48 protein-coding genes, 1 tRNA gene and 1 rRNA gene (1 of these 50 only partly in view) are annotated in these 57456 nt (G+C 72.6%); 20 read left to right on the top strand and 30 right to left on the bottom strand.

The genetic code is table 11. The annotated features are described in order from the left end of the window. The 4 genes from IF02_RS0106335 to miaA all read right to left on the bottom strand — a co-directional run. Nucleotides 1-391, bottom strand: partial view of a RelA/SpoT family protein gene (locus IF02_RS0106335; RefSeq protein ID WP_030154271.1) — the start only. It extends 1703 nt beyond the left edge of the window; 391 of the gene's 2094 nt are visible here — the first part of the coding sequence; its start codon is at nt 389-391; its stop codon lies beyond the left edge, outside the window. 140 nt (nt 392-531) lie between these two features. Beyond that, entirely contained in the window at nt 532-1407 is an 876-nt protein-coding gene (gene dapF / locus IF02_RS0106330) for a diaminopimelate epimerase (protein ID WP_030154270.1), read from the bottom strand. A gap of 71 nt (nt 1408-1478) precedes the next feature. Next, nucleotides 1479-2015 (bottom strand): hypothetical protein, encoded by a 537-nt coding sequence (locus IF02_RS0106325; RefSeq protein WP_030154269.1) that lies wholly within the window; start codon nt 2013-2015, stop codon nt 1479-1481. Between the two features lie 131 nt (nt 2016-2146). Next, on the bottom strand, nt 2147-3085 hold the full coding sequence (miaA, locus tag IF02_RS0106320; protein ID WP_030154268.1) for a tRNA (adenosine(37)-N6)-dimethylallyltransferase MiaA: 939 nt from the start codon (nt 3083-3085) through the stop codon (nt 2147-2149). Between the two features lie 173 nt (nt 3086-3258). On the opposite strand from miaA, the gene IF02_RS0106315 reads away from it, so the two are divergent. Continuing rightward, nucleotides 3259-3495: a hypothetical protein gene (locus tag IF02_RS0106315; RefSeq protein WP_030154267.1), complete on the top strand. Its 237-nt coding sequence runs from the start codon at nt 3259-3261 to the stop codon at nt 3493-3495. A 23-nt stretch (nt 3496-3518) separates the two neighbouring features. Next, on the top strand, nt 3519-3764 hold the full coding sequence (locus IF02_RS0106310) for an antitoxin (protein ID WP_030154266.1): 246 nt from the start codon (nt 3519-3521) through the stop codon (nt 3762-3764). A gap of 61 nt (nt 3765-3825) precedes the next feature. Here the strand turns inward: IF02_RS0106310 and IF02_RS0106305 are convergent, their stop codons facing one another. Beyond that, complete coding sequence (locus IF02_RS0106305; protein WP_030154265.1) at nt 3826-4533, bottom strand: class III extradiol dioxygenase subunit B-like domain-containing protein; 708 nt, start codon at nt 4531-4533, stop codon at nt 3826-3828. Between the two features lie 146 nt (nt 4534-4679). Next, nucleotides 4680-6206, bottom strand: a complete 1527-nt coding sequence (gene miaB, locus IF02_RS0106300; RefSeq protein WP_030154264.1) for a tRNA (N6-isopentenyl adenosine(37)-C2)-methylthiotransferase MiaB — start codon at nt 6204-6206, stop codon at nt 4680-4682. Between the two features lie 115 nt (nt 6207-6321). Here miaB and IF02_RS0106295 point away from each other — a divergent pair, with 115 nt between their 5' ends. After that, a complete protein-coding gene (locus IF02_RS0106295) occupies nt 6322-7317 on the top strand; it encodes a TAXI family TRAP transporter solute-binding subunit (RefSeq protein ID WP_030154263.1) in 996 nt (331 codons plus the stop codon). A 24-nt stretch (nt 7318-7341) separates the two neighbouring features. On the opposite strand, the gene IF02_RS0106290 is transcribed toward IF02_RS0106295, so the two are convergent. Further along, nucleotides 7342-8283 carry an ROK family protein gene (locus tag IF02_RS0106290; RefSeq protein WP_030154262.1) on the bottom strand — a complete coding sequence of 314 codons (942 nt, stop codon included), beginning with the start codon at nt 8281-8283 and terminating at the stop codon, nt 7342-7344. 126 nt (nt 8284-8409) lie between these two features. After that, nucleotides 8410-9510 (bottom strand): LacI family DNA-binding transcriptional regulator, encoded by a 1101-nt coding sequence (locus tag IF02_RS0106285; RefSeq protein ID WP_030154261.1) that lies wholly within the window; start codon nt 9508-9510, stop codon nt 8410-8412. 266 nt (nt 9511-9776) lie between these two features. Between IF02_RS0106285 and IF02_RS0106280 the strand changes: the two genes are divergently transcribed. Both IF02_RS0106280 and IF02_RS0106275 read left to right on the top strand, forming a co-directional pair. After that, on the top strand, nt 9777-11042 hold the full coding sequence (locus IF02_RS0106280) for a glycoside hydrolase 5 family protein (protein WP_030154260.1): 1266 nt from the start codon (nt 9777-9779) through the stop codon (nt 11040-11042). A 72-nt stretch (nt 11043-11114) separates the two neighbouring features. Continuing rightward, the gene (locus tag IF02_RS0106275; RefSeq protein ID WP_051695900.1) at nt 11115-13268 is read left to right on the top strand and encodes an endo-beta-N-acetylglucosaminidase; all 2154 of its coding nucleotides are present in this window, start codon (nt 11115-11117) and stop codon (nt 13266-13268) included. Between the two features lie 36 nt (nt 13269-13304). Here the strand turns inward: IF02_RS0106275 and IF02_RS0106270 are convergent, their stop codons facing one another. Beyond that, on the bottom strand, nt 13305-14717 hold the full coding sequence (locus tag IF02_RS0106270; RefSeq protein ID WP_030154258.1) for a sensor histidine kinase: 1413 nt from the start codon (nt 14715-14717) through the stop codon (nt 13305-13307). A gap of 12 nt (nt 14718-14729) precedes the next feature. Continuing rightward, entirely contained in the window at nt 14730-15434 is a 705-nt protein-coding gene (locus IF02_RS0106265; RefSeq protein ID WP_030154257.1) for a response regulator transcription factor, read from the bottom strand. A gap of 273 nt (nt 15435-15707) precedes the next feature. On the opposite strand from IF02_RS0106265, the gene IF02_RS0106260 reads away from it, so the two are divergent. The 8 genes from IF02_RS0106260 to IF02_RS0106230 all read left to right on the top strand — a co-directional run bounded on the left by IF02_RS0106260 (nt 15708) and on the right by IF02_RS0106230 (nt 22011). Then, entirely contained in the window at nt 15708-16493 is a 786-nt protein-coding gene (locus IF02_RS0106260) for an amino acid ABC transporter ATP-binding protein (protein WP_030154256.1), read from the top strand. Between the two features lie 87 nt (nt 16494-16580). Further along, nucleotides 16581-17432: a glutamate ABC transporter substrate-binding protein gene (locus IF02_RS0106255; RefSeq protein WP_030154255.1), complete on the top strand. Its 852-nt coding sequence runs from the start codon at nt 16581-16583 to the stop codon at nt 17430-17432. A gap of 83 nt (nt 17433-17515) precedes the next feature. Continuing rightward, nucleotides 17516-18190: an amino acid ABC transporter permease gene (locus IF02_RS0106250; protein ID WP_030154254.1), complete on the top strand. Its 675-nt coding sequence runs from the start codon at nt 17516-17518 to the stop codon at nt 18188-18190. Beyond that, nucleotides 18187-19080 (top strand): amino acid ABC transporter permease, encoded by an 894-nt coding sequence (locus tag IF02_RS0106245; RefSeq protein ID WP_030154253.1) that lies wholly within the window; start codon nt 18187-18189, stop codon nt 19078-19080. Before IF02_RS0106250 ends, IF02_RS0106245 begins: the two co-directional genes overlap by 4 nt. A 181-nt stretch (nt 19081-19261) precedes the next feature. Then, entirely contained in the window at nt 19262-20866 is a 1605-nt protein-coding gene (locus IF02_RS0106240; RefSeq protein WP_051695898.1) for an FAD-dependent oxidoreductase, read from the top strand. A 33-nt stretch (nt 20867-20899) separates the two neighbouring features. Beyond that, complete coding sequence (locus IF02_RS36190; protein WP_311318651.1) at nt 20900-20986, top strand: putative leader peptide; 87 nt, start codon at nt 20900-20902, stop codon at nt 20984-20986. Between the two features lie 60 nt (nt 20987-21046). Further along, nucleotides 21047-21616, top strand: a complete 570-nt coding sequence (locus tag IF02_RS0106235; protein ID WP_030154251.1) for a cysteine dioxygenase — start codon at nt 21047-21049, stop codon at nt 21614-21616. Then, the gene (locus IF02_RS0106230) at nt 21607-22011 is read left to right on the top strand and encodes a rhodanese-like domain-containing protein (protein WP_030154250.1); all 405 of its coding nucleotides are present in this window, start codon (nt 21607-21609) and stop codon (nt 22009-22011) included. The genes IF02_RS0106235 and IF02_RS0106230 overlap by 10 nt, the downstream gene beginning before the upstream one ends. Before the next feature lie 132 nt (nt 22012-22143). Here IF02_RS0106230 and IF02_RS0106225 read toward each other — a convergent pair whose 3' ends face one another. The 3 genes from IF02_RS0106225 to recA form a co-directional block, all read right to left on the bottom strand. After that, entirely contained in the window at nt 22144-24705 is a 2562-nt protein-coding gene (locus IF02_RS0106225; protein ID WP_030154249.1) for an FtsX-like permease family protein, read from the bottom strand. A gap of 139 nt (nt 24706-24844) precedes the next feature. Then, complete coding sequence (recX, locus tag IF02_RS0106220; protein ID WP_078621920.1) at nt 24845-25498, bottom strand: recombination regulator RecX; 654 nt, start codon at nt 25496-25498, stop codon at nt 24845-24847. Nucleotides 25499-25501: 3 nt separating this feature from the next. After that, nucleotides 25502-26611, bottom strand: a complete 1110-nt coding sequence (gene recA, locus IF02_RS0106215) for a recombinase RecA (protein WP_030154247.1) — start codon at nt 26609-26611, stop codon at nt 25502-25504. Between the two features lie 203 nt (nt 26612-26814). Between recA and IF02_RS0106210 the strand changes: the two genes are divergently transcribed. After that, nucleotides 26815-27585: a Clp protease N-terminal domain-containing protein gene (locus tag IF02_RS0106210; RefSeq protein ID WP_030154246.1), complete on the top strand. Its 771-nt coding sequence runs from the start codon at nt 26815-26817 to the stop codon at nt 27583-27585. Here IF02_RS0106210 and IF02_RS0106205 read toward each other — a convergent pair. Both IF02_RS0106205 and IF02_RS0106200 read right to left on the bottom strand, forming a co-directional pair. Continuing rightward, nucleotides 27524-28633 (bottom strand): AI-2E family transporter, encoded by a 1110-nt coding sequence (locus IF02_RS0106205; protein WP_106977234.1) that lies wholly within the window; start codon nt 28631-28633, stop codon nt 27524-27526. The two genes, IF02_RS0106210 and IF02_RS0106205, sit on opposite strands and share 62 nt — an antisense overlap. Nucleotides 28634-28828: 195 nt before the next feature. After that, nucleotides 28829-29023 (bottom strand): DUF3046 domain-containing protein, encoded by a 195-nt coding sequence (locus tag IF02_RS0106200; RefSeq protein WP_030154244.1) that lies wholly within the window; start codon nt 29021-29023, stop codon nt 28829-28831. An 82-nt stretch (nt 29024-29105) separates the two neighbouring features. Between IF02_RS0106200 and IF02_RS0106195 the strand changes: the two genes are divergently transcribed. Next, on the top strand, nt 29106-30059 hold the full coding sequence (locus tag IF02_RS0106195) for a hypothetical protein (RefSeq protein WP_030154243.1): 954 nt from the start codon (nt 29106-29108) through the stop codon (nt 30057-30059). A gap of 6 nt (nt 30060-30065) precedes the next feature. On the opposite strand, the gene IF02_RS0106190 is transcribed toward IF02_RS0106195, so the two are convergent. From IF02_RS0106190 to IF02_RS0106180, 3 genes are all read right to left on the bottom strand, one after another. Next, nucleotides 30066-30374, bottom strand: a complete 309-nt coding sequence (locus IF02_RS0106190; RefSeq protein WP_030154242.1) for an AzlD domain-containing protein — start codon at nt 30372-30374, stop codon at nt 30066-30068. Beyond that, nucleotides 30371-31069 carry an AzlC family ABC transporter permease gene (locus IF02_RS0106185; protein WP_030154241.1) on the bottom strand — a complete coding sequence of 233 codons (699 nt, stop codon included), beginning with the start codon at nt 31067-31069 and terminating at the stop codon, nt 30371-30373. Before IF02_RS0106185 ends, IF02_RS0106190 begins: the two co-directional genes overlap by 4 nt. 74 nt (nt 31070-31143) lie before the next feature. Further along, nucleotides 31144-32043 (bottom strand): helix-turn-helix transcriptional regulator, encoded by a 900-nt coding sequence (locus IF02_RS0106180; RefSeq protein WP_078621918.1) that lies wholly within the window; start codon nt 32041-32043, stop codon nt 31144-31146. Nucleotides 32044-32140: 97 nt separating this feature from the next. Here IF02_RS0106180 and IF02_RS0106175 point away from each other — a divergent pair, with 97 nt between their 5' ends. From IF02_RS0106175 to IF02_RS0106160, 4 genes are all read left to right on the top strand, one after another. Further along, complete coding sequence (locus IF02_RS0106175; RefSeq protein WP_030154239.1) at nt 32141-36730, top strand: ATP-dependent helicase; 4590 nt, start codon at nt 32141-32143, stop codon at nt 36728-36730. Between the two features lie 183 nt (nt 36731-36913). Next, nucleotides 36914-37597, top strand: coding sequence for a hypothetical protein (locus IF02_RS0106170; RefSeq protein ID WP_051695892.1), 684 nt, complete (start codon nt 36914-36916; stop codon nt 37595-37597). 91 nt (nt 37598-37688) lie between these two features. Further along, nucleotides 37689-38501: an Fpg/Nei family DNA glycosylase gene (locus tag IF02_RS0106165; RefSeq protein WP_030154237.1), complete on the top strand. Its 813-nt coding sequence runs from the start codon at nt 37689-37691 to the stop codon at nt 38499-38501. Nucleotides 38502-38537: 36 nt separating this feature from the next. Next, nucleotides 38538-39308, top strand: a complete 771-nt coding sequence (locus IF02_RS0106160) for an SDR family NAD(P)-dependent oxidoreductase (protein WP_199809185.1) — start codon at nt 38538-38540, stop codon at nt 39306-39308. Here the strand turns inward: IF02_RS0106160 and IF02_RS33520 are convergent. From IF02_RS33520 to IF02_RS0106120, 9 genes are all read right to left on the bottom strand, one after another. Further along, nucleotides 39256-39585, bottom strand: coding sequence for a hypothetical protein (locus tag IF02_RS33520; RefSeq protein ID WP_420708099.1), 330 nt, complete (start codon nt 39583-39585; stop codon nt 39256-39258). The two genes, IF02_RS0106160 and IF02_RS33520, sit on opposite strands and share 53 nt — an antisense overlap. Nucleotides 39586-39795: 210 nt before the next feature. Continuing rightward, nucleotides 39796-40176, bottom strand: coding sequence for a helix-turn-helix domain-containing protein (locus IF02_RS0106155; RefSeq protein WP_030154235.1), 381 nt, complete (start codon nt 40174-40176; stop codon nt 39796-39798). Nucleotides 40177-40285: 109 nt separating this feature from the next. Next, the gene (locus IF02_RS0106150; protein ID WP_030154234.1) at nt 40286-40774 is read right to left on the bottom strand and encodes a CinA family protein; all 489 of its coding nucleotides are present in this window, start codon (nt 40772-40774) and stop codon (nt 40286-40288) included. A gap of 98 nt (nt 40775-40872) precedes the next feature. Continuing rightward, nucleotides 40873-41529, bottom strand: coding sequence for a CDP-diacylglycerol--glycerol-3-phosphate 3-phosphatidyltransferase (gene pgsA / locus IF02_RS0106145; RefSeq protein WP_030154233.1), 657 nt, complete (start codon nt 41527-41529; stop codon nt 40873-40875). After that, on the bottom strand, nt 41526-43010 hold the full coding sequence (gene rimO / locus IF02_RS0106140; RefSeq protein WP_030154232.1) for a 30S ribosomal protein S12 methylthiotransferase RimO: 1485 nt from the start codon (nt 43008-43010) through the stop codon (nt 41526-41528). Before rimO ends, pgsA begins: the two co-directional genes overlap by 4 nt. Before the next feature lie 115 nt (nt 43011-43125). Further along, nucleotides 43126-44016, bottom strand: a complete 891-nt coding sequence (locus IF02_RS0106135) for a helix-turn-helix domain-containing protein (protein WP_030154231.1) — start codon at nt 44014-44016, stop codon at nt 43126-43128. Between the two features lie 217 nt (nt 44017-44233). Continuing rightward, the gene (locus tag IF02_RS0106130) at nt 44234-47047 is read right to left on the bottom strand and encodes an FtsK/SpoIIIE family DNA translocase (protein WP_051695939.1); all 2814 of its coding nucleotides are present in this window, start codon (nt 47045-47047) and stop codon (nt 44234-44236) included. 144 nt (nt 47048-47191) lie between these two features. Further along, nucleotides 47192-47872: a response regulator gene (locus IF02_RS0106125; RefSeq protein WP_030154229.1), complete on the bottom strand. Its 681-nt coding sequence runs from the start codon at nt 47870-47872 to the stop codon at nt 47192-47194. A 277-nt stretch (nt 47873-48149) separates the two neighbouring features. Beyond that, a complete protein-coding gene (locus IF02_RS0106120; RefSeq protein ID WP_199809183.1) occupies nt 48150-53681 on the bottom strand; it encodes a HAMP domain-containing protein in 5532 nt (1843 codons plus the stop codon). Nucleotides 53682-53849: 168 nt separating this feature from the next. Between IF02_RS0106120 and IF02_RS0106115 the strand changes: the two genes are divergently transcribed. After that, nucleotides 53850-56435: a SpoIIE family protein phosphatase gene (locus IF02_RS0106115; RefSeq protein ID WP_078621916.1), complete on the top strand. Its 2586-nt coding sequence runs from the start codon at nt 53850-53852 to the stop codon at nt 56433-56435. A gap of 22 nt (nt 56436-56457) precedes the next feature. Here IF02_RS0106115 and IF02_RS0106110 read toward each other — a convergent pair whose 3' ends face one another. The 3 genes from IF02_RS0106110 to rrf form a co-directional block, all read right to left on the bottom strand. Beyond that, nucleotides 56458-57075, bottom strand: a complete 618-nt coding sequence (locus tag IF02_RS0106110; RefSeq protein WP_030154226.1) for an HdeD family acid-resistance protein — start codon at nt 57073-57075, stop codon at nt 56458-56460. A 203-nt stretch (nt 57076-57278) separates the two neighbouring features. Further along, nucleotides 57279-57354 (bottom strand) — tRNA-Thr (locus tag IF02_RS0106105). A gap of 5 nt (nt 57355-57359) precedes the next feature. Further along, a 5S ribosomal RNA gene (gene rrf / locus IF02_RS33010) occupies nt 57360-57456 on the bottom strand; the annotation flags it as partial.

Raw genomic sequence — 57456 nt, 5'->3', positions numbered from 1 at the left:
GGACCTGATCGAGGGTCACCTCGGTGTCCTCGACGGTGTCGTGGAGCAGAGAGGCCGTCAAGGTGGTGGTTTCGGCGCCGAGTTCGGCGAGGATCAGGGTGACGGCGAGCGGGTGTGTGATGTACGGCTCACCGCTTTTCCGCATCTGGCCGCGGTGCGAGGACTCCGCGAGCACGTACGCGCGGTGCAGGAGGGAAAGGTCCGCGTCCGGGTGGTGGGCGCGGTGCGCCTCGGCGACGTGGCCGATGGCGTCGGGGAGCCGGTCTCGGGATGTGGGTCCGAGAAGGGCAGCGCGCCCGAGTCGTCGCAGGTCAAGGCGGGTTCGGCCCCGTCTGCGGAGTTCGGGGCGCGCTTCGGGACGTGCTTCGGGGTTCGTGGCCTCTGCACTCATGGGCACCTCCGGCGGCTTCGACCGGCGGTGGCGGGCATGGGGTGAGCCCTCAGGGCCGGTGCCTGATGCTACCGACCCCACCACGTGGCGCAGTCCGCCTCTCGCTCAGCGTGAAACGGATCACCCATTAGAGGGAAGCCTCAGCCGAAAGCCGTTTCGGTGAGCCAGGCCGCGTCAAACTCGCCCGCGGCCACGATGACGGCGGGTCCCGTCATGTCGATCTGCCCGTCGGGGTGTTCGGTGATGACGAGGGTGCCGCCGGGGAGGTCGACGGTGTACGTGACGGGCTGGCCGGTGACGGCCGGGTCGACGCCGTCGCGGCGGATGGCGGCCACGGCGACGGCGCAGGCGCCCGTGCCGCAGGAGCGGGTCTCGCCGGAGCCGCGCTCGTGGACGCGCATGGCGACGTGCCGGGGGCCGCGGTCGACGACGAACTCCACGTTGACACCCGTCGGGTAGACCTCGGCCGGGCTGAACGGGGGCGGGTCGAGCAGCTTTCCGGCGTGGTCCAGGCTTTCAACGAACGCGACGGCGTGCGGGTTCCCCATGTTGACGTTGCGGGCGGGCCAGGCGCGCTCGCCGACGCTGACGGTGACCTGTTCCCCGGGGAGGACGGCGCGGCCCATGGAGACCGTCACGTCGCCGCTCTTGTCGAGGTGCACCCGCTTGACGCCGCCGCGGGTGGCGACGGCGAGGTCGCCGGGCTCGACGTGGCCGGCGTACTGGAGGTAGCGGGCGAAGACGCGGACGCCGTTGCCGCACATCTCGGCGATGGAGCCGTCGCTGTTGCGGTAGTCCATGAACCACTCGGCCTCGTCGGCCATGTGCGCGGCCTCGGGGTGCGCGGCGGACCGGACCACGTGCAGCACCCCGTCCGCGCCGATGCCGGCGCGCCGGTCGCAGAGCTTCGCGACGGCGGTCGCGGGCAGCTCGACGGCGTTGTCCGGGTCCGGGACGATCACGAAGTCGTTCTCGGTGCCGTGGCCCTTGAGGAAGGAGAGGCTCGTCTGCGTCACGCGCCCATGGTACCGAGCGGGGCGTTCGGGCAGGTCGGCGGCGCCCGCGGGGACTCCAAGCCGGGTGGCGGCTAGCGCAGCCGCGCGACCCGGTACACGGCCAGGGCCACGACGGCCAGCGCGACCAGGGCGTACAGGCCAGCCATGCGCCAGTCGGGGCGGCGGCCGCTGCCCCGGGGCGGGAGCCCGGGCCAGGTGTGGCCGACGCGGCGGGCGGCCATCATCCCCCAGCCGCCGGCGCAGGAGCAGATGAGGAAGCCGAGCATGGCGACCACGGCTCCGCCGTCGCCGAACTCGAAGGCGAGGGGGAAGGCGAACATCAGGGAGCCGGCGGCGGCCAGCAGCACGATCGGGGCGATCTGCCAGATGCGCAGCCGGCGCTGCGGGCGCAGCTCGACCTCGAACTCGGGACCGGCGGCGGCCTCCGCCTCGGCGGTGTCCGGTGCGTCCGGGCCGTCGGGGGTCAGCCGTGCGGGATCGGCGGGCAGGCCGAGGGCCTCGGGCTCGGGAGCCTCACCGCCGGCGACCGCCGGGTGACTGCCCCAGAGCGCCGGGTCCGCTTCCTGCCTCGTGCCGTCCTGCCCGGTGTCGCGAGGGCCGGCCTCCATCGCCACGCGCCCTCCCCACTCGGACTTCGTACGCCGTTGTTCACCGCCGGTGACCGCACCCGCGGAATTTGATGATGGCACGGCTCAGGGCCCCGAACGGGCGCGAGGGGCGTCCCGATGCCATCACGTGATCAGGCTGTGACCGCTCGTTCGACCAACGACTGCGCGAGTCCGACGAGTTCCCCCCGGTCCGCGACGGCGCCGCTGAGCCAGTGCACACGGGGGTCCCTGCGGAACCAGGAGTCCTGGCGGCGGGCGAACCGCTTGGTGGCCCGCACGGTCTCGGCCCGGGCCTCGTCCTCGGTGCACTCGCCGGCCAGGGCGGCCAGCACCTGCTGGTAGCCGAGCGCCCTGGAAGCGGTGATTCCGTCACGCAGGCCCTGAGCCTCCAGCGTGCGGACCTCGTCGACGAGCCCGGCCTCCCACATCCGGTCCACCCGCAGCGCGATCCGCTCGTCGAGCTCCGGCCGGGCCACGTCCACGCCGATCTGCACGGTCTCGTAGACCGACTCGTGGCCGGGGAGGTTCGCGGTGAACGGCTTCCCGGTGATCTCGATGACCTCAAGGGCGCGGACGATACGGCGGCCGTTGCTCGGCAGGATCGCCTGGGCCGCGGCCGGGTCGGCGGCGGCGAGGCGGGCGTGCAGGGCGCCGGGGCCGCGCAGCGTGACCTCCGCCTCCAGCCGGGCCCGGACCTCCGGGTCGGTGCCGGGGAACTCCATGGCGTCGAGGGCGCCGCGGACGTACAGGCCCGATCCGCCGACGAGGACCGGTGTACGGCCCTGGGCGAGCAGCTTGTCGATCTCGGCGCGGGCCAGGCGCTGGTACTCGGCGACGCTCGCGGTCTCGGTCACGTCCCAGATGTCGAGGAGGTGGTGCGGGACTCCGCCGCGCTCCTCGGTCGTCAGCTTGGCGGTGCCGATGTCCATCCCCCGGTACAGCTGCATGGAATCGGCGTTGACGACTTCGCCGTCGAAATGGCGGGCCAGGGCTACGCCCAGATCGGACTTTCCGGCCGCAGTGGGACCGACGACGGCGATGACCCGCGGAGCGGGGGCTGCATTGCTCACCGACCCAGTTTCGCAGCCCCCGGTCAAGACACCGGCATGTACCCGATCGAGTTACGTGACGGGGTGGTGGCGGGGTCGTTGCCCTGGCGGGGTTCCGCCGGGCGCCCGCCCGGCGGAGGCCGGGCCGCACAAGGCGGAACTTCACCCGCACGAGTAACGTTATGGGAGTAGACATGGGCGTTTTTAGTCGGTTTCGCCGCAAGGCCGCGGAAGCGAGCACGGAGGAGGCCGCGGCCGCGACCCTGACGACGGAGTCCGAGGCCGCGGCCGCCGAGACGGCGGCTGAGGCCGGGAGCGAGGCCGAGCCGGCTGAGTCGGAGGCCGCCGCGTCGGAGGGCGTGGAGATCCCGAAGCAGCAGTCGGCCGAGAAGGCTGCGGACAGCGAGACCGGCGAAGGCGCCCGTACGTAGCTACCGCCACTGGAAGGTGACCCATGGGCCTGCTGGACACGCTGAAGGCCAAGCTCGCACCGGCGAAGGAAAAGGTCGGCGACCTCGCGCACCAGCACGAGGGGAAGATCGGCCAGAATCTCGACAAGATGGCCAAGGCCGTGGACTCCAAGACCAAGGGCAAGTACCACGGCAAGATCGAGACCGGCACGAGCAAGGCGAAGGACGCCCTGGGCAAGATCGCGCACAAGGACGCCCCCGGCGGGCCGACGCCGCCGACGTCTTCCTGACACGGTCAGCGGAAGGGGCGCGGGTTCGGACGAACCCGCGCCCCTTCGTCGTCCGCGCCGGTCAGGACCAGGCGGCGACGAAGTAGCCGACCCCGTACGGGGCGTCCTCGTACAGCAGCCGCCCGTCGAGGCCCGCGCCCTCGGCCGCACCGGCCAGCACCTGCCAGGGCGCCCGGCCGGCCGCCTTGAGCTCGTACGCGAGCTCGGCGTCGAGGCCGGAGAGCGCGGCCACGTCGGCGGCGGCCAGCGCGCGGGCCGCGGCGGCGTCGAAGGCGGCGGCGCGGTCGTCGAGGTAACCGGGGGCCTTCAGGGAGCGGCAGGCGCTGCCGTCGCCCATGACGAGGAGCGCGACGCGCTCCTCGCGCGCGGCGAGTCCCCGGCCGGCCTCCAGGCACCGCGCGGCTTCGAGGGGCTCCCCGACGCCCAGCCCTTCGACGGGGGCGGCGCCCCAGCGGGCGTGCCGCAGGAGCCACGCGCCGACGGCCAGGGACGGCGGCAGCAGGCGCGGCCCCTCCTCGCCGTCCCCGAGCTGTACGCCAGCCTCGACCCCGAAGCCGTGGAAGGTGCCGCGGGAGCCCTGGGGGTAGGGCCCGCGGTGGTCCTGGTCGGCGGCGCCGACGACGACCAGGAGGTCGGGGCGGGATGCGGCGAGCACCGCGAGCGCGTCGGAACAGGCGGTACGGGCGTCCGCGAGCTCGGGGGCGGCCCCGGCGGCGACCTCGGGTACGAGCAGGGGCGGGGCGGGGCACACGGCGGCGGCAACAAGCATGATCCGCACCCTAGCCCCGCGCGGCCGCCCACGGGGCCCCGCCGGGCCACTCCTGCCCGGGGGCGCCGCCCCCGGCCACGCGCGATCCGACCCGCGCACCTCGAACCCACACAAGTCGAACGCCGGCGGGGCCGGTAACGCGGGCGTCAGGAAGACGTCGGCAGGGCGCAGCCCGAAGTCGCCACGGGGAGCGGCGCGGGGACGCCCAGGGTGGGGATGCCCAGCATGACGCCCTGCGGCTGCGCGGGAGCCGCGTTGCGCTTCTCCCAGGCATCGCCCGCACGCGTGCGGCGTACCGACTGCGTCGGGCCCTCCGCCAGGAGGTGGTGCGGGGCCGCGTACGTGATGTCCACCGTCACCACGTCACCCGGACGGACCTCCCCGTCCGGCTTCGTGAAGTGCACCAGCCGGTTGTCGGGCGCCCGGCCGGACAGCCGGTGCGTCGCGCCGTCCTTGCGGCCCTCGCCCTCCGCGACCATGACCTCCAGCGTCCGCCCGACCTGCTTCTTGTTCTCCTCCCAGGAGATCTCCTCCTGGAGGGCGACCAGCCGCATGTACCGCTCCTGGACGACCTCCTTCGGGATCTGCCCGTCCATGTCCGCCGCCGGGGTCCCGGGGCGCTTGGAGTACTGGAAGGTGAACGCGTTCGCGAAGCGCGCCTGGCGCACCGCGTGCATCGTCTGCTCGAAGTCCTCCTCCGTCTCACCGGGGAAGCCCACGATGATGTCGGTGGAGATCGCGGCGTGCGGAATGGCGGCGCGGACCTTCTCGATGATCCCGAGGAAGCGCTCCTGCCGGTACGAGCGGCGCATCGCGCGCAGGATGGTGTCCGAACCGGACTGCATCGGCATGTGCAGCTGCGGCATCACGTTCGGGGTCTCGGCCATCGCCGCGATCACGTCGTCCGTGAAGTCGCGAGGGTGCGGAGAGGTGAACCGGACCCGCTCCAGCCCCTCGATCTGCCCGCACGCCCGCAGCAGCTTCGAGAACGCCTCCCGGTCCCCGAGGTCGGACCCGTACGCGTTCACGTTCTGCCCGAGCAGGGTGATCTCGGAGACGCCCTCGGCGACCAGGGCCTCCACCTCGGCGAGGATGTCGCCGGGCCGCCGGTCCTCCTCCTTGCCCCGCAGCGCCGGGACGATGCAGAAGGTGCAGGTGTTGTTGCAGCCGACGGAGATCGAAACCCACGCGGCGTACGCGGACTCGCGCCGCGTCGGCAGCGTGGAGGGGAACGCCTCCAACGACTCGGCGATCTCGACCTGCGCCTCTTCCTGGACGCGGGCGCGCTCCAGGAGCACGGGCAGCTTGCCGATGTTGTGCGTGCCGAAGACCACATCGACCCAGGGGGCCCGCTGGACGATCGTGTCGCGGTCCTTCTGCGCGAGGCAGCCGCCGACGGCGATCTGCATGCCGGGGCGCTTGGTCTTCATCGGGGCGAGACGGCCGAGGTTGCCGTACAGCTTGTTGTCGGCGTTCTCCCGCACGGCGCAGGTGTTGAACACCACGACGTCGGCATCGCCATCGGAACCCTCGGGCGCCCGCGTGTAGCCCGCGCCCTCCAGCAGACCGGACAGCCGCTCGGAGTCGTGCACGTTCATCTGGCACCCGTAGGTGCGCACCTCGTATGTTCCCTTGACGTCCACTGCCGTGCTCCGGTCGCTGCTGCTGGTCATGCAACAAGGGTAGGCGGTGCCCGGAACCGCTCCGGCCCCTCCCGCCCTCCTCCCCCGGCCCCTCCGCCGCGGGCGGGCCGTGACAGCGGCCCCCGCACGGTGGCAGGATCGCCGCATGGCTCACGTACCGCCCCGCATCCGCAGGCGCACCGCCCTGTGGGGGCTGGTGGCCGTACTGGCGGTGCTCGGGCTGCTCACCTGGTGGCTGAGACCCTTCGGGGAGCCGGAGCTCAAGGGCGGTCTGACCTTCAGCACGGGGGTCCGCACCGGCGTCTACCACCGCTACGGCCAGCTGCTGGAGCAGGCCCTGGCCCGGGACATGCCCGGCGTGAAGGTGGCGCTGCAGCCCAGCGAAGGCTCGCAGGAGAACCTCCGCCGGGTGGCCACCGGGAAGGCCGACTTCACCATCGCGACCGCGGACGCGGTCTCCAAGTACCGGGTCGACGGAAAGCCGGGCGCCGAGCAGCTGCGCGGCGTGGCACGCCTCTACGACGACTACGTACAGCTCGTGGTGCCGGCCGGTTCGAGCGTGCAGTCGGCGCGGGACCTGAAGGGCAAGCGGGTCGCGATCGGCCAGCCGGGATCCGGTGTGCGGCTGGTCTCCGAGCGGCTGCTGACGGCGGCCAAGCTGGACCCGGCGCGGGACATCACCCCGGTGTCGATCGGCATCGACACCATGCCGGCGGAGCTGGAGGCCGGCCGGATCGACGCCTTCTTCTGGTCCGGCGGTCTGCCGACGCAGGCGGTGCGCGAGCTGTCGGAGCGGTACGACATCCGGCTCGTGCAGCTCGGCGACCTGGTGGAGTCGCTCCAGGCGAGCGGGACCCCGGCCCGGTACTACCGGGCTGCGGTGATGCCGCAGGACGCGTACACGCGGGCCCGGAACACCTCCTCGGTGGCGACCCTGGCCGTGCCGAACCTGCTGGTCACGACCGAGGAGACGGACCCGGAGCTGACCGAGCAGTTCACGCGCACGGTGATCGCCAGCCGCGACACCATCGGGCACGAGGTGCACGCCGCGCAGCTGGTGGACCTGCGGACGGCGATCTACACGGACCCCTTGGACCTGCACGAAGGCGCGCAGCGGTACTACCGGTCGGTCAAGCCGTAGACCCCAGGACTGGGGTGGGGCCGCTCACCCGCCCGGGAGCAGCATCACCGCCGCCGCGGCCGCCCCGATCAGCCCCGCGTGCGTCCCCAGGGCCGCCGGGACGACCCTCAGCCCGCTCACGAAGGACAGCGTGGCGTAGTCGGCCAGGTGCGCGCGGATCGGCGCGAAGAGCGTGTCCCCCGACGTGGCGACGCCCCCGCCGATGACCGCGATGTCCGTCTCGACCAGCGTCGCGGTGGCGGCGATGGCCGCGGCCAGAGCCCGCCCCGCACGGTCGAAGGCGGCCACGGCGACGGGGTCCCCGGCCTCGGCGGCCACGGCCACGCCCGCAGCCGAGGCGTCCCCGCCGGGGCCTGCCGGGGTCCAGCCCTGGGCGCGGGCCCAGCGGGCGATGGCGGTACCGGACGCGATGGACTCCACGCACCCGCGGCTCCCGCAGACACACGGCTCACCGTCGAAAGCCACGCTGATGTGGCCGATGTGACCCGCGTTGCCCGTGGGGCCCGGGTGGAGTCGGTTGTTCAGGATCAGCCCGCCGCCCACCCCCGTGGAAACCACCATGCACAGGGCGTTCGCGTGCCCCCGCGCCGCGCCCAGCCAGTGTTCGGCGGCGGTCATCGCCACGCCGTCGCCGGCGAGCACGGTCGGCAGGGCCGCTCCGTGCCGGGCCAGTTCGGCCTCGACCCGGGCCTGGATCGGGAACTGGCGCCACGCCCCGATGTTCACCGGGCTCACCGTGCCGCGCGAGGTGTCCACGGGGCCCGCGCTGCCGATGCCGCAGCGGACCGCCGAGAGCCACAGCGGGGAGAGCGCCAGCTCCGCGACGACCTCGGCGACGGCAGCGAAGACCCCGTCGCCGTCCGCGCCGCGCGGCGTCGGGCGGCGGGTGGTGGCCGTCATCGTGCCGTCGGGGTGCACCAGCGCGCCGGCGATCTTCGTACCGCCGATGTCGATGGCCACCGTCAGACCGGCGGCCTGCTCCACGGCCGCCGCAGGGGCAGGGGCATCGACAGCGGTATCGACAGCGGCCTGCGGTGCGGGCACGTCGGAGGTGGGACTCGTCACGGAAGCGGCTCCAGGAAGGGGTCGGAATCAGTATGCGGCCGTCGGCGGGGCCGTACTCTCCCGGGGCTCCAGCCGCGGCTGCTCGCTCTCCCGGGCCCGGGGCGGGCTCCCGGCGAGCACGGCGAGCAGCTCCTCGGCGGCGAGCCGGCCGAACCCCGCGGTGTCGCGTACGAGCGCGGTGAGCCGGGGGTGGGTGACCCGGCACAGCGCCGAATCGTCCCAGGCGACCATGGAGATCCGGCCGGGGACCGCGATGCCCAGCTCGGCGGCGACGGCGATGCCGGCCACCGCCATCACGTCGTTGTCGTAGACGAGCGCGGTCGGCGGTTCGGGCTCGGCGAGGACCCGGCGGGTGGCGGCCGCCCCCTCGGCGTCGGAGTAGTCGGTGACCACCGACCGCACGTGCTCCGGGTCGAGCCCGCGCGCCTCGGCCTCGGCGCGCAGCGAGGCCATGCGGCGGGCGGTGTGGGCGAGGCCGGGCAGCCCGGCGATGTGGGCGATCCGCCGGTGGCCCAGCCCGTACAGGTGCTCCACGACCTGGGCCATGGCCCGGGCGTCGTCGGCCCAGACGGAAGACAAGGACAACGCCCCGCTCCCGTCCGTCTCGCCCGTCTCGCCCGTCCCGCTCACTCCGCCCGTCCCGCTCGCCCCGCTCGCCCCGCTCGCCCCGCCGATCATCACGGCCGGGAGGCCGAGCCGCGCGAGGAGCTCCGGCCGCGGGTCGTCCGTACGCGGGTCCACGACGAGGACCCCGTCCACGCGCCGCTCGGCCCACCAGCGGCGGTACACGGCGCATTCGGCGTCGATGCCGTCCACGACCTGGAAGAGCAGCGCGACCCGGCCCGCGGAGAGCACCTCCTGGATGCCGGAGACCAGTTGGAGGAAGAAGGACTCGACGCCGAGGGTCTGCGCGGGCCGGGCGAGCACCAGCCCGACCGCGCCGGAGCGCTCACCGGACAGGGCCCGCGCCGCGCTGTTGGGCTGCCAGCCGAGTTCCTCGGCGACCCGGCGGATCCGGGCGCGGGTGTCCTGGGAGACGCCGGGCCGGTCGTTGAGGGCGAAGGACACGGCGCTCTCGGACACCCCGGCCCGCCGGGCGATGTCCTTGATGGTGGGTCGACGCGCCATGGCCAGCCTGCCTGTTCTGCGCCCCCGAGGGGCCGTTCTCATCGCTGTCCGCTGTCCATTTCCGGACACTTTCCCGCACCCTAGCTAAACCGCATTAGTTGCACCAGCCCGAGAGGCCGGAACCCTTCTGCCAACGGGACTGAAGCGCATAAGTTCCGGCGCCGGAGGCCCTGTTGACTAACACCACGACACCCGGCATTTTGTGTGCCGCCGGCGCATTTCCGAGACCTTCCGAGAACTCACGCGAACTCCAGGACGGACGCCCCATGCACGACGAACTCACCCCTCGTCCGCTCCGTTTCGGCGCCAACTACACCCCGTCCCGCGGCTGGTTCCACCACTGGCTCGACTTCGACCTCGACGACGTCAGGGCCGACCTCGACTCCGTCGCCGCGCTCGGGCTGGACCACGTGAGGGTCTTCCCGCTGTGGCCGGTGTTCCAGCCGAACCGGACGCTCATCCGGCCGCGCGCCGTCGAGCAGCTCGTCGCGCTCGCCGACGCGGCCGCCGAGCGCGGGCTCGACGTCAACGTGGACGGCCTGCAAGGGCACTTGTCGAGCTTCGACTTCCTGCCGGCCTGGACCGGGACCTGGCACCGGCGGAACATCTTCACCGACCCGGACGTCGTCGCCGCGCAGGAGGAGTACCTGCGCACGCTGGCCGCCGCCCTCGCCGACCGGCCCAACTTCCTCGGCATGACCGTCGGCAACGAGATCAACCAGTTCTCCGGCGCCCCCCATCCGGACCCGGACCGGATCACCCGGGAGCAGGCCGGGCGCTGGCTGGAGCGGATGCTCGCCGCGTGCGAGAAGGGCGCCCCGGGCCGGTTCCACGTGCACGCCGAGTACGACGCCGCCTGGTACCAGGACGGGCATCCCTTCACCCCGGCCCAGGCGGCCCGGCTGGGCGCGGCCACGGCCGTGCACTCCTGGGTGTTCAACGGCACCGCGCAGCGCCACGGCCGCACCGGCACGGCGACCGAGCACCACGCCGCGTACCTGGTCGAGCTGGCGAAGGCCTGGGCGGGCGATCCGCACCGGCCGGTGTGGCTCCAGGAGGTCGGGGCGCCCGCGCCGCTGGTCCCGGCGGAGCACGCGGCCGCGTTCACCGAGGCGACCGTGGCGAACGTGCTGGACTGCCCGGACCTGTGGGGCGTGACCTGGTGGTGCTCGCACGACGTGTCCCGGGAGCTCGCGGACTTCCCGGAGCTGGAGTACGGGCTCGGCCTGCTCACCAACGACCGCAGGGCCAAGCCGGCCGGGACGGCCGTCGCCCGGATCGCCGCGCAGTGGCGGGGCCGGGAACACCACCCGGCCGTACGGTCCACCGCGCTGGCCGTGGACGTCGGCGGGGCGCAGGCCGCGCCGAAGCGCTCGGTGTGCGCCCCGGGCGGCGCCTTCTTCGAGGCCTGGGCCGCGCTCACGGCCCAGGGGGTCCGCCCCGCGGTGGTCCTGGCGGAGCGCGCCGGGGACCCCGCCCATCTGTCGGCGCGCGGCATCACGGAGGTGCTGCGCGTACCGGACGTCACCTGACCACCCGCACCTTGACCATGCGTCACCCGTCACCTCTCACCCCTCACCCGCCCCCCTCACCGAGGAGCCCGCATGTCCCGGACCGACAACGGCGCCGATCCTCGCACCACCCGTTCGTTGCGCACGGCGCCGCCGACCCGCCGCGGCGTCCTCGCCGCAGGCGCCGGGGCGGGAGCCGCCGCGCTGCTCGGCGCCACCGGCGCGGCCACCGAAGCCCAGGCCGCCCCGGCCCCCGCCCCCACGCCCGCCGCCGCTCCGGCATCCCCCGCCGACCTGTCCCCGTACGCCTCCTACTGGTTCCCCGACTCCCTCCCCCACGGCGCCCCCGGCCCCGGCATCACCTGGCGCTCCCTCAAGCAGTGGGCCCCCGAGGCCGATCCGGACCTCGCGTACAACACCGCGACCGTGCCCCTCGCGCCCCGCTTCACCCCCGTGCCCCCGAACGCGGGCGCCCGCAGGGGCCAGGCCCGGATCTCCTCGCTCGTCTCGTTCGGGCCGACCGCCCAGAACCCCTCCCAGGGCTCCGCGACCGCCGACCACTACGCGCTGACGCACTGGGCGTACCTCGACGAGCTGGTGTTCTGGGGCGGCTCCTCCGGCGAGGGCATCGTGCTCGCCCCGAACGCGCCCGTCGTCGACGCCGCCCACCGCCACGGCGTCCCGGTGCTCGGCAACATCTTCCTGCCGCCCGTCGCGTACGGCGGCGACCTCCAGTGGACCCGGGACCTCGTCCAGCGGGACGCCCTCGGCCGGTTCCCGATCGCCGAGAAGCTCGTACAGGTGGCGCGGACGTACGGGTTCGACGGCTGGTTCGTGAACGCCGAGACCGACGGCGGGGACAGCTCGCTCGCCGCCCGGATGCGGGAGTTCCTGCGCGCCCTGCGGGCGGCCGGGGCCCCGTACGGCCTGCGGATCACCTGGTACGACGCCATGAACAGCACCGGCCGGGTCGGCTGGCAGGGGGCGCTCAACCAGCTCAACCAGGAGTTCTTCGAGGACCGGGCGGGCCGCGTCGCGGACACGGTGTTCGTCGACTTCCGCTGGACCCCGCAGACCCTGGCCGACTCCGCGGCGCTCGCCGGCCGGCTGGGCCGCTCCCGCCACGAGCTGTGGGCGGCCCTCGACATGGAGTCCAACGGCTGGAATTCCAACGTCCGTTGGGATGCGATCATCCCCCGCGACCGCGACCACGTCGTCAGCTTCGGCTTCTACCGCCCCGAATGGACCCGCAACCACCTCACCGACCGCTCCCCCGGCGCCTTCCACCGCGCCGACGACCGGTTCTGGACCGGCGAGTCCCTCGACCCGGCCCACCCCGCGCCCGAGGGCACCTGGCGGGCGCCCGCCACCGCCGTCGCGGACCGGTCCACCATCACCGCGCTGCCCTTCGCCTGCGCCTTCAACACCGGGCACGGGGAGCGCTGGTACGAGGACGGCAAGGTCACCTCCGACACCCCGTGGAACCACCTCGGGCTCCAGGACCGGCTCCCGGGCCGCCGCTGGGTCGTCGAGACCTCCGGAGCGCGCCCGTCCGTCACCCTGGACTTCGCGAAGGCCTGGCGCGGCGGCTCCAGCCTCCTCGTGTCCGGGCCCCTGAGCGCTCCTGCCGTCATCGGGCTGCACTGCACCCGGTTGCCCCTGACCGGCTCCACCGCCTTGGAGCTGGTGCACGCCACCGAGGCGGGCTCGGTCACCGTCGAGGTCGGCGTGGCCACGCGCGAGCCGGCCGCCCCGGGCGAGCCCGTCCCGTACACCTGGCTGAAGGCGCCGGTCCAGGGCTCCGGCCAGGGCGGCTGGCGCACCTCCCGGGTCGGGCTCCCGGCCCTGGCGGGCAGAACCGCGTACGGCCTTGCCGTACGGATCACGGCCAGGGGGAACAGAGCGGTGTCCTGGCGGCTCGGCGCCTTGTCGGTACGCGACGACACCGCGCGGCGGCGCCCGGCGGCTCCGAGCGCGCTGACGGTGGACGCCTCGGCCCAGCAGGACGGCAAGGCCTCCGTCCGCCTCTCCTGGCGCCGGGCGGCGGGGCCGGTCCGGCACTACGAGCTGTACCGGCTGCTCCCGGACGGCGCCCGCCGCTTCCTCGGCGGCACCTGCGGCACGGCCCTGCACCTCCCGGCCGTCAACCGCGCCGGCCGGGAGCCCGCGGCCGCCTTCGAGGTCCGGGCCGTGGACGAGCTGTACGCGGCCTCAGCCCCGGCCGGAACCACGCTCCCCTGGAGCTGACGCTCCCCGGGGCCCCCGGCCCCCGGCCCCCGGCTTTCAGACGGTGTGCGGATCGCTGCGCGGGACGGCCACCGTCACCCGCAGCCCGTGCGGCGGGTTCTTCTCGTACGCGAGGGACCCGCCGCCCGCGGCGAGCAGCGCCCGGGAGATCGACAGGCCGAGGCCGGAGCCCTTGACGTTCTGGTGGCGGCCGCTGCGCCAGAACCGGTCGCCGACGCGGAGCAGCTCCTCGTCGGTCAGCCCGGGGCCGCGGTCGGCGACGACGACGTGCACGAAGGGCCCGGCCGGGGCGACGGACACCTCGACCTCCTCACCCTCCGGGGTGAACTTGAGGGCGTTGTCGATCACTGCGTCGAGGGCGCTGGAGAGCGCGATGGGGTCGGCCCAGCCCGTGACCGCGGTACGGCCCGTCTCGGTGAGCCGTACGCCCTTCTCCTCGGCGTACGGGCGCCAGGAGGCCACCCGCTCCGCGGTCAGCCCGGCGATGTCGGTGAGGGTGAGCTCGGCCGAGGTGTGCTCGGCCAGCGCCAGGTCCAGCAGATCGTCCAGGACCTGGGTCAGGCGCTTGCCCTCGGTCCGCACGGAGGCGATCTCCTCGTTTCCCTCGGGCAGTTCGAGGGCGAGCAGCTCGATCCGCAGGAGCAGCGCCGCGAGCGGGTTGCGCAGCTGGTGGGAGGCGTCGGCGACGAACGCCCGCTGCTGCTCCAGGACCTCTTCCACGTTGTCGGCCATCTCGTTGAACGAATGGGCCAGGCGTTGGAGTTCCGGGGGCCCGCCGGCCGCCGCGACCCGGGAGTTCATCCGTCCGGTGGCGATGCCGTGGGCGGCCGCGTCGAGGGTGCGGACGGGCTTGAGCACCCAGCGGGTGAGCACGAGGGCGGCGCCGAAGGCCACGAGCATCGCGGCGGCGAGTCCGGCGATGATGATCAGCCAGCCGTCCAGGATGCGGGCCCGCATCTGGTCGGTGGGCGATTCGGTGACGACGACCGCCACGACGTCGCCGTCGAGGACGACCGGGGAGGCGACGAGCAGCTTGCCGTGGGTCTGCCAGGGCCACACCTGGGCGGGGTCGTGGCTGCGGCGCCCGGCGAGGGCCTCCCCGAAGGCGCGGCGCCCCTCGCCCTTCTCCGGGAGCTCCCACCAGCCGGGCGCGCGGGCCATGGCGTTGTCGTCGCGCAGGAAGATGCCGACGCGGATGCCGTACAGCTGCTGGTAGCGGGCCAGTTCCAGCTGGAGGGTCTCCAGGCGCTCGGTGGACCCGGTGGACCCGGAGCTCTCGGCGTCGATGACGAACTGGGCGAGGGCGGCGAAGCGGGCGCTGTCGTCGATCCGGTCGACGACCACGCGCTGCTGCTGCCCTGCGGCCAGGCTCACGGCGAGCGGGAAGCCGAGGGCGAGCAGCACGCCCGCCATGAGGACGACGAGCAGGGGGAGCAGGCGGGCGCGCACGGCGGGGCCCCGCTAGGGCGCGGCCGGGGTGACGAGCCGGTAGCCCACCCCGCGGACGGTCTCGATGAGCGCGGGCATGCGCAGCTTGGAGCGCAGCGAGGCGACGTGGACCTCCAGGGTCCGCCCGGTCCCCTCCCAGCTGGTGCGCCACACCTCGCTGATGATCTGCTCGCGCCGGAAGACGACGCCGGGGCGCTGCGCGAGCAGGGCCAGCAGGTCGAACTCCTTGCGGGTGAGGGGTACGTCGGTGCCGTCCACGCTGACCCGGCGGGTGGGCAGTTCGATGCTGACCGGGCCGAGCCGGACCACGCCGGGGGCGCCCGTCCCGGTGGCGGAGGCCTCCTCGGAGGCTCCGGTGCGCCGGGCGACGGCGTGGATGCGTGCGAGGAGTTCACCCGTGTCGTACGGCTTGACGACGTAGTCGTCGGCGCCCATGTTGAGGCCGTGGATGCGGGAGCGTACGTCGCCGCGCGCGGTCACCATGATGACGGGCGTCGAGGTGCGCTTGCGGATCTTGCCGCACACCTCGTACCCGTCCTGATCGGGCAGGCCGAGGTCCAGCAGGACGACGCCGAAGGGGGGAGCCCCCGCGGGCAGCAGGGCCTGGAGGGCCTCCTCGCCGCTGCGGGCGTGGGTCACCTGGAACCCGTGCCGGGCGAGGATCGCGGACAGGGCGGCGGCGACGTGGTCGTCGTCCTCGACGAGCAGCAGTCTCATTGCGTCCCCCTTTCCTGTTTTCCTGATCAGGGCCCGCGGTCAGGGCCACCCTGCATCCACGCCGATGAAGAGGCCCACGTCAAGGGGGTTCCGCTCCGGCGCGTCTTCCGTTATGCACCCGGTACGGGCGAGCGGGCCCGGCAGCCGCGGTGCGCACGGAGCGTATCGGAGCGAGGCCGTTTCGTTATGCTCAATTCTCCCTCAGATGTAATGACGGTGTGCGCAGGACGTCACTACTGTCCTCCCAACCGAGGAGGACGGAGCAAGAAGCCGATGAGCGGAGTATCAGTGACCAAGGACGTGCAGGATGCGGTCCCGGCCGCGGACGACCTGGTCGTACTGAGCAACGTCAACAAGCACTTCGGCGCGCTGCACGTGCTTCAGGACATCGATCTGAGCATTGCCCGCGGTGAGGTCGTCGTCGTGATCGGTCCCTCGGGATCGGGCAAGTCCACGCTGTGCCGGACCATCAACCGCCTGGAGACGATCGACTCGGGCACCATCACGGTCGACGGCAAGGAACTGCCGTCGGAGGGACGCGAACTGGCCCGGCTGCGTGCCGATGTGGGCATGGTGTTCCAGTCCTTCAACCTGTTCGCGCACAAGACGGTGCTGCAGAACGTGATGCTGGGTCAGCTCAAGGTCCGCAAGACGGACTCGGCAGCCGCGCTCGAGAAGGCCAAGTCCCTGCTGGACCGGGTGGGTGTCGGCTCGCAGGCCGACAAGTACCCGGCGCAGCTGTCCGGCGGCCAGCAGCAGCGCGTGGCGATCGCCCGCGCGCTGGCGATGGACCCGAAGGTGATGCTGTTCGACGAGCCGACCTCGGCGCTCGACCCGGAAATGATCAACGAGGTGCTGGAGGTCATGCAGCAGCTCGCCCGGGAGGGCATGACGATGGTGGTCGTCACGCACGAGATGGGCTTCGCCCGGTCCGCCGCCAATCGGGTCGTCTTCATGGCCGACGGAAAGATCGTCGAAGAGGCCGCACCCGAGCAGTTCTTCAGCAACCCGCGCAGTGACCGCGCGAAGGACTTCCTTTCGAAGATCCTGCACCACTGACGGTCTTGTCTGGTAGTGATCCCCTGGCGGCTCAGAGCACGCGTGTCGCTCGTCGTCCAACAACGTCTCATCCGAGGGAAGTTCACCATGAAGGTTTTCAAGGCCGGTGCGGCCGCAGCCGTTGCCGCAGTCCTCGCCCTGACGGCGACCGCCTGCGGCGGCAGCAGCGACAAGGCGAGCGGTGACGGCGGCGCGTCCGGTGGCGCCAAGGACAAGATCGTCATCGGCATCAAGTTCGACCAGCCCGGTCTGGGCCTCAAGACCCCGGACGGCAAGTTCACGGGCTTCGACGTGGACGTGGCAACCTACGTCGCCAAGGAGCTCGGCTACCAGCCCGACCAGATCGAGTTCAAGCAGGCCGTCAGCGCCGAGCGCGAGAACCTGATCTCGAACGGTGACGTGAAGCTGGTCGTAGCGACCTACACGATCAACGACAAGCGCAAGGCGAAGGTCGACTTCGCCGGCCCGTACTTCCTGGCCCACCAGGACCTGCTGGTCCGCGCCGACGAGACCTCGATCACCAAGGCCGAGGACCTGAACAAGAAGAAGCTCTGCTCGGTCACCGGCTCCACGTCGGCGCAGAACGTCAAGACCAAGCTGGCCCCCGAGGCCGACCTGCTGGAGCAGGGCGGCTACTCCGAGTGCCTCACCGGCCTGGAGAACAAGTCCGTCGACGCCCTGACCACGGACAACTCGATCCTGGCCGGCTACGCCGCGCAGGAGAAGAACAAGGGCAAGTTCAAGCTCGTCGGCCTGAAGCTGAGCGACGAGCCCTACGGCATCGGCCTGAAGAAGGGCGACAAGGACCTCCAGACGAAGGTCAACGCCGCCCTGAAGAAGATGGTCGAGGACGGCTCCTGGCAGAAGGCCGTGGACAAGAACCTCGGCCCCGCCAACTACAAGGCCGAGCCGGCCCCGCAGATCACCGAAGGCAGCTGATTTCCCGGTGAGGGGTGCCGCCGCCCGCCTGCTACGGGCGGCGGCACCCCTCACCGGCCATCCTGGGGAGAGCGCAGGGCAACGTGTTCGACTTTCTTGATTCCGGGCAGTACGACGTGCTCGGAGCCTTCTGGGTGACGGTTCAGCTCACCCTCTATTCGGCGGCCGGATCACTGGTCTGGGGCACCGTCCTGGCCGGGATGCGGGTCAGCCCGGTCCCGCTGATGCGGGCCTTCGGCACGGCGTACGTCGACATCGTGCGCAACATTCCGCTGACCGTCCTGATCATCGGCTGCTCGCTGGGTCTGAACCAGACCCTCGGCGTCACGCTCGGCGGCGGCACGTTCAAGGAGATCGGGTTCCGGCTCGCGGTCCTCGGCTTCATCGCCTACACCGGCACCTTCGTCTGTGAGGCGATCCGCTCGGGCATCAACACGGTGCCCGTGGGTCAGGCCGAAGCCGCCCGAGCGCTGGGCCTGAGCTTCTTCCAGGTGCTCACTCTGATCGTGCTCCCCCAGGCCTTCCGGGCGGTCATCGCGCCGCTCACCAACGTACTGATCGCCCTCACCAAGAACACCACGGTGGCGGCGGCCATCGGCGTGGCCGAAGCGGCCCTGCTGATGAAGGAAATGATCGAGAACGAGGCGGACGCGCTCTTCGCGGTCTTCGGGATCTTCGCCCTCGGCTTCGTCGTGCTGACCCTGCCCACCGGCCTGCTCCTGGGCTGGGTGGCCAAGCGAGTGGCGGTGAAGCGATGAGCTCCGTGCTGTACGACACCCCGGGCCCCAAGGCCAAGGCGCGCAACTGGATATACACGGCCGTCTTCCTCGTGCTGGTCGGATTGGTCCTGTGGTGGGTGCTCGGCGCCATGGCCGACAAGGGCCAGCTCGACGCCGACAAGTGGAGCCCGTTCGTCACCGACGACCAGGTCTGGACGACGTACCTGCTGCCGGGACTCGGCGAGACGCTGAAGGCCGGGCTCATCGCCATGGTCATCGCACTGCCGCTGGGCGCGCTCCTCGGCATCGGCCGACTCTCCGACCACCGGTGGGTACGGATCCCCGTGGGCGCCTGGGTCGAGTTCTTCCGTGCCATCCCGGTGCTGATGCTCATGCTGTTCGGCTCCGCGCTGTACGTGCGCTACAGCGCCGTCAGCTCCGAGCTGCGGCCGCTGTACGCGGTGGTCACCGGCCTGGTCCTGTACAACTCCGCGGTCATCGCCGAGATCGTCGTCGCCGGCATCCAGTCGCTGCCCCGCGGCCAGACCGACGCGGCCAAGGCGATCGGCATGCGCAAGGGCCAGATCATGGCGCACGTCCTGATCCCGCAGGCCGTCACCGCCATGCTGCCCGCGCTGGTCAGCCAGCTCGTGGTGATCCTCAAGGACACCGCGATCGGCGGTGCGGTACTGGGTCTGGCCGAGCTGCTGTCGATGAACCGGCAGATCTCGGCGAACTACAGCAACACCATCCCGACCCTCGTCGTGATCGCACTGATCTTCATCTTGGTGAACTTCGCGCTCACCACCTTCGCCTCCTGGCTCGAAGGACGGCTGCGGAAGTCGAAGAAGGGCACCGGCGCTGTCGTCGCCGGGGACGTGGCCGAGGTCGACGCGGGCGGCGCGGCCGGCGTGGGCGAGGCTCCCTGACGGCTCTCCCCCGGCTCGGGCGCCTGACGCCCGGTCAGTACACTTGTGTGACACCTGTGGTGCGGCGGAACTCATCCGCCGCACCACACGGCGTTGGCGGGGCCGGGTGTCACTTGACGCAGGCACCTCCAGTGGGTTGCATACGTTCTGTGATCACATACCGGACATCGGGAGCCGCATCATGGACCCGGTGATCGTCGTCGGCGCGGGGCCCGTCGGACTGTCCCTGGCGCTGGCCCTGGCCGGCTCGGGCGTGCCCACCGTCGTGCTCGACGAGGGACCCGGCAAGGACCTGCCCCGGCCGGCCCGTACGGTCGTCCTGCACGCCGACACCGCCGCCATGGCGCAGCGGCTGGGCTGTACGACGCTGCGCGACGAGGGCGCGTACTACGCCGCCTGGCGCACCATGCGGCGCGCCCGCGACACCCGGCGGACCACCTTCGAGGACGGACCGGCCCCGGCCCCCCTGCACGTGCCGCAGCACGCCCTCGCGCGCGGGCTGCGCGACGCCGCGGGCGCGCATCCGCTGGTCCAGCTGGTCACCGACAGCAAACTGGACTCCCTGGAACAGGACGGCCGCGGCGTCACCGCGCACACCCGGGGCGCCGAAACCACGTGGTGGCGCGGGAGTTACCTGGTCGGCTGCGACGGGGCCCGCTCCACCGTCCGCAAACTGCTCGGCATCCGCTTCCCGGGCCGCACCGCCGTCGAACGGCACGCCGTGGCCGCGCTGCGCACCGAACTCCCCTGGCCCGGCGAGGCCCTGCTGCACCGCGACCCGCCGCACGAGACCACCGCCCGGCCGCTGCCCGACGGGGTGTGGCGGCTGGACTGGCTGCTCCCGGCCCGCGGGGAGCTGGTCACCCCCGATGCGCTGGTGACCCTCGTACGGGACAGCCTGGCGGGGTGGTGCGGGGGCAGCACGCCCCCGTACGACCTCCTCGACACCGGGGTCCACACGCTGCACCACCGGCTGGCCCGGAGCTGGCGCGACGGCCGGGCCTTCCTCGCCGGGGACGCCGCCCACCTGCTGGGCGCGCTCGGCACGCAGGGGGTCGAGGAGGGGCTCCGGGACGCCGAGAACCTGGCGTGGAAGCTCTCCCTCGCCTGGCACCAGGGCGCCTCCGAGGCCCTGCTCGACAGCTACGAGGAAGAACGGCGCACGGCGGTCGCGGCCCGGCTGCGCGCCGCCGACCAGTCGATGCCGGTGCTCCGCGGCGGGGGCGGGCTGCGGACCCTGCTGCCGGGCTCCGCCCGCGCCGGCGAACTCCTGCTCACCGACGGTCACCTGGGGCGGGGCCCGCTCGGCGCGGAGCCCTCGTACGCCCCTCCGGTGGCCGTGCGCGAGGTACCGACCGACACCGATCCGGGCGGCCCCGTGGCGAACGTCCCGGTGACCGCGCCCGACGGGTCGACGGTGCCGCTGCGCGACCTGCTGGGGCGGGGCCGGCTGCTGGTGGTCCTGGTCGCCCCGGGCACCGGGGTCTGGGACCGGCGGCACTGGCTGGGCGCCGGGCTGATGCCGCGGCTCGCGGCGGCGGTGAGCGCCCTGCCGGTCCGTACCGAACTGCTGGTCGCGGACGGCTACCCGGGGGCTCCTGCCCACACCGTCCTGCTGGTCAGGCCGGACGGGCACCTGGCGGCGACCTTCGCGGGCGTGCGGCCCGCGGAGCTGTACGAGGCGGCGGACACGGTCCGGTGCGGGGCACCCGAAAGCGCTCGCGCCGCGCTCGGCCCTTCCTCGACGACGCCTACGACACCGACACATCCAGCCGTGATCGATTGACCGGTCTCCGGTCCGCGTGCTTCACTCGCGAACATGACCGGCAACGACGTACGCCTGTGGCGGAGGGTCCATATGGACCTGCTCCGCTACGCGGGCTGCGTGTGTCGTCCTTCCTGCTGATTCGCCTCCCCCGCGCGCTCCGCGCGCACTTTCGCGAACCCCCAGGACGGTCACGCCCCCATGTCTGCGCCCCTTGCACCCGGTGCATCCACTGCGCCCCTCGCACCTCCGCACGCCCCCGTACGCGCCTCCGCCCGTACGGTGACGGCGGCGGAACTCCTCGACTTCGCCCTGCGCACCGCCGCCGACCCGGCGGTCATCGACTCCCTCCCCCTCGATCCCGAGGGCCGGACCTGGATCCGCCTGGACGGGCCGGGCGGCAGTGAGGCCTGGGTGATCGGCTGGCCGCCGGGCACCGGCACCGGCTGGCACGACCACGCCGAGTCCCAGGGCGCGTTCGCCACCGCCCGCGGCCACCTGAGGGAGCACTCCCTGGCGGTCCGGCTCCCCTCGGAGGGCTGGCGGAGCCTGGAACTCGCCCCGGACCTGGACCGCAGCCGAGGCCTGGGGGCGGGAACGGGCCGGGCCTTCGGGGAGCACCACGTCCACGAGGTGCTCAACGAGTCGGAGACGGAGCACGCGGTGTCGGTGCACGCGTACCACCCGCCGCTGCCCCTGATCCGCCGCTTCAGCCGCACCGGCCAGGTGCTCAGGCTGGAGCAGGTCGAGCGCCCGGCGGACTGGCAGTGAGCGCCCCGGTCGGCATCGACGACCTGCTGGAACGGGTCCGGTCCACGTACGCGCGGATCGAGCCGGCGCAGGCGTACGCGGCGTTCCGCGCGGGCGACGCCCTGCTGGTGGACATCCGCTACCAGGCGCTGCGCGAGCAGGACGGCCTGATCCCGGGTGCGCTGGTGGTCGAGCGCAATGAACTGGAGTGGCGCCTGGACCCCCAGGGCTCCCACCGCGCCCCCGAAGCCACCTCGCACGACCTCCGGGTGGTGGTGATCTGCAACGAGGGCTACGCCTCCACCCTGGCCGCGGCCTCCCTCCACGCCCTGGGCCTCCGCAGAGCCACGGACCTGACGGGCGGCTTCCAGGCCTGGAAGTCCGCCAGCCTCCCGGTGAGCCCGTCGGGCGCTTGAGGGCCGGGCCCGGGGCCCCACCGCTTCGGCGGCGAGGCCCCGGGCCACGGACGGCGGCGGGCCACGGACGGCGGCGGGCCATGGACGGCCCCGGGCCACACACGGCGGCGGGCCACACACGGCGGCGGGCCGCTACCGCGACGTGGCCACCTCGACCGGCGGCACCCGAAGCGCAACCCGCCCCGGCAGGGCGGTCGCGGCGAGCGCCAGCAGCCCCGCCACACCCACCACCCCCACGTACACCACCGGCAGCACCGCCGGCGCCGCGGCCCCCGTCATCCCCACGCTGAACGCGGTCAGCACGGCCAGCGCGATCCCCGACCCCAGCACGGCCCCGATCAGCACCACCGCCAGCGCCTCCGTCCGCAGCATCCGCAGCACCTGCCGCCGCTTCGCCCCCGCCAGCCTCAGCATCGCGAACTCCCGCAGCCGCTCCGACGTGGACATCGCCAGCGTGTTGACCACCGCGATCGCGGTGAAGGCCAGTACCAGCCCCATCGCCAGCAGGTTGATCTCGGCCCCCGACTGCTGCCGCTCGGCCCGCGCCTCGTCCGCGTCCGGCGCCGACAGCACCCCGACCCCCGGGAACCCGCCGACCGCCGCGGCCAGCTGCTCCCGCCCGGTCCCCGGCTCCGCCGCCACCAGCACGCTGCTCGCCAGCGGGTTGTCCACGTGCGCCGCGACGAGATCGTGTGGCAGCGTCAGGTCGCCGAAGCCCAGCCCCCGCGCGTACACGGCGGCGACGGTCAGGGTGACCGGGGTCCCGTCGCCCAGCGCCAGCCGGAGCGGGCTCCCGGGCTTCAGCCCCAGCTGACCGGCGGCCAGTTCGCTGACCGCCACGCTCTTCTCGCCGAAGCCGTCCAGGCTCCCGCTCGTCACACCCGGGTCCCAGGTCCGGGTCAGGCCGGCCGGGGTGACCCCCTGCGCGCCGTACTTCGTCAGCCCCACCCGTACGGACGTGTGCACGATCTCGGTGGCCGCCGTGACCCCGCGGGTCCTGCGGATCCGCTCCGCGGCGCCGCCGGTGACACCCGGACCCTGCGCGGCCAGCACCCAGCCGGCCCGGACCCCGTCGCGGGCCTGCGCCCGGGCGGCGTTGCCCAGCGTCGGCGTGATGAACAGGACGGTGCAGGTCATGCCGATCAGCAGCGCGAGCGGGGTGACGGCGGAGGCCATCCGGGTGGCGTTGCCGCGCAGGTTCGCGGTGGCCAGGTGCCCGCCCGGGCCGGCCAGCCGCAGCGGCCCGGCGAGCAGCGCGGTCGCGCCCCGGACCAGCAGCGGGCCGAGCAGCGAGACCGCCCCGGCGAACACGACGACCGCGAGGAAGGTCACCGGGGTCGACGCCGACTCGGTACGCAGCGCACTGAGTACGGCGACCAGCACCACTCCGCCGGCCAGCAGCAGCACCCCGATCGCGATCCGGATCCACGCGGGCCGCCCCCGCTCCACGGCGGCTTCGGCGAGCGCCTCGGCCGGCCGGATCCGGGCGATCCGCCGCCCCGTGATCCGGGCCGCGGCCCAGGCTCCGAGCAGGCTCGCGCCGACGGCGGCGAGCATCGGGAAGATCCCGGCGGTGCGCTCCAGGTGGGCGGGGACGACCCCGCTCGCGACGAACCGGCCGTGCAGCCAGGCGGCGAGCGGGAGTCCGGCCAGTGCCCCCGCGACACCGGCGGCCAGGCCCACGACCAGGGCCTCGCGGCCGATCATGCGGCGCAGCTGCCCGGGCGTGGCGGCGATGGCCCGCAGCAGGGCGAGCTCGCGGTAGCGCTGCTGGACGGAGAGGGCGAAGGTGCCGACGACCACGAGGATCGCGACGAGCAGCGAGGTGCCGCCCATGGCCCCGCCCATGGAGACCAGCTTGATGCGTGCGCCGGCCGCGTCGAGGAACTCCACGGGCCCGCGTGCGTCGCCCGCGGCGACCTGCGCGCCACTGCCCCCGACGGAACCCGCGAGTGCCTGCCGGATGCGCCCGGCCAGCTCGCCGGGGTCGGTCCCGGGCGCCGGGAGTACCCCGATGGTGGTGACCTGGCCGTCTCGGGCGGCCAGCCGCTGCGCCTCGGCGTCGCCGAAGAACAGCGCGTTCTGCCGGGCGAGATCGCCGCGGGCGGTCCGCGCGATCCCGCTCACGGTGTACGTCTTCGGCTCACCGGTGGCCTGCACCGTGAGGGGGGCGCCGGGCTTCAGCCCTGCGCGCCCGGCCAGTTCGCGGTCGACGACGACCTCGTCGCCGCCCCGGGGGGCGCGGCCCTCGGCGAGCGTGAAGGGGGTGAGCGCGGCGGAGGTCCAGGCGTGCCCGTACGAGGGCTTCGCGCCGCCGGGGGCCTTGACCAGCGGGACGGCCTGGAAGCTGAGCTCCGGCACGGCCCGCTCGACGCCCGGCACGGACCGGACCGTGTCCACGGTGGCGGCCGGGAGCCAGGCCCGCTCGGCGACGGGCTTGGCCTTGTGCTTCGTCTTGGCCTTCTGCGCATCGCCCTTCTTCGCCTTGACCGTGGTCTGGTGCACGTTCTGGTCGGCGGAGACGACGACCGGGGTGGCCGCGTAGCGCTCGGTGGCGATCTTTCCGCGGAGTCCGGTTTCCAGGAGCGTGCCGCAGGCGGTGATGAGGGCGGCCGCACACAGCAGTGCGACGAAGGCGCCGAGGAAGCCGGCCTTGCGGTCCCTGACGGTCTGGAGGGCGTAACGCAGCATCATGCCGGCAACTCTGCCGCCGGGCCCGGCGGTTGGCAGTGAAGCACCCTGGCGTCTCGGCCCGGGGGCTATCCCTACCCCCCGGGCCGAGACACCAGGGCCCTGCCCCCGGCTCCGGCCCCGCGGCGCGGAGGCCGCAACCTCAGAACCCCGAATACCCCGGTCCGTCGTCGTCCGCGTCCGCGCCCTCGTCGACGCCCTCTTGTTCCAGCGCGCGCCGGACCACCCGCAGGGCCATGCCCTCGGGGTACCCCTTGCGGGCGAGCATCCCGGCGAGGCGCCGGATCCGCTTGTCCCGCTCCAGGCCCCGGGTGGCGCGGAGCTTGCGCTCCACGAGCTCCCGGGCGGTCTGCTCCTCCTGGTCGGAGTCCAGCTGTTCCAGGGCCTCTTGGACGAGGGTGGCGTGCACCCCCTTGGTGCGCAGCTCCTGCGCGAGCGCCCGGCGGGCGAGGCCCCTGCCGCGGTGCCGGGACTCGACCCAGGCCCCGGCGAACGCGGCGTCGTCGATCAGGCCGACCTCCTCGAACCGGGAGAGGACCTCCTGCGACACCTCCTCGGGGATGCCCCGCTTGTCCAGGGCGTCCGCGAGCTGCCGCCGGGTGCGCGGCATCCCGGTGAGCAGGCGCAGGCAGATCGCCCGTGCCTGCTCCTCGGGACTCTGGGGCGGCAGTTCCTGACGACCTTCCCGGCCGCCCTCACGACGACCTTCCCGGCCGCCCTCACGACGACCTTCGCGGCCACCTTCGCGACGGCCCTCCCGGCCGCCGCTCCCGCCGCCCCTTTCCTGCTCCCGCACGGGTCAGCTCTTGGCGACGGCGGCCTTCGCCGACGTCTTGGCCTTCGACGCGGGGGCGGGCACGGCCGCGGCCTCGGCCGCAGGCGCACCGGCGGCCGCCTCGGCGGCGGCGTCCTTGCGCACGCCCACGCCCAGCTTCTCCTTGATCTTCCGCTCGATCTCGTTGGCGAGGTCGGGGTTGTCCTTCAGGAAGTTGCGGGCGTTCTCCTTGCCCTGGCCGAGCTGGTCGCCCTCGTACGTGTACCAGGCGCCGGCCTTGCGCACGAAGCCGTGCTCCACGCCCATGTCGATCAGGCCGCCCTCGCGGCTGATGCCCTGGCCGTAGAGGATGTCGAACTCGGCCTGCTTGAACGGCGGCGCGACCTTGTTCTTGACGACCTTGACGCGCGTACGGTTGCCGACCGCGTCGGTGCCGTCCTTGAGGGTCTCGATGCGGCGGATGTCGAGGCGCACGGAGGCGTAGAACTTCAGCGCGCGACCACCGGTGGTGGTCTCCGGCGAGCCGAACATCACACCGATCTTCTCGCGGAGCTGGTTGATGAAGATCGCGGTGGTCTTGGACTGGTTGAGCGCACCGGTGATCTTCCGGAGCGCCTGGCTCATCAGTCGGGCCTGGAGACCCACGTGCGAGTCGCCCATCTCGCCCTCGATCTCCGCGCGCGGCACGAGCGCGGCGACGGAGTCGATGACGATCAGGTCGAGGGCACCGGAGCGGACCAGCATGTCCACGATCTCCAGCGCCTGCTCGCCGGTGTCCGGCTGCGACAGGATGAGGTTGTCGGTGTCGACGCCGAGGGCCTTCGCGTACTCGGGGTCGAGCGCGTGCTCGGCGTCCACGAAGGCGACGGTGCCGCCGGCCTTCTGTGCGTTGGCCACGGCGTGCAGGGTCAGGGTCGTCTTACCGGAGGACTCCGGGCCGTACACCTCGATCACACGGCCGCGGGGCAGCCCGCCGACGCCGAGGGCGATGTCCAGCGCGGTCGACCCGGTGGGGATGACCTCGATGGGGTCGTTCGGCTTGTCGCCGAGGCGCATGACCGCACCCTTGCCGAATTGCCGTTCAATCTGTGCGAGCGCGGCGTCGAGAGCCTTCTCGCGGTCGGTGCCTGCCATGGGTTCCACCCGGTTTGCTTGAGTCGATCGCTTCACGCCATTGACGCTAACGCCTGCCACTGACAATGCGCTTCCACGCCCGGTTCGGCTGTGGATAACTCATCAGAATGGATGTTCGATTTCCCTGTCAAGCGGGCTCGCCGGACACCCAACTGACAACCCGGGGTTGACACCCCTCCGACTGTCAACCTAGGGTTGCACCCATGACGAACCCTTCAGTGGAACCCGTTCGCATGACCAATCCGGTACGCCTCGACGACCTGATCGAGGCCATCAAGAAGGTCCACACCGACTCCCTGGAGCAGCTCAGCGGCGCCGTCGTCGCCGCCGAGCACCTCGGTGACGTCGCCGACCACCTCATCGGCCACTTCGTCGACCAGGCCCGCCGCTCCGGCGCCTCCTGGACCGACATCGGCCGCAGCATGGGCGTCACCCGCCAGGCCGCCCAGAAGCGCTTCGTCCCCAAGACCGACAAGGGCGACGCCAACGACCTCGACCCCGCCCAGGGCTTCGCCCGGTTCACCCCGCGGGCCCGCACGGTCGTGGTGTCCGCCCAGAGCGAGGCCCGCGCGGCCGGCGGCAAGGAGATCCGCACCGAGCACCTCGTCCTCGGCCTGCTGGCCGATCCCGAGAGCCTCGCCGCGCTCGCCCTGCGCGCACAGAACGTCCCCGCCGACGCCGTACGCGCCGCCGCGACCGCCGCCCTGCCCGAGCCCTCGGCCGACATCCCGGACCTCATCCCCTTCGACACCGGCAGCAAGAAGGCCCTGGAGCTCACCTTCCGCGAGGCGCTGCGGCTGGGCCACAACTACGTCGGCACCGAGCACGTCCTGCTCGCCCTCCTCGAACTCGAGAACGGCGACGGCGTGCTCAGCGGCCTCGGCGTCGACAAGGCCGTCGTCGAGGCGACCGTCACCGAGGCCCTGGCAGCCTTCGTCGACGCGGCCGGGGAACAGACCGGGGAGACGCGGTAGCCGAGTCCCCGGCCGCCCGCTCGGTCAGCTCGTACCGCTTCACGTACGCACCGAGGAACGCCTGCAGCGTGGCGACGGCCGGGATCGCGATGAGCGCCCCGACCGCGCCCAGCAGGGCCGTGCCCGCGATGACGGACCCGAAGGCCACCGCCGGGTGGATGTCGACCGTCTTCGAGGTCAGCTTCGGCTGCAGCACGTAGTTCTCGAACTGCTGGTAGACCACCACGAATCCGAGCACGTACAGCGCGTACCAGGGCGAGTCCGGGAAGGCGATCAGCATGGGCAGCGCGCCCGCCAGGTAGGTGCCGATGGTGGGGATGAACTGGGAGACCAGCCCCACCCACACCGCGAGCGCGGGCGCGTACGGCACGTCGAGCACCGCGAAGACGACGTAGTGGGCGATGCCGGAGACCAGGGCCATCAGCCCGCGCGAGTAGAGGTAGCCGCCCGTCTTGGCGACGGCGATCTCCCAGGCGCGCAGCACCTCCGACTGCTTCGCAGGGGGCAGTACGGAGCACAGCGCGCGCCGCAGCCGCGGCCCGTCGGCGGCGAAGTAGAAGGAGAAGAGCCCGACCGTCAGCAGCCGGAAGAGGCCGCCGAGCACGGTGGCGGACACGTCGAGCACACCGGTCGCGCTGTTCTGGACGTACTTCTGGAGCCAGTCCGAATGCAGCAGGCTGTCCTGGATCGCGAGCCGGGACAGCTTGGTGTGGAAGGTGGTGTTGATCGTGCCGATCACCGAGTCGAGGTAGCCCGGGAAGCCCCCCACCATGTCGACGATCTGCTCGGCGAGCATCGATCCGAGCAGCACGACGAACCCGGCGCCGGCGACGAACACGCTCAGGAACACCAGGAAGGTGGCGAGCCCGCGGCGCATGCCGCGGGCCGCCATCCGGGACACCGCGGGCTCGACCGCGAGCGCGAGGAAGAACGCGATCAGGATGTTGACGAGCAGCCCGGTCAGCTGGTGGAAGGCCCAGCTGCCGAGCTGGAAGCAGGCGATGAGGGCGAGTACGAGGACGACGGCGCGCGGCAGCCAGCGCGGCATCCGTGCCCCGGGCCCCGCCGCCGGTGCGGCGGCGGCGCCTCCGGGAGGCGCCGCGGACCCTGCGGGCTCGGCCGGATCGGCCGCCTCGGCGGTGTCGGTCGACGTCTCGTTCGTCGTGTCGGTCGTCTCATCGGTGGCTGCCACGCCGACCAGTCTGTCCCAACCGTCCCGCATACGGGGAAACGGCCGCCGGCGTCAGCGCAGCGAGGCGGGCACGTCCATCGCCGAACACACCGCGCGCCACACGTCCTTGGCCTCCCAGCCCGCGTCCAGCGCCTGGTGGACGGTGCGTCCGCCGAGCTCCGTCATGACGTGGTCCCGCGCGAAGGAGTCCGCGTAGCCCGCGCCGAAGTGCTCGGCCATCCGCTCCCAGAAAATCGTCAACCGCATGCCACCAGTATCCCGCCCCGGGAGAGTGCACCGGCGTCGTTCGCCCCCCGCCCGCGCGGCAGCGCGCCCTACGGTGTCACGCATGCCTGGAGACGACGCTTCCTCGCTGACCCCACCGACCCCGCTGGCCCGCGCCGAGCAGTTCTTCTGGCTCACGGCCCGGGTCCTGGAGCAGCGGCGGTTCGCCTTCCACTTCCTCGGCGGGGACGCCGACGCGGTGGACACCGCCCTCGGCTCGTACCTCAACGCCGACGGCGGCTACGGCCACGCCCTCGATCCGGATCTGCGCGGTCCGCTCAGCCATCCGCTGCACACCGCGCACGCGCTGCGGGTCCTGGACAGTCTCGGCCGCTGCGCCGGGCAGCGCATCGAGCGGCTCTGCCGCCACCTGACCCGGGTCTCCACCGCGGACGGCGCGCTCCCGGTGGTCCTCCCGGCGCCGCGCGGCTACCCCGGGGCCCCGTACCACCCGGTGTACGACGATCCGCCGGGCGAGCTGCTGACCACCGGCCCGGTGGTCGGCGTACTGCACCGCAACCGGATCTGGCACGCGTGGCTGTTCCGGGCCACGGACTTCTGCTGGGAGCGGGTCGAGAACCTGCGCCGTACGGACCCGTACGAGGTCCAGAGCGCGGTGGCCTTCCTCGACGGCGCCCCCGACCGGGCGCGGGCGGCGGCGGCCGCGGACCGGCTGGGGCGGCTCGTGCGCGAGCAGCGGCTGGTCGTGCTCGACCCGCGCCGGCGCCGGGAGTACCCGCCGCTCCCCGGCTGCGCGCCGGGCGAGCAGCTCTTCCCGCACGACGTCGCCCGGCGGCCGGAGTCGCTGGCGCGCGGCTGGTTCACCGACGAGGAGCTGAGGCGCTCGCTGGACTTCCTGGCCGCCGGGCAGCAACAGGACGGAGGCTGGCCGGTGCGGCGCCTCGCGTGGGCGCCGGGCAGCTCGCTGGAGCGGCGGCCGATCGCCACCCTGGAGGCCCTGCTGACCCTGCGCGCGTACGGCCGCCCCCTGACCGGCGATCCGTCGGGCGCGCTCTGAGGGGCCCTAACCGCCCAGGGCCCGGACTCCCGCGGTGACGACCACCGCGGCGGCGACCACGAGCAGGAACGGCGCCCGCAGCAGCAGTGCGATCCCCGCGGCGGCCAGCCCGGCGGCGCGGGCGTCGAGCACGAGCTCGTGCCCGGTGCTGAAGGTCTGCTGGGCGGTGAGCGCGGCGAGCAGCGCGACCGGCAGCAGCGCGGCGAGACGGCGCACGGTGGGCCGCTCCAGTACCCCGGCGGGCACGAGCAGCCCGGCGAGCTTGACGGCGTAGCAGCCGACGACGGTGAGCGCGATGGCGATCCAGACGTTCACGAGCGGCGTCCCTTCAGCCAGAGGACCGCGGGGGCGGCGAGGGCGGCGACGAGCACCGGAAGCCCGGCGGGCAGTACGGGCAGCAGGCCCAGCCCGAGGACGAGGGCGAGCGCGGCGACGGCCCGCTCGGTGGCGGTCTTCAGCATCGGCGCGAGCAGGGCCAGGAAGACGGCCGGCCCGGCGGCGTCCAGCCCCCACGCGGAGGTGTCCCCGAGGGCCTCGGCGCCGAGGGCGCCGAGCAGGGTGGTGAGGTTCCACAGGACGTACAGGCTCAGCCCGGTCACGGTGAAGCCGAGCCGAGCCGACCTGCGGTCGGGCTGGGCCAGCGCCACGGCGGTGGTCTCGTCGATCACCCAGTGGGCGGCGAGCGGCCGCACGGGCCGGGGCAGGGCGAGCAGCTGCGACAGCCGCAGCCCGTAGAAGGCGTTCCGCGTGCCGAGGAAGAAGGCGCCGGCGGCCGCGGTGAACGGGTTCCCGCCCGCGGCCAGCGCTCCGACCAGCGCGAACTGCGAGGCCCCGGTGAACACCAGCAGGCTCAGCACACAGGCCTGGAGCACGCTGATCCCGGCCCCGGCGGCGGTCACCCCGAAGGCGAACCCGGACAGCCCGACGGCCACCCCGACCCCGAGCGCGTCCCGTACGACGGCCCCGCGCGGCCGCTCCGCGACCCCGCCGGGGGTCTCGTTCCTCACCATCTGTCGTTCTCGCACGCCCCGACCGTACGCAGCCCGGCCGGACCGGGTCTTGTACGTTCTTGCACGCGGGGGGCTCAGCCCCCGGGCGGGGCCTGACCGCCCGGCCTCCCGCGGCGGTACGCGCCCGGCGGGACGCCCACGATGCGGGTGAAGTGGCGGTTCAGGTGGGGCTGGTCGGTGAAGCCGACGGCGACGGCCGCCTCCGCGGGTGGCGTGCCCGCGTCCAGCAGCGCCCGGGCCCGCCGGACCCGGGCGTCCGTCAGCCAGGTGTGCGGCGGCATCCCGTACCGCTCGCGGAAGGCCCGCAGCAGGGCGAACGGGCTGGTCCCCAGTTCCGCGGCGAGCTGTTCCAGCGACGGCGGCCGCGCCATCCGCTCCTGGAGCACCGCCCGGGCCGCCGCGGCGCCCGCCGCGCCGGCGCTGCGGACCGTACGGGCGGGCAGCGGCCCGGCGTGCCGGGTCAGCATCCGCGCGACCGCAGCGCGCAGCAGCGTGTCGGCGGCCAGCGCGTTCCCTTCCTCGGCGGCCCGGTGCACCTCGGTGATCACGTACGAGGTCTGCGGATCGGCGACCGAGTCGGCGGTGAAGCCGGGGGTCCCGCGCAGGCCGGCCATCTCCGCGGCCACCTCGGCGATCAGCTCCCGGGAGGGGTAGAGCGTGGCGTACGCCCAGCCCTCCGGGACACCGGCGCGCGCGGTGTGCGGCACCTCGGGGTTGATCAGGACCACGCTGCCCGGCCCGGCCCGCAGGGTGCCGCCGGGCAGGCCGACCTCCTCGATGCCGCCGGTGACGGCCGCGATGACGTACCCGTCGTGGGTGTGGCGCGGGAAGGTGTGGCGTACGTAGTGGGCGCGCAGGAGGTCCAGGCCGGGCAGTTCCGCGTACTGCCAGTGCCGGGCCCACTCCCGCTCGACCGCCCCGTCGGCCCTCTCAGCCCCGTCAGCCCCGTCAGCCCCGTCAGCCCCGTCAGCCATACCCCCATTCTGCGCCCCGCCCGATTCGGCGGCCCACCCGGTCCGGCTGTTTGCCCAGGTCCGGGCCGTTGTCAGTACCCGGGTGCAGGATGGGGGCATGGCCGGCTCCGCGCTCGATGCGTTCTCCCCCGCGACCCGCTCCTGGTTCACGGGGGCCTTCGCGTCGCCCACCTCCGCGCAGGAGGGTGCCTGGCGGGCCATCCGGGAGGGCTCCGACGTGCTCGTCGTGGCGCCGACCGGCTCCGGCAAGACCCTGGCCGCCTTCCTCGCCGCCCTCGACCAGCTGGCCTCCACCCCGCCGCCGGCCGAGCCGAAGAAGCGCTGCCGCGTGCTGTACGTGTCCCCGCTGAAGGCCCTCGCCGTCGACGTCGAGCGGAACCTGCGCAGCCCGCTGACCGGGATCCGCCAGGAGTCGGTCCGCCTGGGCCTGCCCGAGCCGGAGATCCGGGTCGGGATCCGCTCCGGGGACACCCCGCCGGCGGAGCGGCGGGCGCTGGCCACCCGGCCGCCGGACATCCTGATCACCACGCCCGAGTCGCTGTTCCTGATGCTGACTTCGGCGACGCGCGACGCACTGGCCGGGATCGAGACGGTGATCCTGGACGAGGTGCACGCGGTCGCGGGGACCAAGCGCGGCGCGCACCTGGCCCTGTCCCTGGAGCGGCTGGACGAGCTGCTGCCCCGCCCGGCCCGCCGGATCGGGCTGTCGGCGACGGTCCGGCCGGTGGACGAGGTGGCCCGGTACCTCGCGCCGCGCGGCAAGGTCGAGATCGTCCAGCCGCCCTCGGCGAAGGAGTTCGACCTGTCGGTGGTCGTCCCGGTGCAGGACATGGGCGAGTTGGGAGGCTCGCCGGCCACCGAGGGGCGGGAAGGCGGGGACAAGCCCTCGATCTGGCCGCATGTGGAGGAGCGCATCGCGGATCTGGTCCAGGCCCACCGCTCCACGATCGTGTTCGCCAACTCCCGCCGCCTCGCCGAGCGGCTGTGCAACCGGCTGAACGAGATCGCCTACGAGCGCGCCATGGGCGAGAAGCTGCCCGACGGCTCGCCCCCGGCGCAGATCATGGCCCAGTCGGGGGCCGCCCAGGGCGCCCCTCCGCTGCTGGCGCGGGCGCACCACGGCTCGGTCTCCAAGGAGCAGCGGGCGCTGGTGGAGGAGGACCTGAAGGCGGGCCGGCTGCCCGCGGTGGTCGCCACCTCCAGTCTGGAACTGGGCATCGACATGGGCGCGGTGGACCTGGTGGTGCAGGTGGAGTCCCCGCCCTCGGTGGCCTCCGGGCTCCAGCGCGTGGGCCGGGCCGGGCACCAGGTGGGCGCGGTCTCCACGGGGGTGGTGTTCCCCAAGTACCGCGGGGACCTGGTCCAGGCGGCGGTGGTCACCGAGCGGATGCGCACCGGGTCGATCGAGTCGCTGCGCATCCCGTCGAACCCGCTGGACGTGCTCGCGCAGCAGCTGGTCGCGATGACCGCGATGGACACCTGGCAGCTGGACGAGCTGCTGGCGCTGGTGCGGCGGGCGGCGCCGTTCGCGGCGCTGCCGGAGTCGGCGTTCACCGCGGTGCTGGACATGCTGGCGGGCCGGTATCCGTCCGACGCGTTCGCGGAGCTCAGACCGCGGGTCGTCTGGGACCGGGTGGCGGGGACGATCACGGGCCGGCCCGGCGCGCAGCGCCTCGCGGTCACCTCCGGCGGCACCATCCCCGACCGAGGCCTCTTCGGGGTGTTCCTCGCGGGCGCCGATCCCAAAAAGGGCGGCGGCCGGGTCGGCGAGCTCGACGAGGAGATGGTCTACGAGTCCCGCGTGGGGGACGTGTTCACGCTGGGCACCACCTCCTGGCGGATCGAGGACATCACCCGCGACCGGGTCCTGGTCTCCCCCGCCCCCGGGGTCCCGGGGCGGCTGCCGTTCTGGAAGGGCGACCAGCTGGGCCGCCCGCTCGAACTGGGCCGCGCGGTCGGCGCGTTCCTGCGCGAGCTGGGCGGGCTGCCCGAGGAGGACGCCCGGCTGCGCCTGGTGGCGGCCGGCCTTGACGCCTGGGCCGCGGAGAACGTCCTCTCGTACCTCGCGGAGCAGCGCGAGGCGTGCGGCCACGTCCCGGACGACCGGACCATCGTGGTCGAGCGGTTCCGCGACGAGCTCGGTGACTGGCGGGTCGTCGTCCACTCCCCCTTCGGCGCGCAGGTGCACGCCCCCTGGGCGCTGGCCCTCGGCGCCCGCCTCGCCGAGAAGTACGGCATGGACGCGCAGGTCATGCATGCCGACGACGGGATCGTGCTCCGGCTGCCCGACGCGGACCTGCTCTCCATGGACCTCCTCGACCACGATCCTTCGGCCACCCACGCCTTCGAGTTCGACGACGAACAGGCCCCGCTGGGCGCCGCGGACGTCGCCTTCGACCACGGGGAGATCAACCAGATCGTCACCGACCAGGTCGGCGGCTCCGCCCTCTTCGCCTCCCGGTTCCGCGAGTGCGCGGCGCGCGCCCTGCTGCTGCCGCGCCGCAGTCCGGGCAAGCGGACGCCGCTGTGGCAGCAGCGCCAGCGCGCCTCCCAGCTGCTCCAGGTGGCCTCGGAGTTCGGCTCGTTCCCGATCGTGCTGGAGGCCGTACGGGAGTGCCTCCAGGACGTCTTCGACGTGCCGGGTCTGACGGAGCTGATGGGGGACGTCGAGGCGCGCCGGGTCCGCCTGGTCGAGGTCACCACCGCCGAGCCGTCCCCCTTCGCCCGCTCGCTGCTCTTCGGGTACGTCGCCCAGTTCCTGTACGAGGGGGACTCGCCGCTCGCCGAGCGGAGGGCGGCCGCGCTCTCGCTGGACTCCCGCCTGCTGGCGGAGCTGCTGGGCCAGGCGGAGCTGCGCGAACTGCTCGACGCGGAGGTGCTGGAGGAGCTGGAGCGGGAGCTCCAGTGGCTGACGGAGGACCGGCGGGCCAAGGACGCCGAGTCCGTCGCCGACCTGCTGCGCCTGCTCGGCCCGCTGACCACGGCCGAACTGGCCGAGCGCGGCGCCGACCCGGCCTGGCCGCAGGCCCTGGCCGGGGCCCGCAGGGCGATCGCGGTCCGGATCGGCGGCGCGGACCACTGGGCGGCGATCGAGGACGCGGGCCGGCTGCGCGACGCGCTGGGCACGGCGCTCCCGGTCGGGGTCCCGGAGGCGTTCACCGAGCCGGTCAAGGACCCGCTCGGCGACCTCCTGGCCCGGTACGCCCGCACCCACGGGCCGTTCACCACCGCGTCCGTCGCCGCCCGCTTCGGCCTGGGCGCGGCCGTGACCGACGGCGCCCTGCACCGGCTCGCGGCGGCGGGCCGGGTGGTGCAGGGCGAGTTCCACCCGGCCGGCATCGGCCAGGAGTGGTGCGACGCGACCGTGCTGCGCAGGCTGCGGCGCCGCTCGCTGGCGGCGCTGCGCCAGGAGCTGGAGCCGGTCCCGCCGACCTCCCTGGCCACCTTCCTGCCGCAGTGGCAGCACCTGGGCGGGGCCCTGCGCGGCATCGACGGCCTGGCCCGGGCGATCGAGCAGCTCCAGGGCGCCCCGGTGCCGGCCTCGGCGCTGGAGCGGCTGATCCTCCCCTCCCGGGTCTCGGGGTACTCGCCGACCCTGCTGGACGAGCTCACCACCACCGGCGAGGTGGTCTGGGCGGGCGCCGGGGCCCTCCCGGGCAAGGACGGCTGGGTCTCGCTCTACCTGGCGGACGCGGCCCCGCTGCTGCTGCCTGCGCCGCACCCGCTGGAGCTGACGCCCCTTCACCAGTCGATCCTCGACACCCTGTCCGGCGGGTACGGGCTGTTCTTCCGCCAGCTCGCGGAATCCGTGCGCGCCAAATGGTCCGAGGCCACCGACCTCGAACTGTCCGAGGCCGTCTGGGACCTGGCCTGGTCGGGCCGGCTCACCAACGACACGCTCTCGCCGCTGCGGTCCCTGCTCGGCTCGGGCCGTACGGCGGGCGCCACCGCCCACCGGGCCCGGCGCACGGTCCCGCGCGGCCGGTACGGGACGCTCGGCGCGCAGGTGTCCCGCCCGGGCCCGCCCACGGTCTCCGGCCGCTGGTCGCTGCTGCCGACCCGGGCCCCCGACCCCACCCACCGGGCGCACGCGCTGGCCCGGACCCTGCTGGACCGGCACGGGGTGGTCACGCGGGGCGCGGTGGCCGCCGAGGGCGTGGAGGGCGGCTTCAGCGCGGTGTACCGGGTCCTGTCGGCCTTCGAGGACAGCGGGCAGGCCCGCCGCGGTTATGTGGTCGAGGGCCTGGGCGCGGCCCAGTTCGCGATGGACGGCGCGGTGGACCGGCTGCGGTCGGCCGAGCGGAACCCGCCCCCGCTGGCGGCGGTGGTCCTGGCGGCCGCCGACCCGGCGAACGCGTACGGGGCGGCCCTGCCCTGGCCGGAACCCCCGGCCGGGGCCACGCACAAGCCGGGCCGCAAGGCGGGCTCGCTGGTGGTCCTGGTCGACGGCGAGCTCGTCCTGTACCTGGAGCGGGGCGGCAAGACGCTGCTGGCCTGGCCGCCTACGGAGGACCCCCGGCTCGCGGCGGCGACGGCGGCCCTGGCGGCGGCCTCCCGGATCGGCACGCTCCCGGCGCTCACGGTGGAACGCATCAACGCCGCCCCGGCGTTGACCTCGCCGCTGGGCCCGGCACTGGAGGCCGCCGGCTTCCATGCCACCCCGAGGGGCCTGCGCCTGCGCTCGTGAATCCGGGAGCCGAATCCGGCATTCCGGTCTCGACCATCGCGCTTATGTCCCGCTTATGTCTTGAGCACGTCACGAAGCCCCTCTCGACTGGCACCCCCGGCCTTTTCTGGACTATCAAGATCACCGCAGGCGTCAAGCGTGACGACGCCACGTCAAAAAAACACACTCATGGGGGACCGGAAAATGAGCACCAACACCATGCGGCGAGCGACAACGGGCGTCATCGGTCTGGCGGTTGCCGGCACCCTGACCCTCACCGGCTGCAAGAACGGCAACGAAGAGGTCGCACCCGCCCAGTCGAGCGCGCCGGCCGCCCAGCCCAGCCAGGCCGGGCAGGAGTCCGCGCAGCCCAGCACCCCGGCCAGCCCCTCCACCGGCGGCGGCCAGGCTCCCGCGGCGGGCCAGGCGAAGCCCGGCCAGACCTTCAAGATCGGCGAGACGGCGACGGTGCCGTTCAGCTACGGCAACACCAAGGGCGGCACCATCGCCCTCACCGTCACCGCCGTCGAGCAGGGCCAGCCGGCCGACCTGGACGCCCTCAAGCTGGGCGACAAGGTCAAGGGGATGATCCCCTACTACGTCCGCTACTCGGTCAAGAACGTCGGCACCGTGGACCTCTCGTACGCCTCCGTCGGCCACATGAAGGGCCTGCTCCCGGACGGCTCCGAGGCCCAGGGCGTCTCCGTCATCGGCAAGTTCGAGAAGTGCAAGGACGAGACGCTGCCGAAGGGCTTCACCAACGGCCAGACGCAGACCAGCTGCGCCATCGCCCTGGCCCCGTCCGCCCAGACGAAGGTGGTCGGCGCCGAGTACTGGGGCGACCCGTACAACAACCTGAACGACGGCAAGGGCCTCTTCTGGAAGTAAGCCCTTCCGTTCCCGACGACCGGGCCCCCGCCCGCGCCACGGCGCGGCGGGGGCTCCGGCCGTCCCGGCCCCGCGGGGCGACAATGGCGCCATGCCCGAAGGAGACAGCGTCTGGCGCGCCGCGGCCCGGCTGCACGCCGCCCTGGCCGGCCACGAGCTGATCCGCAGCGACCTGCGCGTCCCCCGCTTCGCCACCGCCGACCTCACCGGCCGCACCACCCTGGACGTCACCCCCCGCGGCAAACACCTCCTCGCCCGCTTCGAGGGCGGCCTCACCCTCCACACGCACCTCGGCATGGACGGCGCCTGGCGGGTCTTCGCCGCGCAGGAGAAGTGGCACGGCGGCCCCGCGTACGAGATCCGCGCCGTCCTCGCCACCGCCGGGCACGCGGCCGTCGGCTACCGCCTCCCCGTCGTCGAGCTGCTGCGCACCTCCGAGGAGGACCGGGCCGTCGGCCACCTGGGACCCGACCTCCTCGGCCCCGACTGGGACGCGGAGAAGGCCGCCGCCAACCTCCTCGCCGCCCCCGGGCGCCCGCTCGGCGAGGCCCTGCTCGACCAGCGCAACCTGGCCGGCATCGGCAACATCTACAAGTCCGAGCTCTGCTTCCTCGCCCAGGTCACCCCCTGGACCCCGGTCGGCGGCCTCCCCGACCCGGGGACCACCGCCGTCCGCCTGGCAGGCGCCGCCCACCGCCTGCTGCGCGCCAACACCGGCGACAGCGCGATCCGCAACACCACCGGCAGCCGCCGCCGCGGCCAGGAGCTCTTCGTGTACGGCCGCGCCCGCCGCCCCTGCCTGCGCTGCGGCACCTCCGTCCGCGAGGCCCCGCAGGACGACCGCCCGACGTACTGGTGCCCCCGCTGCCAATCGGGCCCGACCCCTCCGATCCCCTCCACCTAGTTGACGCTCCGTCAGATACGGTCGTACCGTCCCGGCATGCCCACACCCAGAGCCCCGTACGACCTGACCGGCCGGACCGCCCTGATCACCGGCGCCGCGAGCGGCATAGGCCGCGCCACCGCCGTCCTCCTCGCCGAGGCGGGCGCCGCCGTGCACTGCGCGGACCGCGACGGCCAGGGCCTCGCCGAGACGGCCGACCTCGTCGCCAAGGCCGGCGGGTCCGCCACCGTCCACCCGCTCGACGTCACCGACCGGGCCGCCCTGCGCGCCGCCGTCACCGCCGCCGGACCCCTCGACATCACCGCCGCCATCGCCGGGGTCATGCACTCCAGCAGCGTCCTGGAGACCTCCGACGAGGACCTCGACCGGGTCCTGGACATCAACTTCAAGGGGGTGCTGCGCACCTGCCAGGAGGCCGCCCGCGCCATGATCGCGGCCGGCCGTCCCGGCTCGATCATCACGATGGCCTCCGGCGCCGTGGACGCCGCCCAGCCCGGCCTGCTCTGCTACAGCGCCGCCAAGGCCGCCGTCGTCCAGCTCACCAAGACCCTCGCCACCGAGGCCGGCCCCCACGGCATCCGCGTCAACGCCGTCGCCCCGGGCTGGATCCGCACCCCCATGACCGGCCGGCACAGCCCCGAGGCCCAGGAGCAGACGGAGGCCGCGATGGTACGGATGTCCCCCCTGCGCCGCGTCGGGGAGCCCGAGGACATCGCCCAGGCCGTGCTCTACCTCGCCTCGGACGCCTCGTCGTTCATGACGGGCCAGATCCTGCGTCCGAACGGCGGAGTGTCGATGCCCTGGTAGCCGCCCGGTCCGCCGGGACCCCGTCGGCCGGGACCCCGTCGACCGACTCGGCTTCCGGCCCGTCGGCTCCCGACTCCTCGGCCGCCGCCCGCCGGGCCCTGCGTACGGGCCCCGGCGTGCAGTGCACGGGCAGCAGCCCCAGCCCCCAGCCGCCCACGGCCACCGCGCCCTCCACCGGACCGGACTCGCCCGGCGCCAGCGCCAGCCGCAACACCGCCCACCACCACAGCGCGCCCATCGCCACCGCGAGGGCCACCGCCGGGGGTGTGCCCAGCACCGGAGGTATCCGTAGTACCGGAGGTATCCGTAGTAACCGCCGCACGGCTGCCTCCCGGGATCAGGGCCGCGATCCGGACTCGTCCGGACTCCCCATCCTCCCGTACACCCCCGGGCCGCGCACCCAGAACGGCCCGGAGCCCCGGCCGGTGCATCACGCACCGACCGGGGCTCCGGCCACGCTCATTTCTTCACAGCTCGCGCATCGAGCTCACGCGGCTACGACATTCACCGCTTCCGCAGGCGCCTTGATGGTCACCCGCTCCGGCCCGCCCGCGACCGAAGCCACGGAGACCGAATTGAGCATCGGGCGGACCGGCACCGTGACCGGTTCGCTTGCCGCGGCCGACTGCGCCAGCTCAGCCAGCGACAGCTCGTCGCTGACCTCGCGCATCAGCTCGGACATCCGTACGTCCAACGCGTCGCAGATCGCGGAGAGCAGCTCGGAGGATGCCTCCTTCTGCCCCCGCTCCACCTCGGAAAGATAGCCGAGAGAAACTCGGGCGGACGAGGAGACTTCGCGCAGAGTACGGCCCTGGCGCTGGCGCTGCCGACGCAGCACGTCACCCAGCAGGCGACGGAGCAGAATCATCGGTGGCTCCCTCCTCTGACCGTGTAGCCGCATCCTTCACGCCCCACCGTACCGCCTCGCGCCGCGGCCGTGCGGGGAGCTATGTCGTGTTCACTCAGGGCTGCAAACATCAAATCCCCCCGTTCTGTTCCGTATCCTGCCCCCGCGCATTCTCGCGGAGTTCGCTCGAGAGCAGTTCGAGCACTGTCCGTGCACTCTCCCTACGGATTTCCGCGCGGGAGCCGTTCAACCTCAGCGGGACGGTTTTCCTGCCCGCCGGACCCGCCACGGCGATGAAAACGGTGCCGACCGGCTGCCCGTCCTGCGGGTCCGGCCCTGCGACTCCGGTGGTCGCGATCCCCCACGATGCACCCAGCACGCGCCGTACGCCGTCCGCCATCTCGGCCGCGACCTGCGCGTTCACCGCACCTTCCGCCGCCAGCAGCCCGGCGTCCACCCCCAGGACCCGGTGCTTCAGCTCGGTGGCGTACGCCGTGACCGAACCGCGGAACGAGCGGGAGGCACCGGCGATGCCCGTGAGCTCCGCGGCCACCATCCCGCCGGTCAGCGATTCGGCGACGGCGAGCGTCTGGTCACTCTCCGCAAGCAGGCGCAGCACCTCCGCGGCGAGCGCAGCGGTGGCCCCGGTCTCTCCGGCCGGTTCCGCGGCGCCCGAAGACGCCCCACCGACCACCGGAGATTCCCCCACCGCGTATGTCACCTTGCGGCCCGCTCCGCTTCCAGACCCTGGCGCCGCAACACCACGGCCTGGCGGATGTAATCCAAACCGGTGACGACGGTCAGCACGACGGCGACCGCCATCACCCAGAAGCGCAAGCTCGCCAGCGGCCCGGTCAGCGCGAGCACGTACATGCCCACCGCCGTCCCCTGGGCCAGCGTCTTGAGCTTGCCGCCCCGGCTGGCGGGAATCACTCCGTACCGGATGACCCAGAAACGCATGAGCGTGATCCCGAGTTCCCGCCCGAGGATCAGCCCGGTGACCCACCAGGGCAGGTCGCCCAGCCAGGAGAGACAGATCAACGCCGACCCCATGATCGCCTTGTCGGCGATGGGGTCGGCGATCTTCCCGAAGTCCGTGACCAGGTTGTACGTACGGGCGAGGTGCCCGTCGAAGATGTCCGTGATCATGGCGACGGCGAACGCGGCCCAGGCCCACGCCCGCCAGACGGGGTCATAGCCCCCGTCCGCGAGCAGCAGCAGGACGAATCCCGGCACCAGGACGAGCCGGATCATCGTCAGGATGTTCGCGATGTTCCACAGACTGGCCTGATTGACCGCCGCGGCCCCCAGCTTCGCGCCGGGCGCGGGCCGGCGGCCGGTCCCGCCCGCCGCAGATGCCGGGACTCCGGTCATCCGGCCGCCTCCTCGTCGAGGTGCAGGGGCTCGGCCACCAGGTCCACGCCCAGCGTGCCGACCACCTTCGCCGTCACGATACGGCCGGGCACCAGGCCCGTGCTGTCCGTGAAGACGACCTGGCCGTCGGTCTCGGGCGCCTGGTGCGCGGCCCGCCCGTAGGCTCCGTCGCCGTCCTCGTCGACCGCTTCCACGGACTCGACGAGTACCTCCAGCGTCTCTCCGATCCGCTCCTCGGCGCGCTGCGAGGTGAGCTCCTCGGCGAGGCGCTGCATGTGCGCGAGCCGCTCGGCGATCGTCTCCTCGTCCAGCTTGTTCTCGTACGTGACGGCCTCGGTGCCGTCCTCGTCGGAGTAGCCGAAGACGCCGATCGCGTCGAGCCGCGCGTGGGTGAGGAAGCGCTCCAGCTCCTTGAAGTCCGACTCGCTCTCGCCGGGGAAGCCGACGATGAAGTTGGACCGGACGCCGGCCTGCGGGGCCTTGGTGCGGATGGTGTCCAGCAGCTCCAGGAACCGGTCGGTGTCACCGAAGCGGCGCATGGAGCGCAGCACGTCGGGGGCCGAGTGCTGGAAGGACAGGTCGAAGTACGGCACGACCTTGGGGGTCGAGGTCAGTACGTCGATCAGGCCGGGCCGCATCTCGGCCGGCTGGAGGTAGCTGACGCGGACGCGCTCGATGCCGTCCACCTCGGCCAGCTCGGGCAGCAGGGTCTCCAGCAGGCGGATGTCGCCGAGGTCCTTGCCGTACGAGGTGTTGTTCTCGGAGACCAGCATGATCTCCTTGACGCCCTGCTCGGCGAGCCAGCGCGTCTCGCCCAGCACATCGCTGGGGCGGCGCGAGATGAAGGAGCCGCGGAACGAGGGGATGGCGCAGAAGGAGCAGCGCCGGTCGCAGCCGGAGGCGAGCTTGACCGAGGCGACCGGGCTCTTGTCCAGGCGGCGGCGCAGCGGCGCGCGCGGCCCGGAGGCGGGCGCGAGGCCCTCGGGGAGGTCCGCGGGGGCGGCCTCGGGCTCCTGGGCGTGGCCCGGGAGGGCCACGGCGGCGTCCTGGCGGGCCGCGGGGCTGATCGGCAGCAGCTTGCGCCGGTCACGCGGGGTGTGGGAGGCGTGGATGCCGCCGTTCAGAATGGTCTGGAGGCGGTCGGAGATGTCGGCGTAGTCGTCGAATCCGAGCACGCCGTCGGCCTCGGGGAGCGCTTCGGCGAGTTCCTTGCCGTAGCGCTCGGCCATACAGCCGACGGCGACGACGGCCTGGGTCTTGCCGTGATCCTTGAGATCGTTGGCTTCCAGGAGGGCGTCTACGGAGTCCTTTTTGGCGGCTTCGACGAAGCCGCAGGTGTTGACGACGGCTACGTCCGCATCGGCGGCGTCCTCGACGAGCTCCCAGCCATCCGCCGCCAAGCGGCCTGCGAGCTCCTCCGAGTCCACCTCGTTACGGGCGCAGCCAAGAGTGACAAGGGCGACGGTACGGCGTTCGGGCATGGACTCAAGACTACTTTGTCCAAACGCCGACCCCCGCCCCAAGTCCCGGTAAACCAAGATCCCCGGGGTGCGGCGCAGCACCCCGGGGACCCGGAATCACGGATTCAGCGCCATATCAGCCCGCCTGGGCCGGTCCCTGGCGGGGGTCGTCCTTGGTGTATGTGAGGCGTTCCACCTGACCCGGCTGGAAGTCGTCCTTGATCTCCTTGCCGTTCACGAAGAGCTTCACGACCCCCGCGTCACCGAGGACGAGGTCGATGGACTCCTTGTCCGTGAAGGTCTTGGACTCGCCCGGGGCCAGCGTCCCGTCGAACAGCAGCCGGCCGCTGTGGTCCTTCGCGGAGATCCAGCTCTCGCCGTCGTTGGCCGTCAGGACCACCGTGACGAGGTCCTTGGGCGCGGCGGCGATCGCGCTGTCCGAGGGCTCCGGCTTGGGCGCCTTCGGGGTCGGCTGGGCGGCCGGCTTCCCGGCCGACTGCTTGGGCGCTGCCTGCGGGGCGGCGGAGGCGTCCGCCACCGTCCGCTTGTCCTTCGCGTCGCCGCCGCTGAAGGCGGTGAAGCCCACGAAGCCGATCACGGCGACGATGGCGGCGACCATGGCCGCGGTCCAGTTGGGCCGCTGCCGCTCGGGACGGATGCGTTCGGCGTCGAACATCGGCGCGGCGGGCGTGGGTGCCGGCCGGCCGCCGTGGGCCGCGTCGTACGCGTCGACCAGGGGTTCCGGATCGATGTGGACGGCGCGGGCGAGCGTGCGGATGTGACCGCGGGCGTAGACGTCGCCGCCGCACCGCGTGAAATCGTCAGCTTCGATCGCGTGCACGATCGGGATGCGCACGCGGGTGGTGGAACTGACCTCGTCGACAGTGAGCCCGGCGGCGATCCGGGCCTTCTTCAGGGCCGTCCCGATGGACGGGCCTTCGTCCGTGCGTTCGATGATGCGGTCCTCGGACCGGTCGTCGGTCGAAGGACGCTCATCTTCGGGGGAGTTGGAGTTGCCGATGGACACGAGGGCGCCTTTCGAGCGTGTAGCCACCTGCTGGATGTCCAGTCTAGGGGGGTGACGAAAGGGTGGAGCAACCGGAGGGTGGACTTCCTACGCCATCCGAATGGCAATCCGAACAGTGTGGGAAGTCCGGGTGCTGTGGCGGCCCTGCACCGGGCAGGGTGCCGCCACCTCCCTCAACTTGACGCGGGCCCAAGGGAAACGGTTGCCCGCCCGAGAATCACGGTTGGGTCTCTCCCCGGATGACGGCGAGGACCCCGTCCAGCTCGTCCGCCTTGACCAGCACGTCGCGCGCTTTCGAACCCTCGCTCGGGCCGACGATCCCCCGCGACTCCATCAGGTCCATGAGCCGGCCGGCCTTGGCGAAGCCCACCCGGAGCTTGCGCTGGAGCATCGAGGTCGACCCGAACTGGGTGGAGACCACGAGCTCGGCCGCCTGGCACAGCAGGTCCAGATCGTCGCCGATCTCCTCGTCGATCTCCTTCTTCTGCTTCTGCCCGACCGTGACGTCGTCCCGGAAGACGGGCGCCATCTGGTCCTTGCAGTGCTGCACGATCCCGGCGATCTCGTCCTCGGTGACGAAAGCCCCCTGGAGGCGGACCGGCTTGTTCGCCCCCATCGGCAGGAACAGCCCGTCGCCCTTGCCGATGAGCTTCTCGGCGCCGGGCTGGTCGAGGATGACCCGGCTGTCGGCGAGCGAGGAGGTGGCGAAGGCGAGCCGCGAGGGCACGTTCGCCTTGATCAGGCCGGTGACCACGTCCACCGAGGGCCGCTGGGTGGCGAGCACCAGGTGGATGCCGGCCGCGCGGGCCAGCTGGGTGATCCGGACGATCGAGTCCTCGACGTCGCGCGGGGCCACCATCATCAGGTCGGCGAGCTCGTCGACGATCACGAGCAGGTACGGGTACGGGCTGAGCTCCCGCTCGCTGCCCGGCGGCAGTTTGATCTTGCCGTCCCGGATGGCCTGGTTGAAGTCGTCGATGTGCCGGTAGCCGAAGGCGGCCAGGTCGTCGTAGCGCAGGTCCATCTCGCGCACGACCCACTGGAGCGCCTCGGCGGCCCGCTTGGGGTTGGTGATGATCGGCGTGATCAGGTGCGGGATGCCCTCGTACGCCGTCAGCTCGACGCGCTTGGGGTCCACGAGCACCATCCGGACGTCCTCCGGGGTGGCCCGCACCATCACCGAGGTGATGAGGCAGTTGATGCAGGAGGACTTTCCGGAGCCCGTGGCGCCGGCGACGAGCACGTGCGGCATCTTCGCGAGGTTGGCCATGACGTAGCCGCCCTCGACGTCCTTGCCGAGCGCCACCAGCATCGGATGGTCGTCCTCGGCCGCGTCCGCCAGCCGGAGCACGTCGCCCAGGTTGACCATCTCGCGGTCGGTGTTGGGGATCTCGATGCCGACGGCCGACTTGCCCGGGATCGGACTGATGATCCGGACGTCCGGCGAGGCCACCGCGTACGCGATGTTCTTGGTCAGCGCGGTGATCCGCTCGACCTTGACCGCCGCGCCCAGCGTGACCTCGTACCGGGTGACCGTCGGCCCCCGGGTGAAGCCGGTGACGTCCGCGTCGACCTTGAACTCGGTGAACACGTTGCGCAGCGAGGCGACGACCGCGTCGTTGGCGGCGCTGCGGGTCTTGCCCGGCCCGCCCTTCTCCAGCAGGTCGAGCGAGGGAAGGGCGTACGTGATGTCCCCGCGCAGCTGGAGCTGCTCGGCGCGGGGCGGCAGGGCCTGGGTCTGCGGCGGGGCCTTGGTCAGGTCCGGCACGGACAGGGTCCCCGAAGCCGCCGCGGTGGTGTCGTGCGGCGGCTCGGCCCGCTCCGGGTCCCGGGCCTCGTCCAGGGTCGGGGCCGGGGCCGGGGCAGCGGCCTTGGGCCGCTCCACCCGCGCGGGCGGCACCGGAGCGGTGATCTCCGCTCCCTCGCGCTCCGCCGAGATGCCGTGCGTCAGGTCGGCCACCAGCGGGGAGGGCGGCATCCCGCCGTAGACCACCCCGTCCAGCGCGGCGGCGGCCGCCGCGGCCACGTCGACGGCGTCCATCTCCCGCTCGGCGGCCGGCCGGGCCGGGGTCCGGCGCGGGCGCCGCCGCCGGGCGAGCGCCTGCTCCTCGGCGGCGTCGGCGGGACCGGCGGAATCCGCGGCGGCGCCCGCACCGGCGGCCCCCGACCGGGCCCGCCACTGCTCGGGGTCGTGCCGGTCGGCGGGGGCTCCGTCCTCGGCGTACCCCTCGTCGTACTCGTTCGGGGCGATGATCCCCAGCCGGATCCCGAGCCGCCGCAGCCGCTGCGGGATCGCGTTCACCGGGGTGGCGGTGACCACGAGCAGTCCGAAGATCGTGAGCAGCACCAGCATCGGCACGGCCAGCGGCGCGCCCATCGTGAAGATCAGCGGCTTCGAGGCGCCCCAGCCGATGAGCCCGCCCGCGTTCTGCATGGCGGTGGTGCCCTCGTCGCGGCCGGGCGCCCCGCAGGCGATGTGGACGAGGCCGAGGACGCCGATGGCGAGCGCGGAGAGGCCGACGCCGATCCGGCCGTTGGCGTCGGGCTGCTCGGGATGGCGGATGAAACGTACCGCCATGACGCCCAGCAGGATCGGCACGAGCAGGTCCAGCCGCCCGAAGGCGCCGGTGACCAGCATGGTGACCAGATCCCCGACGGGACCGCTCAGGTTCGACCAGGTACCGGCGGCGACGATCAGCGCGAGGGCGAGCAGCAGCAGCGCGACGCCGTCCTTGCGGTGGGCGGGGTCGAGGTTCTTGGCCCCCTGGCCGACCCCGCGGAAGACCGCGCCGACCGCGTGCGCACAGCCCAGCCACACGGCGCGCACCAACCGCACCACGCCCCCGGTGGGGGACGGCGCGGGCTTGGGCGCCGCCTTCTTGGCGGGGGCGCGCCGGGGCGCCGCGGCCTTCTTCGCCGCGGACCCGCGCGCGGGGGCCGCCTTCTTCGCCGGCGCCGTCGTCCGGCCGGTGCGGCCCTTCGCGGTGCCCGCTGCGCTCTGGGAACCCTTGCCGGACGTACGTGAGGCCATGGGGCCGAGGTTACCGGTGCGCGCGCCGGTGGACACGCGTGCCCACCCCTTCACCCGTTCGTGTCGCGCCCCGTGTCAGCGCTTTGACGCACCGCCAGATCCGGGAGCTGCCCGAACGGCCCGGCAGCCGGCCCCTCGACGGGCTCAGTTCTGCGCGGGCAGCACCGGCGTTCCCCCGCCGGCCCCGGGCTCCAGGGCGTCGAGCGCCCGCCGCAGTCCGGTGAGCTTGCGCTCCAGATGGGCCGCGGTCGCCACGACCGCCGCGTCGGCCGACTCCTCGCCGAGCTGCTTGGTCAGCGCCTCGGCCTGCTCCTCGACCGCCGCGAGCCGCGCGGAGAGCTCGGCCAGCAGGCCGGCCGTCTCCTTGCTGCCGTCGCCGTTGGAGCCGCCGCCCTCCAGCTGGAGCCGCAGCAGCGCCGCCTGCTCGCGCAGCTGGCAGTTCTTCGTATACAGCTCCACGAACACCGAGACCTTGGCCCGCAGCACCCACGGGTCGAAGGGCTTGGAGATGTAGTCCACCGCGCCGGCGGCATAGCCGCGGAACGTGTGGTGCGGACCGTGGTTGATCGCGGTGAGGAAGATGATCGGGATGTCCCGGGTCCGTTCACGCCGCTTGATGTGCGCGGCGGTCTCGAATCCGTCCATCCCGGGCATCTGCACATCCAGCAGGATGACCGCGAAATCGTCCGTCAACAGCGCCTTGAGCGCTTCCTCCCCCGATGACGCCCTGACCAGTGTCTGATCGAGCGCGGAGAGGATGGCCTCCAGCGCCAGCAGATTCTCCGGCCGGTCATCGACCAGGAGGATCTTGGCCTTCTGCACCATGCCCTGTCCTCCTCGCCCCGGCATGGGGCCTCCCCGGCTCCTGGCACCGGCCGGTACGCCGGGCCCCGCCCCAGAAGAGGACGGCATCCTTGCGCCGTCCGTCCTTGTGCCGGTCATCGTAGCCCCAGTCCCGAGATCGCCACACCCTGTCACCAAGATGTCACTGTGCACGAAGCAGAAACGGTGTGGGAGAGCAGAAGGTTCCCCGCCTCCCGCCCTTTCACACCGTTTTCGCCACAGTCAGTCAGCAATTGGTATCAGAGTGCTCGGCCGTCGATCACTTGCCGCGCATCCACTGCTCCATCACCGACAGCAGATAGTCCGGGTCGACCGGCTTGGTGACATAGTCGGAAGCACCGGAGTCGATCGCCTTCTCCCGGTCCCCCTTCATCGCCTTCGCCGTCAGCGCGATGATCGGCAGCCCGGCGAACTGCGGCATCCGCCGGATCGCCGAGGTCGTCGCGTACCCGTCCATCTCGGGCATCATGATGTCCATCAGTACGACCGTCACATCGTCGTGCTGCTCCAGGACTTCGATGCCCTCCCGGCCGTTCTCCGCGTACAGCACCGCCAGTCCGTGCTGCTCCAGCACGCTGGTCAGCGCGAACACGTTGCGGACGTCGTCGTCCACGATGAGCACCTTCTCGCCGTGGAAGTCGTACGACCGGGGCACCACCGGAAGTTCCTCCTCCGGGTTGGCCCAACCGTCCTCGGCCCCCAGCGCGTTCGGCTGCCCCGGCACCGCCGTACGCGGCTCCAGGTCGCTCAGCGCCTTGCGCCGCCGCCGGAACAGCGCGGCGCCGCCCTGCCCCTGACCGGCCGGCTCTGCGGCCGGCAGCGCGGGCCGTACGTGCTGCGCCTGCTGCTGCGCCGCGGAGACGGGCGCCGCCGGAGTCGCCGGCAGCGCGGGCCGCGCCCCGTCGGCCTGCCTGCGGTACACCTCGCCGCGCCCGCCGCCGGGCGTCGGCGGCGCGTACCCCTGCGGCGGCAGCTCGCTCGGGTGCAGCGGCAGGTAGAGCGTGAACGTGGACCCGCGGCCGGGCTCGCTCGCCGCGTGGATCTCCCCGCCCAGCAGCCGGGCGATCTCCCGGCTGATGGACAGCCCGAGCCCCGTGCCGCCGTACTTCCTGCTGGTGGTCCCGTCGGCCTGCTTGAACGCCTCGAAGATCACCAGCATCTTGCTCGCCGCGATCCCGATCCCGGTGTCCGTCACCGAGAAGGCGATCAGGTCCGCGTCCGCCTCCAGCAGCGAGCCGGCCTCCAGCAGCTGTTCGCGGATCGCCGTCGGCACGTCCGCCCCGGCGGGCCGGATCACCAGCTCCACCGCGCCGGTGTCCGTGAACTTCACCGCGTTCGACAGCAGGTTGCGCAGCACCTGGAGCAGTCGCTGCTCATCCGTGTGCAGGGTCGCGGGCAGCTCCGGGGAGACCCGTACCGAGAAGTCCAGGCCCTTCTCCGCGGTCAGCGGCCGGAAGGTGGCCTCCACGTAGTCCACGAGCTGCACGAGCGCGATCCGGGTCGGCGAGACGTCCATCTTCCCGGCTTCGACCTTCGACAGGTCGAGGATGTCGTTGATCAGCTGGAGCAGGTCCGAGCCCGCCCCGTGGATGGTCTCCGCGAACTCAACCTGCTTGGGCGACAGGTTCTCGTCCGCGTTGTCGGCGAGCAGCTTGGCCAGGATCAGCAGCGAGTTGAGCGGCGTGCGCAGCTCGTGCGACATGTTCGCCAGGAACTCGGACTTGTAGCGCATCGAGACCGCGAGCTGCTCGGCGCGCTCCTCCAGGACCTGCCGGGCCTCCTCGATCTCGGTGTTCTTCACCTCGATGTCCCGGTTCTGCTGGGCCAGCAGCTCCGCCTTCTCCTCCAGCTCGGCGTTGGCGGCCTGGAGCGCCTTCTGCCGGTTCTCCAGCTCGTCGGAGCGCTCGCGCAGCTGCTCGGTCATCTCCTGCGACTGCTTGAGCAGCATCTCCGTCTTGGAGTTGACGCTGATCGTGTTGACGCTCGTACCGATCATCTCGGCGATCTGGCTCAGGAAGTCCTTCTGGATCTGCGTGAAGGGCTGGAAGGACGCCAGCTCGATGACGCCGAGCACCTTCCCCTCGAACAGCACCGGCAGCACGATCACATGCGCCGGCGGCGCCTCCCCGAGCCCCGAGGAGATCTTCAGGTAGCCGGGCGGGGTGTTCTCGACGAGGATCGTCCGCTTCTCCTCGGCGACGGTCCCGATCAGCCCCTCCCCCGGCCGGAAGGACGTGGGCACCGCCCCGCCCGCGTACGCGTAACTCCCGCGCATCCGCAGCTCGTACGAACCGTCCAGGCCGCCGTCGGTCCCGATCTCGGTGGTGCCGCCCGAGGGCAGCGCCAGGAAGAACGCCCCGTGCTGCGCCGAGACCACCGGGGTCAGCTCGCTCATGATCAGCGAGGCCACGTCGTCCAGTTCGCGGCGGCCCTGCATGAGGGCGGAGATCCGGGCGAGGTTGCCCTTCAGCCAGTCCTGCTCCTTGTTGGCCAAGGTGGTGTCGCGCAGGTTCGCGATCATCGTGTTGATGTTGTCCTGGAGGACCTGGATCTCGCCCGCCGCGTCCACGTCGATCTTCAGGTTCAGATCGCCGCGGGTCACCGCGGTGGCCACGGCCGCGATCGCGCGCACCTGGCGGGTCAGGTTCCCGGCCATCTCGTTCACGGACTCCGTGAGGTCGCGCCAGGTGCCGTCCACGTCCCGCACCCGCGCCTGGCCGCCCAGGATGCCCTCGGTGCCCACCTCGCGGGCCACGCGCGTGACCTGGTCGGCGAACGAGGACAGCTGGTCCACCATCGTGTTGATCGTCGTCTTCAGCTCCAGGATCTCGCCCCGGGCGTCGATGTCGATCTTCTTGGTCATGTCGCCCTTGGCGATGGCGGTCGTGACCATGGCGATCTGCCGCACCTGGCCGGTGAGGTTGGAGGCCATGAAGTTCACCGAATCGGTGAGGTCCTTCCACGTACCCGACACACCCGGCACGTGCGCCTGACCGCCCAGGCGGCCCTCGGTGCCCACCTCGCGGGCCACGCGCGTGACCTCGTCCGCGAAGGAGGACAGGGTCTTCACCATCGTGTTGACGGTGTCGGCGAGCTGCGCGACCTCGCCGCGCGCCTCGACCGTGACCGTCTTGGTCAGGTCGCCGTTGGCGACCGCCGCCGAGACCTGCGAGATGTTGCGCACCTGCGAGGTCAGGTTGTTCGCCATCAGGTTGACGTTGTCGCTGAGGTCCTTCCAGATGCCGGTCACCCCGCGCACCCGCGCCTGGCCTCCGAGGATGCCCTCGGTGCCCACCTCACGGGCGACCCGCGTCACCTGCTCCGCGAACGAGGACAGCTGGTCCACCATCGTGTTGACGGTGGTGACGAGTTCGAGGATCTCGCCCTTCGCATCGACGGTGATCTTCTTGGAGAGATCGCCCATCGCGACCGCCGTCGTCACCTCGGCGATGTTGCGCACCTGCGAGGTCAGGTTGTTCGCCATGAAGTTGACGGACTGCGTGAGGTCCTTCCAGGTGCCCGAGACCCCCTTCACCTCCGCCTGGCCGCCCAGGATGCCCTCGGTGCCCACCTCGCGGGCGACCCGCGTCACCTGCTCCGCGAAGTTCGAGAGCTGGTCCACCATCGTGTTGAGGGTGTTCTTCAGCTCCAGGATCTCGCCGCGCGCGTCCACGTCGATCTTCTGCGACAGGTCGCCGCGGGCCACCGCTGTGGCCACCTGCGCGATGTTGCGGACCTGCGAGGTCAGGTTCCCGGCCATGCCGTTGACGGAGTCCGTCAGGTCGCGCCATACGCCGGCCACCCCGGGCACCTGCGCCTGACCGCCGAGCCGGCCTTCCGTACCCACGTCCCGGGCCACCCGCGTCACCTGCTCGGCGAAGGCCGAGAGCTGGTCCACCATCGTGTTGATGGTGTTCTTCAGCTCCAGGATCTCGCCGCGCGCGTCCACGTCGATCTTCTGCGACAGGTCGCCGCGGGCCACCGCCGTGGTCACCTGCGCGATCTGCCGCACCTGCGAGGTCAGGTTGCCGGCCATGAAGTTGACGGAGTCGGTGAGCTCCTTCCAGGTGCCGGACACCCCCTCGACCCGCGCCTGGCCGCCCAGCCGGCCCTCCGTGCCCACGTCCCGCGCCATCCGCGTGACCTGGTCCGCGAACGAGGACAGCTGGTCCACCATCGTGTTCACGGTGTTCTTCAGCTGGAGCATCTCGCCCGAGACGTCCACGGTGACCTTCTGCGACAGGTCGCCGTTGGCCACCGCCGTCGTCACCTGCGCGATGTTGCGCACCTGGCCGGTGAGGTTGCGGAAGGCGGTGTTCACCGAATCGGTGAGGTCCTTCCACGTACCCGCCGCACCCGGCACCTGCGCCTGACCGCCCAGCTCACCCTCGACGCCGACCTCACGGGCCACACGCGTCACTTCCGCGCCGAAGGACTGGAGCTGGTCCACCATCGTGTTGACGGTGTTCTTCAGCTCCAGCATCTCGCCGGCCACGTCGACCGTGACCTTCTGCGACAGGTCGCCGTTGGCCACCGCCGTCGTCACCGTCGCGATGTCCCGCACCTGCGTGGTGAGGTTGCGGAAGACCGTGTTCACCGAGTCGGTGAGGTCCTTCCACGTACCCGCGGCCCCCGGCACCTGCGCCTGGCCGCCGAGCGTTCCCTTCGCCCCGACCTCGCTCGCGACGCGCGTGACCTCGTCCGCGAAGGTGCGCAGCGTCTCCGTCATCTGGTTGATCGTTTCGGCCAGCTGCGCCACCTCGCCGCGCGCGCTGACCCGTACCTTCTGCGACAGATCACCGTTGGCCACGGCGGTCGTGACCTGCGCGATCCCCCGCACCTGGGCCGTCAGGTTGCCCGCCATGGTGTTGACGGAGTCGGTCAGGTCCTTCCACACGCCCGCGACCCCGGGCACCTTCGCCTGGCCGCCGAGCTCGCCTTCCGTACCCACCTCGCGCGCGACCCGCGTCACCTCGGAGGAGAACGACGACAGCTGGTCCACCATCGTGTTCACGGTGTTCTTCAGCTGGAGCATCTCGCCGGCCACGTGCACCGTGACCTTGCGCGACAGATCGCCCTTGGCCACCGCCGTCGTGACGAGAGCGATATCACGCACCTGAGCGGTGAGCCGGTACGCCATCGTGTTGACGGAGTCGGTCAGGTCCTTCCAGGAACCCGACATCCCGCGGACCTGGGCCTGACCGCCGAGCTTGCCCTCGGTACCCACCTCCAGCGCGACCCGCGTCACCTCGTCGGTGAACGCGGACAGCTGGTCGACCAGGTTGTTGACCGTACGCCCGACCTTCAGGAACTCACCGCGCAGCGGATGCCCGGCCCCGTCCGGGCTCTGCGTCCGCAGGTCCATCCGCTGGTCCAGATCGCCCTCGGCGACCGCGGACAGCACCCGGCCCACCTCGGACACCGGCCGCGCAAGATCGTCCACCAGCTGGTTCGAGGCGTCGATCGCGGCCGCCCAGGAGCCCTCACAAGCGCCTGTTTCCAGCCGTTCGCTGAGCTTGCCCTCGCGGCCCACCATCCGCCGCACCCGGGAGAGCTCTCCCGTCAGGTGGAGGTTGCGGTCGGCGACCTCGTTGTAGACGGCGGCGATCTCCGCCATCACCCCGTCGCCGGACACCGTCAGCCGTTTGCGGAAGTTCCCGTCCCGCATCGACACCAGGGCCGTGAGCAGCCGGTTCAGGGCCGCGGTATCGACTTCCGTCGTGCCGTTGCGGCGGGACCTCCCGCCCTTCGGGCGCGTTCCCGTACGCCGCACCGCTGCGCCAGACTCCACCGTGTCCCTCCCGAAAGGGTCGACCGCTGTTCCACCGACACCCGGCGAGTCGCACGCCCGGCTATCCGATCCTGCCCAGTGTTTCACTCTGGCCGAACCCGGCCATAACACTTCGGCACCATCGCACACCGGCCGCACCCTGCGGGTGGAATCCCGGACGACGGCACCATGCCGACCGCGAAGGTAAGTAACCTGGCACCCGATGTCCAACCGCGTCGAAGGAGATTCGTGATCACGGCTCGGGCGGCTGCCAGCTTCGACCCCCTCGGGCGCTCGGTCGCCGCGGCCCGGGCGTTCGTCCGCGACACCCTGCAGGGCTGGGGCTTCGCGGACATCGTCGACGACGCCGTGGTGCTCACCAGCGAGCTCGTCACCAACGCCGTGGTCCACGCCGGCACCAAGGCCGAGGTCCTGTGCCTGCGCTCCGGTGACGGGGTACGGGTCGAGATCGCCGACCGCTACCCCGAACGCGAGCTCCCGCTCCAGCACCCGGGCGAGCGCCCGTACGCCGACCCCGACCGGGAGAACGGCCGCGGGCTGATGCTCTGCGCCGCCCTCGCCACCCGCTGGGGCGTCGAGTACACGGCCACCCACAAACACGTGTGGTTCCGCCTCGACCTCCCGGACCGTCCGGTCGGTACCCGATCCGCGGGACCGGTCGTCCCGGACCGCCTCCTGCCCCTCGCCGACAGCCGGGTCCGCGTCGCCGTCCTCCAGATCGACGCCTCCGACTCGATCTCCGCCTGGAACGACGACGCCGAGCACGTCTTCGGCTACGCCGCCGAGAAGGTCCTCGGCCGCCCCCTCGCCGAGCTCGCCGCCTGGCCCCAGACCCCCGGCACCGGCACCGGCATCGCCGAGGCCCTGCGCCTGTCCCGCTGGGAGGGCAGCTACGGCATCCGCGGCGCCGACGGCCGCGTCATCCCCGTGTACGCCTCCCACCTGCGGGTCCGCGATGCCCACGGCGAGCCCTCCATCGTCTGCCTGCTGGTCCACGACGACGAGCGGGCCCTGCTCCAGACCCCCGTACGGGTGGCCCCCGCCGACAGCCTCCAGCTCACCGAGCCCCGCCCCGCGGACCCCTTCGAGGTCTTCATCGGCTCACCCGCCCCCGACGACCTCGACGGCCTCCTCCAGCGCACCGTCGAACGAGCCCGCGACATGCTCGACGCCGACTCCGCCTTCCTGCTGCTGGCCACCGACGACGAGACGGAGCTCGAGGTCCGCGCCACGACCGGGCTCCCCTCCACCCGCCAGCGCTTCGCCCGCGTCCCCGTCGAGGCCGGCACCAACCGGTACGGCTCCGCCCGCATGCCCGCCGTCCACGACGACCTCGCCGCCGTCCCCGGAGCCGTCCCGCTCCTGGAGGCCACCGGCATGCGCTCGGTGATCACCGTCCCGCTCAAGGTCGAAGGCCGGCTCACCGGCTCGCTCGGCGTCGCCGCCGAGAACCCCGGCCGCTACTCCAACGCCGAGGCCCTGCGCCTCCAGTTCGCCGCCGACCGCATCGCCCTCGCCGTCGAATCCGCCCGCCTCGGCGAGCTGGAACGGCTGCGCCGCGGCTCCCTCTCCTTCCTCGTCGAGGCCTCCGACCTGCTCGCAGGCACCCTCGACCGGGACCAGACCCTGGCCCTCATGGCCCAGATGACCGTCCCGACCCTGGCCACCTGGTGCGCCGTCTACACCATCGCCGACCAGTCCTCGGACCCGTACCTCTCGTACGTCCTGCACGAGGACGAGGAACGCATCGACGGCCTCAAGGCCCTGCTCTCCCGCGTCAGCCCGCCCGAACCCGTCCGCGAGGCCGGAGCCCGGCCGTGGCCGGCGACGGCCCAGGCCGTCGGCGGGGAGACCGTCGTCCTCCCGCTCCTGGCCCGCAACCGCGTCATCGGCATGCTGACCCTCGGCAAGCCGTCCGAGGAGCACTTCCGCCAGGAGATCCTCGAACTCGCCGAGGACCTCTCCCGCCGGGCCGCCCTCGCCCTCGACAACGCCCGCCTCTACTCCGAGCGCACCGCGATCAGCCGCTCCCTGCAGCGCAGCCTGCTCCCGCCCGGCTCCCCCGCGATCCCCGGCATGGAGGTGGAGGTCATCTACCGCGCGGCCGGCGAGGGCAACGAGGTGGGCGGCGACTTCTACGACGTCTTCCCGATCCGCGACGGCGCGTACGGCTTCGCCATCGGCGACGTCTGCGGTACGGGCCCCGAGGCGGCCGCCGTCACCGGCCTCGCCCGGCACGCCCTGCGCCTGCTGGCCCGCGAAGGGCTGGGCGGTCCGGCCGTACTGGAGCGGCTCAACGCGGCCATCCTCGACGAGGGCGCCCGCAGCCGCTTCCTGACCCTCCTGTACGGGGAACTCCACCCGCAGCCGGACGGCGGCGCCCTGATGAAGGTCGTCTGCGCCGGCCATCCGCTACCGCTCCGCCTGCGCCCGGACGGCCAGGTCACCGCGGCCGCGGACCCGCAGCCGCTGCTCGGCGTGATCGACGACCTCGACCTCTACGAACAGACCCTCACGCTGGACCCGGGCGACGTACTGCTCTGCGTCACGGATGGCGTGACCGAACGCCGCGAGGGCACCCGCATGCTGGGCGACGACGGCCTCGCGGAGGTGCTCACCACCTGTACGGGCCTCACCGCCGGCGCCGTAGCCGCCCGCATCCTGCGCGCGGTGGAACGCTTCGCGGCCGAACCCGCCTCGGACGACATGGCCATCCTGGCCTTCCGCGTCCCCCAGCAGCGAACGGGCGACTGAGGCGGCCGAGCCCGTCGGTGATTCACACCGTGGGCGGCGCCTTCATGACCCGGCGGGTGGAAGACCGCAGTGCGAGGGCCATCACCAGTTCGAAGACACCCAGCAGGACGAACCAGAGTCCCAGCAGCCGTGTCAGGGCGACGGCGGAGTCCACCGGGAAGCAGAGCACGACGACTCCGGCCACGACGCCGAGCATGCCCAGGCCGAAGAGCAGGCCCCGGTGCACGAGCGCGCGGTCTGCGATCGCCGTATATGCCCTGAGCACTCCGGTCAGCAACCAGAAGACCCCGACGATCAGGGACAGCACGCCGATCGTCTGCATCGGATGCCGTAGCACCAGGACGCCCGCCAGGATCGCGATCATGGCGATCAGGACGCCCGCCAGTCTGCTGCCGCCTCCGTCGCCTCCGTGTGAGAAGGCGGTGACGAAGCGGAAGACGCCCGCCACCAGGAACTGCAGGCCGATGATGACGGCCAGGATGTGCAGCGTCTCGTCGGGCCAGACGAGAATGAGGATGCCGGGGATCAGGGTCGCGAGGGCGAAGCCGAGTGCCCAGTGCCACGAGCTTCCGAGCTGCTTGAGGTAGTCGTCAGGGTCGCTCTGCGTACGGTGCGGCGCCACGTCGGGGGATTCGGTCATCACGCCTCCCGGGCCAAGGCCGCGGCCCGTGGGACCACCTCGGAGCCGCCGGACTTACCTTATGTGCCCTTCACAACCACCGTAGACCGTTGTGATTCAGCGTGCTCGTCCAGCTCGCGTGGACCCGCCGGCCCGTCGGCCGGCCCCGAGTTGGCAGCCAAAAACAAAAAAGGCCCCCGCCATATGGCGGGGGCCTTCTTCGATGGAGCCCTTTAACGGAATCGAACCGTTGACCTTCTCCTTACCATGGAGACGCTCTACCGACTGAGCTAAAAGGGCGGGTTGTTCGGCGGCGTCCTACTCTCCCACAGGGTCCCCCCTGCAGTACCATCGGCGCTGAAAGGCTTAGCTTCCGGGTTCGGAATGTAACCGGGCGTTTCC

The organism is Streptomyces sp. NRRL S-244, from assembly GCF_000717915.1.
Classification (GTDB): domain Bacteria; phylum Actinomycetota; class Actinomycetes; order Streptomycetales; family Streptomycetaceae; genus Streptomyces.
The sequence above is the reverse complement of the archived record's forward strand: the minus strand, read 5'-3'. Positions and strand labels throughout refer to the sequence as shown.

Coding starts and splice junctions, on each gene's coding strand:
- IF02_RS0106165 (WP_030154237.1), top strand. CDS start 37,689: ATGCCCGAAGGAGACAGCGTCTGGCGCGCCGCGGCCCGGCTGCACGCC.
- IF02_RS0106295 (WP_030154263.1), top strand. CDS start 6,322: ATGGCTCACGTACCGCCCCGCATCCGCAGGCGCACCGCCCTGTGGGGG.
- IF02_RS0106195 (WP_030154243.1), top strand. CDS start 29,106: ATGCCTGGAGACGACGCTTCCTCGCTGACCCCACCGACCCCGCTGGCC.
- IF02_RS0106205 (WP_106977234.1), bottom strand. CDS start 28,633: ATGCCGCGCTGGCTGCCGCGCGCCGTCGTCCTCGTACTCGCCCTCATC.
- recA (WP_030154247.1), bottom strand. CDS start 26,611: ATGGCAGGCACCGACCGCGAGAAGGCTCTCGACGCCGCGCTCGCACAG.
- IF02_RS0106110 (WP_030154226.1), bottom strand. CDS start 57,075: ATGACCGAATCCCCCGACGTGGCGCCGCACCGTACGCAGAGCGACCCT.
- IF02_RS0106185 (WP_030154241.1), bottom strand. CDS start 31,069: ATGGTGAGGAACGAGACCCCCGGCGGGGTCGCGGAGCGGCCGCGCGGG.
- IF02_RS0106240 (WP_051695898.1), top strand. CDS start 19,262: ATGGACCCGGTGATCGTCGTCGGCGCGGGGCCCGTCGGACTGTCCCTG.
- IF02_RS0106260 (WP_030154256.1), top strand. CDS start 15,708: ATGAGCGGAGTATCAGTGACCAAGGACGTGCAGGATGCGGTCCCGGCC.
- IF02_RS0106315 (WP_030154267.1), top strand. CDS start 3,259: ATGGGCGTTTTTAGTCGGTTTCGCCGCAAGGCCGCGGAAGCGAGCACG.
- IF02_RS0106280 (WP_030154260.1), top strand. CDS start 9,777: ATGCACGACGAACTCACCCCTCGTCCGCTCCGTTTCGGCGCCAACTAC.
- IF02_RS0106225 (WP_030154249.1), bottom strand. CDS start 24,705: ATGATGCTGCGTTACGCCCTCCAGACCGTCAGGGACCGCAAGGCCGGC.
- IF02_RS0106245 (WP_030154253.1), top strand. CDS start 18,187: ATGAGCTCCGTGCTGTACGACACCCCGGGCCCCAAGGCCAAGGCGCGC.
- IF02_RS0106310 (WP_030154266.1), top strand. CDS start 3,519: ATGGGCCTGCTGGACACGCTGAAGGCCAAGCTCGCACCGGCGAAGGAA.
- IF02_RS0106125 (WP_030154229.1), bottom strand. CDS start 47,872: ATGGTGCAGAAGGCCAAGATCCTCCTGGTCGATGACCGGCCGGAGAAT.
- pgsA (WP_030154233.1), bottom strand. CDS start 41,529: ATGACCGGAGTCCCGGCATCTGCGGCGGGCGGGACCGGCCGCCGGCCC.
- IF02_RS0106115 (WP_078621916.1), top strand. CDS start 53,850: ATGCCGACCGCGAAGGTAAGTAACCTGGCACCCGATGTCCAACCGCGT.
- IF02_RS0106275 (WP_051695900.1), top strand. CDS start 11,115: ATGTCCCGGACCGACAACGGCGCCGATCCTCGCACCACCCGTTCGTTG.
- IF02_RS0106130 (WP_051695939.1), bottom strand. CDS start 47,047: ATGGCCTCACGTACGTCCGGCAAGGGTTCCCAGAGCGCAGCGGGCACC.
- IF02_RS0106210 (WP_030154246.1), top strand. CDS start 26,815: ATGACGAACCCTTCAGTGGAACCCGTTCGCATGACCAATCCGGTACGC.
- IF02_RS0106235 (WP_030154251.1), top strand. CDS start 21,047: ATGTCTGCGCCCCTTGCACCCGGTGCATCCACTGCGCCCCTCGCACCT.
- IF02_RS0106200 (WP_030154244.1), bottom strand. CDS start 29,023: ATGCGGTTGACGATTTTCTGGGAGCGGATGGCCGAGCACTTCGGCGCG.
- IF02_RS0106155 (WP_030154235.1), bottom strand. CDS start 40,176: ATGATTCTGCTCCGTCGCCTGCTGGGTGACGTGCTGCGTCGGCAGCGC.
- IF02_RS0106255 (WP_030154255.1), top strand. CDS start 16,581: ATGAAGGTTTTCAAGGCCGGTGCGGCCGCAGCCGTTGCCGCAGTCCTC.
- IF02_RS0106180 (WP_078621918.1), bottom strand. CDS start 32,043: ATGGCTGACGGGGCTGACGGGGCTGACGGGGCTGACGGGGCTGAGAGG.
- IF02_RS0106160 (WP_199809185.1), top strand. CDS start 38,538: ATGCCCACACCCAGAGCCCCGTACGACCTGACCGGCCGGACCGCCCTG.
- miaB (WP_030154264.1), bottom strand. CDS start 6,206: ATGACCAGCAGCAGCGACCGGAGCACGGCAGTGGACGTCAAGGGAACA.
- rimO (WP_030154232.1), bottom strand. CDS start 43,010: ATGCCCGAACGCCGTACCGTCGCCCTTGTCACTCTTGGCTGCGCCCGT.
- IF02_RS0106305 (WP_030154265.1), bottom strand. CDS start 4,533: ATGCTTGTTGCCGCCGCCGTGTGCCCCGCCCCGCCCCTGCTCGTACCC.
- IF02_RS0106170 (WP_051695892.1), top strand. CDS start 36,914: ATGAGCACCAACACCATGCGGCGAGCGACAACGGGCGTCATCGGTCTG.
- IF02_RS0106285 (WP_030154261.1), bottom strand. CDS start 9,510: ATGGCGCGTCGACCCACCATCAAGGACATCGCCCGGCGGGCCGGGGTG.
- IF02_RS36190 (WP_311318651.1), top strand. CDS start 20,900: ATGACCGGCAACGACGTACGCCTGTGGCGGAGGGTCCATATGGACCTG.
- IF02_RS0106325 (WP_030154269.1), bottom strand. CDS start 2,015: ATGGAGGCCGGCCCTCGCGACACCGGGCAGGACGGCACGAGGCAGGAA.
- IF02_RS0106175 (WP_030154239.1), top strand. CDS start 32,141: ATGGCCGGCTCCGCGCTCGATGCGTTCTCCCCCGCGACCCGCTCCTGG.
- IF02_RS0106265 (WP_030154257.1), bottom strand. CDS start 15,434: ATGAGACTGCTGCTCGTCGAGGACGACGACCACGTCGCCGCCGCCCTG.